The sequence below is a fragment of the Variovorax sp. OK605 genome (assembly GCF_900115445.1).
Taxonomy (GTDB): domain Bacteria; phylum Pseudomonadota; class Gammaproteobacteria; order Burkholderiales; family Burkholderiaceae_C; genus Variovorax.
The window spans coordinates 722,659-776,811 of sequence record NZ_FOWL01000002.1 but is presented as its reverse complement, the minus strand read 5'-3'; the positions used below and the strand labels follow the sequence as shown (position 1 = coordinate 776,811).

Annotated in this window: 58 protein-coding genes and 2 tRNA genes (2 of these 60 cut by a window edge); 25 read left to right on the top strand and 35 right to left on the bottom strand. The window is 66.9% G+C overall.

Annotation, left to right across the window (positions count from 1 at the left end):
- The 5 genes from BM013_RS08075 to ahpC all read right to left on the bottom strand — a co-directional run.
- On the bottom strand, nucleotides 1–402 hold the beginning of the coding sequence (locus BM013_RS08075) for a heme/hemin ABC transporter substrate-binding protein (protein ID WP_093125011.1). The gene continues 504 nt to the left of window position 1, outside the view; only the first 402 of its 906 coding nucleotides appear in the window; its start codon is at nucleotides 400–402; the stop codon falls past the left edge of the window.
- On the bottom strand, nucleotides 399–1,508 hold the full coding sequence (locus tag BM013_RS08070) for a hemin-degrading factor (RefSeq protein WP_093125008.1): 1,110 nt from the start codon (nucleotides 1,506–1,508) through the stop codon (nucleotides 399–401). Before BM013_RS08070 ends, BM013_RS08075 begins: the two co-directional genes overlap by 4 nt.
- Before the next feature lie 37 nt (nucleotides 1,509–1,545).
- Nucleotides 1,546–3,795 carry a TonB-dependent hemoglobin/transferrin/lactoferrin family receptor gene (locus BM013_RS08065; RefSeq protein ID WP_093125006.1) on the bottom strand — a complete coding sequence of 750 codons (2,250 nt, stop codon included), beginning with the start codon at nucleotides 3,793–3,795 and terminating at the stop codon, nucleotides 1,546–1,548.
- A 159-nt stretch (nucleotides 3,796–3,954) separates the two neighbouring features.
- The gene (gene ahpF / locus BM013_RS08060) at nucleotides 3,955–5,523 is read right to left on the bottom strand and encodes an alkyl hydroperoxide reductase subunit F (protein WP_093125003.1); all 1,569 of its coding nucleotides are present in this window, start codon (nucleotides 5,521–5,523) and stop codon (nucleotides 3,955–3,957) included.
- A 93-nt stretch (nucleotides 5,524–5,616) separates the two neighbouring features.
- A complete protein-coding gene (gene ahpC, locus BM013_RS08055) occupies nucleotides 5,617–6,180 on the bottom strand; it encodes an alkyl hydroperoxide reductase subunit C (RefSeq protein ID WP_056520682.1) in 564 nt (187 codons plus the stop codon).
- A gap of 262 nt (nucleotides 6,181–6,442) precedes the next feature.
- Here ahpC and bfr point away from each other — a divergent pair, with 262 nt between their 5' ends.
- The 12 genes from bfr (at nucleotide 6,443) to hemP (ending at nucleotide 15,100) form a co-directional block, all read left to right on the top strand.
- A complete protein-coding gene (gene bfr, locus BM013_RS08050) occupies nucleotides 6,443–6,919 on the top strand; it encodes a bacterioferritin (protein WP_093125000.1) in 477 nt (158 codons plus the stop codon).
- 119 nt (nucleotides 6,920–7,038) lie between these two features.
- Nucleotides 7,039–7,683 (top strand): PepSY-associated TM helix domain-containing protein, encoded by a 645-nt coding sequence (locus BM013_RS08045; RefSeq protein WP_093124998.1) that lies wholly within the window; start codon nucleotides 7,039–7,041, stop codon nucleotides 7,681–7,683.
- Between the two features lie 68 nt (nucleotides 7,684–7,751).
- Complete coding sequence (locus BM013_RS08040) at nucleotides 7,752–8,252, top strand: DUF2271 domain-containing protein (RefSeq protein ID WP_177206396.1); 501 nt, start codon at nucleotides 7,752–7,754, stop codon at nucleotides 8,250–8,252.
- Nucleotides 8,253–8,316: 64 nt separating this feature from the next.
- Nucleotides 8,317–9,123 carry a DUF4198 domain-containing protein gene (locus BM013_RS08035; protein ID WP_093124993.1) on the top strand — a complete coding sequence of 269 codons (807 nt, stop codon included), beginning with the start codon at nucleotides 8,317–8,319 and terminating at the stop codon, nucleotides 9,121–9,123.
- A 17-nt stretch (nucleotides 9,124–9,140) separates the two neighbouring features.
- Nucleotides 9,141–10,148 (top strand): FAD:protein FMN transferase, encoded by a 1,008-nt coding sequence (locus tag BM013_RS08030; protein ID WP_177225431.1) that lies wholly within the window; start codon nucleotides 9,141–9,143, stop codon nucleotides 10,146–10,148.
- Nucleotides 10,145–11,620, top strand: a complete 1,476-nt coding sequence (locus BM013_RS08025; RefSeq protein ID WP_256221422.1) for a sulfite reductase subunit alpha — start codon at nucleotides 10,145–10,147, stop codon at nucleotides 11,618–11,620. The genes BM013_RS08030 and BM013_RS08025 overlap by 4 nt, the downstream gene beginning before the upstream one ends.
- Before the next feature lie 114 nt (nucleotides 11,621–11,734).
- Entirely contained in the window at nucleotides 11,735–12,415 is a 681-nt protein-coding gene (locus BM013_RS08020) for a Fe2+-dependent dioxygenase (RefSeq protein ID WP_093124991.1), read from the top strand.
- Between the two features lie 126 nt (nucleotides 12,416–12,541).
- Nucleotides 12,542–12,814, top strand: coding sequence for a (2Fe-2S)-binding protein (locus tag BM013_RS08015; RefSeq protein ID WP_093124988.1), 273 nt, complete (start codon nucleotides 12,542–12,544; stop codon nucleotides 12,812–12,814).
- Between the two features lie 122 nt (nucleotides 12,815–12,936).
- On the top strand, nucleotides 12,937–13,629 hold the full coding sequence (locus BM013_RS08010; protein WP_371279697.1) for an energy transducer TonB: 693 nt from the start codon (nucleotides 12,937–12,939) through the stop codon (nucleotides 13,627–13,629).
- 22 nt (nucleotides 13,630–13,651) lie between these two features.
- A complete protein-coding gene (locus BM013_RS08005) occupies nucleotides 13,652–14,365 on the top strand; it encodes a MotA/TolQ/ExbB proton channel family protein (RefSeq protein ID WP_093124984.1) in 714 nt (237 codons plus the stop codon).
- A gap of 5 nt (nucleotides 14,366–14,370) precedes the next feature.
- Nucleotides 14,371–14,784, top strand: a complete 414-nt coding sequence (locus tag BM013_RS08000) for an ExbD/TolR family protein (RefSeq protein ID WP_093124982.1) — start codon at nucleotides 14,371–14,373, stop codon at nucleotides 14,782–14,784.
- Between the two features lie 103 nt (nucleotides 14,785–14,887).
- Nucleotides 14,888–15,100: a hemin uptake protein HemP gene (gene hemP / locus BM013_RS07995; protein ID WP_093124980.1), complete on the top strand. Its 213-nt coding sequence runs from the start codon at nucleotides 14,888–14,890 to the stop codon at nucleotides 15,098–15,100.
- Between the two features lie 182 nt (nucleotides 15,101–15,282).
- Here hemP and BM013_RS07990 read toward each other — a convergent pair whose 3' ends face one another.
- Complete coding sequence (locus BM013_RS07990; protein ID WP_007830736.1) at nucleotides 15,283–15,690, bottom strand: GlcG/HbpS family heme-binding protein; 408 nt, start codon at nucleotides 15,688–15,690, stop codon at nucleotides 15,283–15,285.
- A gap of 195 nt (nucleotides 15,691–15,885) precedes the next feature.
- Here BM013_RS07990 and BM013_RS07985 point away from each other — a divergent pair, with 195 nt between their 5' ends.
- Entirely contained in the window at nucleotides 15,886–16,587 is a 702-nt protein-coding gene (locus BM013_RS07985) for a Bax inhibitor-1/YccA family protein (RefSeq protein ID WP_093124977.1), read from the top strand.
- 58 nt (nucleotides 16,588–16,645) lie between these two features.
- Here BM013_RS07985 and rlmD read toward each other — a convergent pair whose 3' ends face one another.
- Genes rlmD through surE form a run of 5 tightly spaced genes read right to left on the bottom strand, consistent with a single transcriptional unit; the run spans nucleotide 16,646 to nucleotide 21,707 of the window.
- On the bottom strand, nucleotides 16,646–18,166 hold the full coding sequence (rlmD, locus tag BM013_RS07980; RefSeq protein ID WP_093124975.1) for a 23S rRNA (uracil(1939)-C(5))-methyltransferase RlmD: 1,521 nt from the start codon (nucleotides 18,164–18,166) through the stop codon (nucleotides 16,646–16,648).
- A 30-nt stretch (nucleotides 18,167–18,196) separates the two neighbouring features.
- A complete protein-coding gene (locus BM013_RS07975; RefSeq protein WP_093124972.1) occupies nucleotides 18,197–19,243 on the bottom strand; it encodes a sigma-70 family RNA polymerase sigma factor in 1,047 nt (348 codons plus the stop codon).
- Between the two features lie 4 nt (nucleotides 19,244–19,247).
- On the bottom strand, nucleotides 19,248–20,162 hold the full coding sequence (locus BM013_RS07970) for a peptidoglycan DD-metalloendopeptidase family protein (RefSeq protein WP_093124970.1): 915 nt from the start codon (nucleotides 20,160–20,162) through the stop codon (nucleotides 19,248–19,250).
- A gap of 11 nt (nucleotides 20,163–20,173) precedes the next feature.
- Nucleotides 20,174–20,947 (bottom strand): protein-L-isoaspartate(D-aspartate) O-methyltransferase, encoded by a 774-nt coding sequence (locus BM013_RS07965; RefSeq protein ID WP_093124967.1) that lies wholly within the window; start codon nucleotides 20,945–20,947, stop codon nucleotides 20,174–20,176.
- Nucleotide 20,948: 1 nt separating this feature from the next.
- Nucleotides 20,949–21,707, bottom strand: a complete 759-nt coding sequence (gene surE / locus BM013_RS07960) for a 5'/3'-nucleotidase SurE (protein WP_093124966.1) — start codon at nucleotides 21,705–21,707, stop codon at nucleotides 20,949–20,951.
- Nucleotides 21,708–21,835: 128 nt separating this feature from the next.
- On the opposite strand from surE, the gene BM013_RS07955 reads away from it, so the two are divergent.
- A complete protein-coding gene (locus BM013_RS07955) occupies nucleotides 21,836–22,822 on the top strand; it encodes an NADPH:quinone oxidoreductase family protein (RefSeq protein ID WP_093124963.1) in 987 nt (328 codons plus the stop codon).
- 85 nt (nucleotides 22,823–22,907) lie between these two features.
- On the opposite strand, the gene BM013_RS07950 is transcribed toward BM013_RS07955, so the two are convergent.
- From BM013_RS07950 to BM013_RS07940, 3 genes are all read right to left on the bottom strand, one after another.
- The gene (locus tag BM013_RS07950; RefSeq protein WP_093124961.1) at nucleotides 22,908–23,252 is read right to left on the bottom strand and encodes an H-NS histone family protein; all 345 of its coding nucleotides are present in this window, start codon (nucleotides 23,250–23,252) and stop codon (nucleotides 22,908–22,910) included.
- Between the two features lie 278 nt (nucleotides 23,253–23,530).
- Nucleotides 23,531–23,606 (bottom strand) — tRNA-His (locus BM013_RS07945).
- Between the two features lie 119 nt (nucleotides 23,607–23,725).
- Nucleotides 23,726–24,358, bottom strand: coding sequence for a YbhB/YbcL family Raf kinase inhibitor-like protein (locus BM013_RS07940; protein WP_093124959.1), 633 nt, complete (start codon nucleotides 24,356–24,358; stop codon nucleotides 23,726–23,728).
- Nucleotides 24,359–24,561: 203 nt separating this feature from the next.
- On the opposite strand from BM013_RS07940, the gene BM013_RS07935 reads away from it, so the two are divergent.
- Both BM013_RS07935 and BM013_RS07930 read left to right on the top strand, forming a co-directional pair.
- On the top strand, nucleotides 24,562–24,810 hold the full coding sequence (locus BM013_RS07935) for a GlsB/YeaQ/YmgE family stress response membrane protein (protein WP_093124956.1): 249 nt from the start codon (nucleotides 24,562–24,564) through the stop codon (nucleotides 24,808–24,810).
- A gap of 47 nt (nucleotides 24,811–24,857) precedes the next feature.
- A complete protein-coding gene (locus BM013_RS07930; RefSeq protein WP_093124955.1) occupies nucleotides 24,858–25,190 on the top strand; it encodes a hypothetical protein in 333 nt (110 codons plus the stop codon).
- Between the two features lie 39 nt (nucleotides 25,191–25,229).
- Here the strand turns inward: BM013_RS07930 and BM013_RS07925 are convergent, their stop codons facing one another.
- From BM013_RS07925 to BM013_RS07900, 6 genes are all read right to left on the bottom strand, one after another.
- Nucleotides 25,230–25,904, bottom strand: coding sequence for a histidine phosphatase family protein (locus BM013_RS07925; RefSeq protein WP_093124952.1), 675 nt, complete (start codon nucleotides 25,902–25,904; stop codon nucleotides 25,230–25,232).
- Nucleotides 25,905–26,049: 145 nt separating this feature from the next.
- A complete protein-coding gene (locus tag BM013_RS07920; protein WP_093124950.1) occupies nucleotides 26,050–27,966 on the bottom strand; it encodes a SurA N-terminal domain-containing protein in 1,917 nt (638 codons plus the stop codon).
- Between the two features lie 77 nt (nucleotides 27,967–28,043).
- A tRNA-Val gene (locus BM013_RS07915) sits at nucleotides 28,044–28,119 on the bottom strand.
- 29 nt (nucleotides 28,120–28,148) lie between these two features.
- Entirely contained in the window at nucleotides 28,149–28,421 is a 273-nt protein-coding gene (locus BM013_RS07910; protein ID WP_007830705.1) for an HU family DNA-binding protein, read from the bottom strand.
- Nucleotides 28,422–28,651: 230 nt separating this feature from the next.
- The gene (locus tag BM013_RS07905) at nucleotides 28,652–29,737 is read right to left on the bottom strand and encodes a tartrate dehydrogenase (protein WP_093124947.1); all 1,086 of its coding nucleotides are present in this window, start codon (nucleotides 29,735–29,737) and stop codon (nucleotides 28,652–28,654) included.
- A complete protein-coding gene (locus BM013_RS07900) occupies nucleotides 29,734–30,678 on the bottom strand; it encodes an alpha/beta fold hydrolase (RefSeq protein WP_371279695.1) in 945 nt (314 codons plus the stop codon). Before BM013_RS07900 ends, BM013_RS07905 begins: the two co-directional genes overlap by 4 nt.
- 38 nt (nucleotides 30,679–30,716) lie before the next feature.
- On the opposite strand from BM013_RS07900, the gene BM013_RS07895 reads away from it, so the two are divergent.
- On the top strand, nucleotides 30,717–31,676 hold the full coding sequence (locus tag BM013_RS07895) for a LysR family transcriptional regulator (protein WP_093124945.1): 960 nt from the start codon (nucleotides 30,717–30,719) through the stop codon (nucleotides 31,674–31,676).
- Nucleotides 31,677–31,711: 35 nt separating this feature from the next.
- On the opposite strand, the gene BM013_RS07890 is transcribed toward BM013_RS07895, so the two are convergent.
- The 5 genes from BM013_RS07890 to BM013_RS07870 form a co-directional block, all read right to left on the bottom strand.
- On the bottom strand, nucleotides 31,712–32,599 hold the full coding sequence (locus BM013_RS07890) for a DMT family transporter (protein WP_093124942.1): 888 nt from the start codon (nucleotides 32,597–32,599) through the stop codon (nucleotides 31,712–31,714).
- A complete protein-coding gene (pgsA, locus tag BM013_RS07885; RefSeq protein WP_093124940.1) occupies nucleotides 32,596–33,162 on the bottom strand; it encodes a CDP-diacylglycerol--glycerol-3-phosphate 3-phosphatidyltransferase in 567 nt (188 codons plus the stop codon). The genes BM013_RS07890 and pgsA overlap by 4 nt, the downstream gene beginning before the upstream one ends.
- Before the next feature lie 57 nt (nucleotides 33,163–33,219).
- Nucleotides 33,220–35,181, bottom strand: coding sequence for an excinuclease ABC subunit UvrC (gene uvrC, locus BM013_RS07880; RefSeq protein WP_093124937.1), 1,962 nt, complete (start codon nucleotides 35,179–35,181; stop codon nucleotides 33,220–33,222).
- Between the two features lie 183 nt (nucleotides 35,182–35,364).
- Nucleotides 35,365–36,303 carry an alpha/beta fold hydrolase gene (locus tag BM013_RS07875; RefSeq protein ID WP_093124935.1) on the bottom strand — a complete coding sequence of 313 codons (939 nt, stop codon included), beginning with the start codon at nucleotides 36,301–36,303 and terminating at the stop codon, nucleotides 35,365–35,367.
- Between the two features lie 13 nt (nucleotides 36,304–36,316).
- Nucleotides 36,317–37,774, bottom strand: coding sequence for a M20/M25/M40 family metallo-hydrolase (locus BM013_RS07870; protein ID WP_371279674.1), 1,458 nt, complete (start codon nucleotides 37,772–37,774; stop codon nucleotides 36,317–36,319).
- A 75-nt stretch (nucleotides 37,775–37,849) separates the two neighbouring features.
- On the opposite strand from BM013_RS07870, the gene earP reads away from it, so the two are divergent.
- From earP to BM013_RS07855, 3 genes are all read left to right on the top strand, one after another.
- Nucleotides 37,850–38,941 (top strand): elongation factor P maturation arginine rhamnosyltransferase EarP, encoded by a 1,092-nt coding sequence (earP, locus tag BM013_RS07865; protein WP_093124932.1) that lies wholly within the window; start codon nucleotides 37,850–37,852, stop codon nucleotides 38,939–38,941.
- Between the two features lie 162 nt (nucleotides 38,942–39,103).
- Complete coding sequence (efp, locus tag BM013_RS07860; RefSeq protein ID WP_093124930.1) at nucleotides 39,104–39,658, top strand: elongation factor P; 555 nt, start codon at nucleotides 39,104–39,106, stop codon at nucleotides 39,656–39,658.
- Between the two features lie 139 nt (nucleotides 39,659–39,797).
- Nucleotides 39,798–40,661 (top strand): LOG family protein, encoded by an 864-nt coding sequence (locus BM013_RS07855; protein ID WP_093124927.1) that lies wholly within the window; start codon nucleotides 39,798–39,800, stop codon nucleotides 40,659–40,661.
- Nucleotides 40,662–40,694: 33 nt separating this feature from the next.
- Here BM013_RS07855 and BM013_RS07850 read toward each other — a convergent pair whose 3' ends face one another.
- The 8 genes from BM013_RS07850 to pncB form a co-directional block, all read right to left on the bottom strand.
- On the bottom strand, nucleotides 40,695–41,426 hold the full coding sequence (locus tag BM013_RS07850; RefSeq protein WP_256221420.1) for a TetR/AcrR family transcriptional regulator: 732 nt from the start codon (nucleotides 41,424–41,426) through the stop codon (nucleotides 40,695–40,697).
- On the bottom strand, nucleotides 41,393–41,857 hold the full coding sequence (locus tag BM013_RS07845; RefSeq protein WP_093124925.1) for a hypothetical protein: 465 nt from the start codon (nucleotides 41,855–41,857) through the stop codon (nucleotides 41,393–41,395). The genes BM013_RS07850 and BM013_RS07845 overlap by 34 nt, the downstream gene beginning before the upstream one ends.
- Before the next feature lie 84 nt (nucleotides 41,858–41,941).
- The gene (locus BM013_RS07840) at nucleotides 41,942–43,495 is read right to left on the bottom strand and encodes a DHA2 family efflux MFS transporter permease subunit (protein ID WP_093124922.1); all 1,554 of its coding nucleotides are present in this window, start codon (nucleotides 43,493–43,495) and stop codon (nucleotides 41,942–41,944) included.
- Nucleotides 43,496–43,606: 111 nt separating this feature from the next.
- Nucleotides 43,607–44,770 (bottom strand): MFS transporter, encoded by a 1,164-nt coding sequence (locus BM013_RS07835; RefSeq protein ID WP_093124920.1) that lies wholly within the window; start codon nucleotides 44,768–44,770, stop codon nucleotides 43,607–43,609.
- Nucleotides 44,767–46,146, bottom strand: coding sequence for a DNA recombination protein RmuC (locus BM013_RS07830; RefSeq protein WP_093124917.1), 1,380 nt, complete (start codon nucleotides 46,144–46,146; stop codon nucleotides 44,767–44,769). Before BM013_RS07830 ends, BM013_RS07835 begins: the two co-directional genes overlap by 4 nt.
- Nucleotides 46,147–46,215: 69 nt before the next feature.
- A complete protein-coding gene (locus BM013_RS07825; protein WP_093124915.1) occupies nucleotides 46,216–47,202 on the bottom strand; it encodes a 2-hydroxyacid dehydrogenase in 987 nt (328 codons plus the stop codon).
- 50 nt (nucleotides 47,203–47,252) lie between these two features.
- Complete coding sequence (locus tag BM013_RS07820) at nucleotides 47,253–48,665, bottom strand: sodium:proton antiporter (protein WP_093124912.1); 1,413 nt, start codon at nucleotides 48,663–48,665, stop codon at nucleotides 47,253–47,255.
- A 35-nt stretch (nucleotides 48,666–48,700) separates the two neighbouring features.
- Nucleotides 48,701–49,921 carry a nicotinate phosphoribosyltransferase gene (gene pncB, locus BM013_RS07815; RefSeq protein WP_093124910.1) on the bottom strand — a complete coding sequence of 407 codons (1,221 nt, stop codon included), beginning with the start codon at nucleotides 49,919–49,921 and terminating at the stop codon, nucleotides 48,701–48,703.
- 195 nt (nucleotides 49,922–50,116) lie between these two features.
- On the opposite strand from pncB, the gene BM013_RS07810 reads away from it, so the two are divergent.
- A complete protein-coding gene (locus BM013_RS07810) occupies nucleotides 50,117–50,350 on the top strand; it encodes a CsbD family protein (RefSeq protein ID WP_093124907.1) in 234 nt (77 codons plus the stop codon).
- A gap of 71 nt (nucleotides 50,351–50,421) precedes the next feature.
- Entirely contained in the window at nucleotides 50,422–50,829 is a 408-nt protein-coding gene (locus BM013_RS07805) for a hypothetical protein (protein ID WP_093124905.1), read from the top strand.
- A gap of 98 nt (nucleotides 50,830–50,927) precedes the next feature.
- Here the strand turns inward: BM013_RS07805 and BM013_RS07800 are convergent, their stop codons facing one another.
- Nucleotides 50,928–51,380, bottom strand: a complete 453-nt coding sequence (locus BM013_RS07800; RefSeq protein ID WP_093124902.1) for an acyl-CoA thioesterase — start codon at nucleotides 51,378–51,380, stop codon at nucleotides 50,928–50,930.
- 226 nt (nucleotides 51,381–51,606) lie between these two features.
- On the opposite strand from BM013_RS07800, the gene BM013_RS07795 reads away from it, so the two are divergent.
- Nucleotides 51,607–52,158, top strand: coding sequence for a phasin family protein (locus tag BM013_RS07795; RefSeq protein ID WP_093124900.1), 552 nt, complete (start codon nucleotides 51,607–51,609; stop codon nucleotides 52,156–52,158).
- Nucleotides 52,159–52,395: 237 nt separating this feature from the next.
- Complete coding sequence (locus tag BM013_RS07790; RefSeq protein ID WP_093124897.1) at nucleotides 52,396–53,154, top strand: 3-hydroxyacyl-CoA dehydrogenase; 759 nt, start codon at nucleotides 52,396–52,398, stop codon at nucleotides 53,152–53,154.
- On the opposite strand, the gene BM013_RS07785 is transcribed toward BM013_RS07790, so the two are convergent.
- Complete coding sequence (locus tag BM013_RS07785; protein WP_093124895.1) at nucleotides 53,102–54,049, bottom strand: YihY/virulence factor BrkB family protein; 948 nt, start codon at nucleotides 54,047–54,049, stop codon at nucleotides 53,102–53,104. The genes BM013_RS07790 and BM013_RS07785 overlap by 53 nt on opposite strands.
- Nucleotides 54,050–54,131: 82 nt before the next feature.
- Between BM013_RS07785 and dnaG the strand changes: the two genes are divergently transcribed.
- A protein-coding gene (gene dnaG, locus BM013_RS07780) for a DNA primase (protein ID WP_093125235.1) crosses the window boundary here: on the top strand, nucleotides 54,132–54,153 show its start. The gene runs 2,003 nt beyond the window's last position; only the first 22 of its 2,025 coding nucleotides appear in the window; the start codon lies at nucleotides 54,132–54,134; its stop codon lies beyond the right edge, outside the window.

The window sequence follows — 54,153 nt, the reverse complement described above, 5'->3', positions numbered from 1 at the left end:
CTCGCCCCAGCTGTGGTCGGCCTCGATGATCTCGACCTTCACGCCCGCGCTGCGCACCTGGTCGAGCACCACGCTCGGGCCCGATTCATTGGTGGCGATGATCGCGTCCGGCTTGAGCGACAGCAGGCCCTCGGCCGACAGCTGGCGCATGTAGCCCACCTTGGGCGTGGCGCGCGCGGCGGCCGGGTACAGGCTGGTGGTGTCTGTGCCGACCAGTTGCCCTTCGGCGCCCAGCAGGTAGACCACCTCGGTGATCGCGCCGCTGACGGTCACGAGCTTCGGCAGCTTCGCGTCCTGCGCGAACAGCGGCAGCGCGGCGGCGCCGAGCGACGAGGCGCCGATCAGGCGCAGCACGTCGCGGCGTTGCGGCAGGCGGCGGGCGATGTGGTGAAAGGCGGTCATGGCGCGGGTGTGGTGGATTGAAGGCGCGGCAGCTCGCGCACGATGTGGCGCCACGGTTCCAGCTCCGGCGTGCCGGGCTTGCGCGCGCCGAAGAACATGGCCATCAGCTCGCCGGTATGGTCGAAGGCCTCGACCGAGGTGACGACGCCGTCGCTGGTCGGCTTCTCGACGATCCACACGCTGGCGATGCGGTCTTCGCGCAGGTGCAGGTTGAAGCCCGGGTCGAGCACGTTGAGCCAGCGGATCGGCGATGCGTTCTCGTCGGCGCCGCGCATCTCCATGGGCTCGATGCGCACCACGGGGCCGGAGTGGATCTGGATGCAGCCCGGACTGCCGACGAACACCATGATCGGCGTGCCGTCGAACGAGGCTTCCTGCAGCAGTGCGCGGATGGCGCCGGGCTCGGCGCGCTGCGTGAACTCGCCCTCGGTCAGGCGAAAGCTCTGCTGGCGCTCCACGTTGAACTTGTTGAGCAGGCCGAAGAACTCGTGCGTGTCCTTCATGCCGCGCCAGGCCTCGGCGAGACCCGCGGCATCGACGGCGCTGTCTTCGCGCGGCGCGGCCTTGTCCTGCGCTGCGACGAACGCCACGGGGCCAGCCTCTTCGCCGGTCGCGGTGTAGGTGTCGATGACCGACTGGAACGCATCGCGGTCGGTGGCGTCGCGCACGAAGATCTTGTGCACGGCCACGCCCTGCGCGTTGAAGAACTGCAGGCTCAGCGACGGCAGCACGCCCGGGTTGGCTGCCGCCTCGCTCACCGCGAAGCCCGCATGCCAGCGGCTGAAGAACAGGCGCAGGTCGATGGCCTCGCCCAGCGCGATGCCCATCGCGCCGCTGCCCGAGACCTTCTCGTAGACCCCGGTCTTCTCGTGCACCGTGGTCTCGTTGCGCGTGAGCGCGAGCACGGGGCCGCACAGCTCCAGCGCCTGCAGCAGTTCGACCCAGGGGCCGCGCAGCCGCGTGGCGCGCAAGGCCTTGTCATGCGTGCCGGTGTGCGCGGCCGCGGCCGCGCCCTCGGACAGGCCCATGGCCGCGGCGGCGTCCTTGTGGCGCATGCCCTTGGCGCGCAATGCGGCGAATCGGTCTCGGATGTCTTGGGCGTTCATCGGGTTTCCTTGGTGTGCAATCGGCGGTTCGCCGGGGTCAGAAGTCCGCCACGAGCGACACGTTGAAGCTGCGCCCCGGCTGGGTGTAGGCGTCGCGGATGGTCGAGGTCGAGGCCAGGCCGCGCACGTCGCTCCACATCCAGTAGCGCTTGTTGGTGAGGTTGGTGACCGAGGCGTTCAGGCGCAGGTCCTTGCGGATGCGCCACTGCGCGCCCAGGTCGAAAGTGGTGGCCGCGGGCGTCTGGAACTGGGTGCCGGCCGTGACTTCGGTGGCGTCGATGTCGGACCATTTCTTGCGCGCGTGGTTCACCGCGCTCAGGCTCACGTTCCACACCGGCGCCTGGTACTTGATGCCCACGCTGGCCTTGCTCGGATCGATCGAATTCAGCGGCCGGTTGTTGGTGCGGTCGCGCCCGCGCGTCTGGCCGTAGGCGAAGGGCACGGAGAAACCGTTGCCGTTGTCGGTGAAGTCGAGCTCGCCCTTGATCTCGAAGCCGCTGATGCGCGCGCGGCCGATGTTCACCGACTGGAAAGTCGCCGGATTGGTGCGCGAGCCGAACACACCGCCCACCTGGCGGTCGTTCTCGATCAGGTCCTTGTAGTCGCCGGTGAAGGCGGCCACGTCGAAGCTCAGGATGCCGGTGCGCCCGCGCAGGCCCAGCTCGATGTTCTGGCTCTTCTCGGGCTTGAGGTTCGGATTGGGAATGGTCTTGTAGCCCGAGATCACGTTCTCGAAGAAGTTGTTCACCTGGAACGCGTTGGGCGCCTTGAAGCCCGAGGCGTAGTTGCCGTACACGCTCCATTGCGGCGTGGCGCGAAACAGCACGCCCAGCTTGGGCGACACCGCGGAGCCCGACAGCGACACGGCCTGCGCGCCGAAGCCGGCCTGCTTCGCGTCGAGCGAGAAGTGGTCGAAGCGAATGCCGGGCGTGATGCTCCAGCGGTCGTGGATGAACTCGTCCTGCACGTAGAAGGCGGACGAGCTCTCGCGCGTGTCGGGGAAGCGCTTGAGCGGATAGCTCTCGCCGGCCGGCGGCACCAGGCCGGTCTGCAGGTTCTCGACGTTGGTGCGCGTGTAGTCGAAGCCGTAGGTGATCTTCTGGGCCCACCCTCCCATGTCCGGCCCCATGCGCACCATCTTGTCGGCCTGCAGGCCGAGCTGCCAGGTGCTCTCGTCGTAGGTGACGTCGCGCGTGCGGTCGGCGGCGGTGTAGCGGTCTTCGTAGATGAACTCGCGCGACTTTGCCTTCTGGTAGCTCACCACGGCCAGCAGGCTGTCGGCCATGACGGAGTTCAGGCGCAGGCGTCCGTCGTAGGTGAAGCGGTCGCGCTGCAGGTCGGTCTTCGCGTTCAGGCCGACGACCGAGGTGGAGGCGTAAGGCGGCTTGGCGACGCCCGACAGCAGGTCGTAGCGGGCCGTCTTGTCGACGTGCTCGAAGGTGAAGCCGTGGCGCTGGTCCGCGTTGGGCGTGAGGATGACCTTGGCCAGCAGCGCCTTGTTGCGGTCGCGCTGCGGGTTGGGCGTGGTGCGCTCGACGTTGGCCGCGTTGTTGCTGCCCATGTTCTCCAGCGCGCTGGAGCGGCCCATGTTGGCCGAGATGAGCCACTGCAGCGTGTCGTTGGCCTTGCCCGCGAGCGTGACGCCGCCGTGCGTGCCGTTGTCGTCGCCGCTGTAGCCGACGTTGGCGCTGCCGCCGAAGGTCTTGCCGTCGCGCAGGTACGACGACGGATCGCGCGTGATGAAGTTGACCAGGCCCGCGAGGCCGTCTGAACCGTAGAGCGCGGAGGCCGGGCCCTTGATGATCTCGATGCGCTCGACCAGGCTGAGGTCGAAGTAGTCGCGCCCGAACGCGTTGGCGCTGAACACATAGCTGCGCGGCGTGCGGATGCCATCGGTCAGCATCAGCACGCGATTGCCGTCGAGGCCGCGGATGTTGAAGCCGGCGTTGCCGTCGCGCCCGGTGTTGCCTTGCGCCAGGCCGAAGCGCGCGGGGGCGCGCTTGACCGACACGTTGGGCAGGTCGCGCACGGCGTCGCGGATGTCGGTGATCTGCCTGGACTCGATGTCGTCGCGGCCGATGACTTCGGTGCTCACCGCGAGGTCGTCCCTCGCCTGCTCGGAGCGTGAACCGCTCACCACCACTTCATTGAGCGCCGCGACGCGCTGGGCCCACGAGGGGGCCGCGAGGCCGAGCCCGGAGGCGATCAGGCACGGCAGGAGGGCAAGGCGAAAACCAGGGCGAACGGCAGCGCGAACAGCAGCACAAGGGGTGTTTTTGGTGGCCACGAAAAAGGTCCAGGAAACAGTTGAAAAACTGCTTGCTGGACCTTCGGGCGCAGGCGTCTGCGCGGGCCGACCTGGCTGGCGGTGAGGGACCGGAAACGGGTTCGGCCCAAGCCTTTTATTGTATGAGAATAATTCTCAACTGAGCAACTTTAGGCTTACTTACGCCGGGGCCGATGTGCGGATCAGGTGGTCGAACGCACCGAGCGCCGCCTTCGCGCCGTCGCCGGCCGCGATGATGATCTGCTTGAACGGCACGGTGGTGGCGTCACCCGCCGCGAACACGCCGGGCACCGAGGTCTGGCCGCGCGCGTCCACGACGATCTCGCCGTGCTTCGACAGCTCCACCGTGCCCTTGAGCCAGTCGGTGTTGGGCACCAGGCCGATCTGGATGAACACGCCCTCGAGCTCGACCTTCTTCAGCTCGCCCGTTGCGCGGTCCTTGTAGACCAGGCCGTTGACCTTCTGGTCGCCGGTGATCTCGGTGGTCTGCGCGTTGGTGAAGATGTCGACGTTCTTCAGGCTGCGCAGCTTGCGCTGCAGCACGGCGTCGGCACGCAACTGCGTGTCGAACTCGATCAGCGTGACATGGCCCACGATGCCGGCCAGGTCGATTGCCGCTTCGACGCCCGAGTTGCCGCCGCCGACCACCGCGACGCGCTTGCCCTTGAACAGCGGTCCGTCGCAGTGCGGGCAGTACGCCACGCCCTTGTTTTTGAACTCGTGCTCGCCGGGCACGTTGATGTTCCGCCAGCGCGCGCCGGTCGAGATGATGACGGTCTTGCTCTTGAGCGAGGCGCCGCTTTCGAGCTGCACTTCGATCAGGTCGCTGCCCGGCCCCGCATTCGGCACGAGGGCCTTGGCGCGCTGCAGGTTCATGATGTCGACCTCGTAGTCGCGCACGTGCTCTTCGAGCGCATGGGCGAACTTCGGTCCTTCGGTTTCCTTGATCGAAATGAAGTTCTCGATGCCCATGGTGTCCAGCACCTGGCCGCCGAAGCGCTCCGAAGCCACGCCGGTGCGGATGCCCTTGCGTGCGGCATACACGGCAGCTGCGGCGCCCGCGGGACCGCCGCCGACGATCAGCACGTCGAACGGGTCCTTGCCGGCGATCTTCTTGGCTTCACGCTCGACGCCGCTGTTGTCGAGCTTGGCGAGGATCTCTTCGAGGCTCATGCGGCCCTGGCCGAACTCCGTGCCGTTCAGGAACACGGTGGGCACGGCCATGACCTGGCGTTCCTTCACTTCGTCCTGGAAGGTGCCGCCTTCGATCATGGTGGTGCGGATGCGCGGGTTCTGCACCGCCATCAGGTTCAGCGCCTGGACCACGTCGGGGCAGTTGTGGCAGGTGAGCGACACGTAGATCTCGAACTCGAAGTCGCCGTCGAGCGCCTTGATCTGGTCGAGCACAACCTGCTCGACCTTCGGGGGATAGCCGCCGATCTGCAGCAACGCAAGGATCAGCGACGTGAATTCATGGCCCATCGGCAGGCCGGCAAAGCGCGGGCCGTGGTTTTCGCTCGGGCGGTTGACCGAGAACGAGGGCTTGCGGTGGTTGTCGTCGCGGCTTTCGGTCAGCTTGACCAGCGCAGACGATTCGGCCACGTCCTTCAGCAGCGACAGCACCTCGCCCGAGGCCTTGCTGTCGTCGAGCGAGGCGACGATCTCGATCGGCTGCGTGGCGCGGTCGAGGTAACTCTTCAATTGGGCTTTGGTGTTGGCGTCGAGCATGAGGGACTCTCTTTCGATAACTGAAAACTATCAACTGGGGACAAAAAAGCCCGGGGGCCTCGTGAGCGCCCGGGCTTTCGCGCGGGGCGCTGCTTAGATCTTGCCGACGAGGTCGAACGACGGAGCGATGGTCTTGTCGCCATCATTCCACTTGGCGGGGCAGACTTCGTTCGGGTGCGCGGCGGTGTAGACCGCTGCCTTGAGCTTGCGCAGGGTTTCCTTGACGTCGCGGGCGATTTCGTTGGAGTGCACTTCGGCGGTCTTGATGATGCCGTCGGGGTTGATCACGAAGGTGCCGCGCAGCGCCAGGCCTTCTTCAGGGATGTGCACGCCGAAAGCGTTGGTCAGCGTGTGGGTCGGGTCGCCCACCAGCGGGAACTTGGCCTTGCCGACGGCCGGCGAGGTGTCGTGCCACACCTTGTGCGAGAAGTGCGTGTCGGTGGTCACGATGTAGACCTCGGCACCCAGCTTCTGGAACTCGGGGTAGTTGTCGGCCGCGTCTTCGACTTCGGTCGGGCAGTTGAAGGTGAAGGCCGCGGGCATGAAGATCAGCACGGACCATTTGCCCTTGAGCGTCTCGTCGGACACATCGATGAACTTGCCGTTGAGGTAGGCCTGGGTCTTGAAGGGCTGGACTTGGGTGTTGATCAGGGACATGGTGATTCCTTGGATGCTGCGGGTGGACAAAAATAAGTGCGAGCCATGAGTATAGCTACCAAATAAGACATTTTGATAGCAATGAACTATCGATTGCATCGGTGCGGCCTATGAAAAACAAAGGCGCCGATGCCTTCGCGGCCCGCCCGAATACGAACGCCTATCACCCTCGTACGCATGCAGACCGGCTGCGCAGGGGAATGCTTGCGCGGGTCCTGCGAGCCCCCGGACAATCCCCTCTTTCAGAACAAGGAAAACGATCATGAAGGGCGACCCCAAGGTCATCGAACATCTGCAGGCGCAGCTCAAGAACGAGCTGACCGCAATCAACCAGTACTTCCTGCACTACCGCATGCTCAAGCACTGGGGCTTCGACAAGCTGGCGAAGAAGGAATACGAGGAATCGATCGGCGAAATGAAGCACGCCGACTGGCTCATGGACCGCATCTTCATGCTCGACGGCCTGCCGAACCTGCAGGACCTGGGCAAGCTGAACATCGGCGAAGACGTGCCCGAGTTGCTGAGCTGCGACCTCGGCGCCGAAACCGGCGCGCAAGCCACCATCAAGGCCGGCATCGCGCATTGCGAATCGGTGCGCGACTATGTCTCGCGCGACCTGCTGCAAAAGATCCTGGACGACACGGAAGAGCACATCGACTTCCTGGAAACCCAGATCGACCTGATCGGCCACGTCGGCCTGCAGAACTACCTGCAGTCGCAGATGGGCGAGATCGCGTAAGCCAAGCCCCGCGCTTGCCATCCAACGGGACTTCGGTCCCGTTTTTTATTGCTTTACGTAACTTAACCGGCCACGAATAACAGTCATTCTCATTTGACCGGATAAAATCCGCGCCTCCGATGACTGCTGCCCGCTCCGACAACCGCCGCCGCGCCTACTGGCTCAAGACCCTGCACGAATGGCATTGGGTCAGCTCGGCGATCTGCCTGATCGGCATGATCCTGTTCAGCGTGACCGGCTTCACGCTCAATCACGCGGGGCAGATCGAGGCCAAGCCGGCCATCACGAAGCTGAATGGCGCCATCGGCGAACCGCTTCGCACACAGCTCGAAAAGCAACTGCCCGCCGCCAAGGCGCTGAAGGGCAAGGCCCCCCTCCCCGCCGAACTGCAGGCCTGGGTGCACAAGCAATGGGACGTCGGCACCGCCGGGCGCGACGCCGAGTGGTCCGACGACGAAATCTATCTCTCGCTCCCCCGCCCCGGCGGCGACGCCTGGCTGCGCCTGAGCCTGGCCGACGGCGAGATCGAATACGAGCGCACCGACCGCGGCTGGCTCTCCTACTTCAACGACCTCCACAAGGGCCGCAACACCGGCGCCGCGTGGAGCTGGTTCATCGACATCTTCGCGGGCGCCGCGCTGGTCTTCTCGCTCACCGGCCTGTTCATTCTCAAGATGCACGCGGGCAACCGCCCCTTCACCTGGCCGATGGTCGGCATGGGGCTGGTGGTGCCGGTGCTGCTCGCGCTGCTGTTCATTCATTGATCCGTTGGTTTTTCGATTCAGGAAAAGAGGTTTCCGTGCACGTTCGCTATTCCCTTGCGCCGCTCGCCATGTCGGCGCTGTTCGCAGCTCCGGCCTTCGCGGCCGGCCTGGCCGTCAACGTCGAGATCCCGCGGCTGAACGTCTCGGAGTACCACCGCCCCTACGTGGCCGCCTGGATCGAACGCGCCGACAACTCGGTGGCAGGCACGCTGGCCGTCTGGTACGACGTGCGCACCAAGACCAACAACCCCGAAGGTGAAGGCACCAAGTGGCTCAAGGACCTGCGCCAGTGGTGGCGCCGCGGCGGCCGCGAGCTCGCCGTGCCGGTCGACGGCGTGACGGGCGCGACCAAACCCGCCGGCAAGCACCAGCTGAGCTTCACCGAAGGCACGGGTGCCATGCCCAAGCTCGCACCGGGCGCCTACAAGCTCGTGGTGGAAGCCGCGCGCGAAGTCGGCGGCCGCGAGGTCGTGAGCATCCCCTTCCAGTGGCCGCCCACGGCCGCGGCGCAACCGACGGCCGCGGGCAAGGAAGAGCTGGGCGAGATCAAGCTCGAACTCAAGCCCTGATGCGCATCGACCCTTCGACTGCCGCCTGACTGCCCAACCGCTCCCGTTCATTCAAGGACCTGCCATGACCCACTTTCCCCTGCGCGCCGCCGCCATCGCCATCGCCCTGTCGGCCGCTTCGCTGGCCCAGGCGCACAACGCCTGGCTGCTGCCCTCTTCCACCGTGTTCTCGAAGGCCGACACCGTGAGCGTCGACGCCGCGGTGTCGAACGACCTGTTCGTTGCGAACCACGCACCGCTGCGCCTCGACGGCCTGCAGATCACCGCGCCCGACGGCAGCAGCGTCAAGCCCGAGAGCGAGGCCAAGCTCAAGCTGCGCAACGTGTTCGACGTGAGCGTGGCGCAGCAAGGCACGTACCGCATCGCCGTGATCAACGCCGGTGCCTTCGCGAGCTGGAAGGACAAGGCCACCGGGCAGAACAAGCGCGCGCGCGGCTCGGCCGAGACCATCGGCAAGGAAATTCCGGCGGACGCGCAGGACGTGGCGATCACGCAGTCGTCCGGCCGCATCGAGACCTTCGTGACGGTCGGCAAGCCCTCGGCGCTCAAGCCGATCGGCCAGGGCCTGGAGCTCATCACCACCGGCAGCCCCACCGACCTCGCCAAGGGCGAGAAGGCCACCTTCACGCTGCACCTGGACGGCCAGCCCGCCAAGGACCTCGAAGTGACCGTGACGGCCGGTAACACGCAGTACCGCGACAAGCTCGAGGAGCTCAAGCTCAAGACCGACGACAAGGGACAGTTCAGCGTGACCTGGCCGGCCGCGGGCATGTACTGGCTCGACGCCAGCACCAAGGACGGCAAGACCACGGTGCCGCAAGCCAAGGAGCGCCGCCTGAGCTACGCGGCCACCCTTGAAGTGATGCCCTGACACGGCAGCAAGCCACCTTGGGCATTTCGTTCAGCACCTGGCGCGCGGGCGGCTACGCCAATGCGGCCGTCCCGCGCCCCGCCGATCCCGCCACGCTGCAGCAGCTTGGCGGCCAGACGATGGGCACGACATGGTCGCTGCGCTTCGACAACCCGCGCATGCGGCCGCTGGCCGAGGTGCGCGACGCGGTCGACGCGGCGCTGAGCCGCGTGATCGCGCAGATGAGCCACTGGGAGCCGGACTCGGACATCGGCCGGTTCAACCGCGCGCCTGCCGGGTCGCGCCACGCGCTGCCCGCCGAATTCGCCGAGGTGATGCGTTGCGCCTCGCGCTGGCATGCAGCCAGCGGTGGCGCGATCGACCCGACCGTCGGTGCGCTGGTCGCCTGCTGGGGCTTCGGCCCCGAAGCCCGGCAGGACGGCGTGCCCGATGGCGATGCGCTGGCCGAAGCCCGTGCGCACGTCGGCTGGCAGCGGCTGGCGTTCGACGCAGACCAAGGCAGCTTGACGCAACCCGGCGGCTTCACGCTCGACCTGTCGGGCATCGCCAAGGGCTTTGCCGTGGACCACGGCGTGGATGCGCTGCGCGCGCTGGGCCTGACTGACCTGCTGTTCGAAATCGGCGGTGAATTGCGCGGCATCGGGCGGCGGCCGGACGGCCAGCCGTGGCGGGTGCTCGTCGAAGGCGAAGCGGACGCAGCGCGCCGCATTGCGCTCGCCGACCTGGCCGTCGCCACCTCGGGCGACCGTTGGCACACGCGCACGGATGCAGGACGCAGCTGGTCGCACACCATCGATCCACGCACCGGCGAACCGGCCGCGCATGCGCTCGCCAGCGTCACCGTGCTGCATGCGGAATGCATGCAGGCCGATGCCTTGGCCACGGTGCTGACGGTGCTCGGGCCGGACGAAGGTTTCAGCTTTGCCGAACGGCACGGCATCGCGGCGCTGTTCTTGAGCCATGGCGACGCGTCGCCGCCCGTCGTGCGCACCACGCCCGCCTGGCCGCCAGCGACAGCGGCATGAGCGACATGGCATGGCGCGCGCTGGGCGCGGGCTCCACGGTGGTGGCGTACACGGCGCTGTGCGCATCGATCTACCTGCGCGAGCAGAAGCGAAAAATCGCTGCCGCGCGCGACGCCGCGGCGCTCACCGGCAGCAGCGACAACAGCGGCAACGGCAACGGCAGCGGCAGCGGCAACGGCAACGGCAACGGCAACGGCAACGGGAACGGCAGCGGCAGCGGCAACGGCAACGGGAACGGGAACGGCAGCGGCAGCAGCACCGACAAGGCGCCGGTCCTCGTGCTGTTCGCCAGCCAGACCGGGCAGGCCGAAGCCATCGCCTGGCAGACCGCGCGCCAGCTGAGCGCCGCTGGCACGCCGGCGCGCGTGATGGAACTGAACGCGCTCGACGCACCAGCATTGGCTGCCGCGAACCGGGCACTCTTCATCGCCAGCACCTATGGCGAAGGCGATGCACCCGACGGCGCAAGCGTGTTCGCCGAACGCGTGATGGCATCGCCGCCCGCATTGGCTGCCTTGCGCTACGCCGTGCTGGCGCTGGGCGACCGCCAGTACGCCAACTTCTGCGGCTTTGGCCGCGCGCTCGACGAATGGCTGCATACGGCCGGCGCCACGCGCGAATTCGAGCGCATCGATGTCGACAACAGCGACCCGGCGTCGCTGGCCGCCTGGCACGCGCAATGGGGCGGCGAGGCCGGCACCACCGCGGAGGCGACGTTCGCACCTTGGCGGCTGGTCACGCGCGAGCTGCTCAATCCGGGCAGCGCCGGCGCGCCGGTCTTCCACCTCGGCCTGGCGCCCCAGTCGGGCCCAATGCCGCCGTGGTCTTCCGGCGACCTGGTGCAGATCGGCATCGCCAGCGACCCGGCACATCCGCGCGACTATTCGATCTCATCGCTGCACCGCGATGGCGAACTGCAGTTGCTCGTGCGGCAGGAACAGCACCCGGACGGCACGCTGGGCGCGGCGTCCGGCTTGCTCACCTCCACCCTCACGCTCGGCGACAGCGTCTCGCTGCGGCTGCGCCCGCACCGCGGGTTCCGGCTCGACGGCAACGAAGCCCGCCCCTTGATCCTCGTCGGCAACGGCACCGGACTGGCCGGCTTGCGGGCGCATCTCCGTGCGCGCGCCGCCGCAGGCCGGCACGACAACTGGCTGGTGTTCGGTGAACGCCAGTCGGCGCACGACTTCCTCTACCGTGAGGAAATCGAAGCCTGGCAGGCCAACGGCGTGCTGCAGCGGCTCGACATGGTGTTCTCGCGCGACCAGGCAGAACGCCTCTACGTGCAGCACCGGCTGCTGCAGTCGGCCGACACCCTGCTTCGGTGGCTGCAAGACGGCGCGGCGGTCTACGTGTGCGGAAGCCTGCAGGGCATGGCCTCGGGCGTGGATGGCGCCTTGCGGCAAGTCGCCGGCGAGGCACTCGTGAGCGACCTGGTGGCCAGCGGGCGCTACCGGCGCGACGTCTATTGAGCCCGGTCGCCCCGCCGGGTTGCGCGGCGGCGACGGGAGCCCGAACCTTTGAATTTGCGAAACTCGAGCCGAGGCGGGTCCGCCAAGGCTTCCTATTTGTGGAGTTGCTGAAAAATGATGCTGCATGTGCCTGACGTGCTGAGTCCTGCCCAGGTGCGCGACATGCGCGCGGCGCTCGATGCGACGAACTGGACCGACGGCCGCGAGACGGTGGGCGACCAGGGCGCGCAGGTGAAGCGCAATCGCCAGTTGCCCGAGCAATCGCAGATCGGCCGCGAACTCGGCAGCGCCGTGCTGGCCGCGCTGGCCCGCCACGCCCTCTTCTTCTCCGCGGCGCTGCCGCTGCGCTTCGTGCCGCCGCTTTTCAACCGCTACGAAGGCGGCGAGCACTACGGCGTGCATGTCGACGGCGCCGTGCGCGCCTTGCCCGGCGGCGCGCAACAGCTGCGCACCGACCTGTCGTGCACGCTCTTCCTGTGCGAGCCGGAGGAATACGAAGGCGGGGAGCTCGAGGTGATCGACACCTACGGCTCGCACGAGGTCAAGCTGCCGGCTGGCGACCTCATTCTTTACCCCGCGAGCAGCCTGCATCGCGTCCACCCGGTGACCAGCGGCGCGCGGGTCTGCTCGTTTTTCTGGCTGCAGAGCATGGTGCGCAGCGACCAGCAGCGCGGCATGCTGTTCGAACTTGACCAGAACATCCAGAAATTGCGCGCCCGCCTGGGCGAATGCGAGGAAACGGTGGCACTGACCGGCCACTATCACAACCTGTTACGACTCTGGTCGGAGGTCTGAACGGGCGAAATTCCGCTCGGGTCCGATTCGTTGGGCGGTTCGTAACATCTGGTTATTGCAAATGCGATGGATTCTTATTTATAATCAATCACTTCCAACAGCCAGCTAACTGCCGCTTTCACCGCCATGATCGTTTGCGTCTGCCGCCGAGTCTCCGACCGCGAAATCGCACGCCACGTGCGCGCCGGCATGACTTTCGACGAAGTCCAGTTCGAGCTCGGCGTGGCCACCCAATGTGGCCAATGTGAAGGCTGTGCGCGCGATATCGTCGCGCAATGCAGCGCGTCTCACCCGGTCGCCGCACTGAACTGCGAAACGGGTGCGAGGGCGATCCAGCTTGCCAACTCCATCAAGGAAAGCAAGGCATGGAACTCGTCTCGGCACTCGGCGGCAGCCTGATCCTGGTCGCAGGTTCGGTCTGGTGGATTTTTCGCAAGTAACGCAAGCGACGCCCCTCGCGTCCTCGTAGCGGTTTTGCTGCAATCGGGGCACCTTTCAGGGTGCCCGCATTCGAATGGTTGATCGTGTCTGACCGCTTTGCCCCTCCCCCCTCCTTCCTCGGCCTGTCCCGCAATGCCCTCATTGCGGGCGGCGTCATCCTCTTTCACGGGGCCGCGCTCTGGGCGCTGCAAAGCGGGCTCCTGCGCCGCGCCGCGGAAGTGGTGATTCCGGTCGAGATCCTGAGCCAGTTCGTCGAGCCGCCGACGCCGAAGGTCGACCCGCCTCCACCGCCGCCGCCCCAACCCAAGGTGACGAAGGCACCGCCGCCGCCGCGGCCGCAAGCCATTCGCGAGCCGAAGCCCACGCCGGCCCCCATGGCGCCGGTCGGCACCCCGGAACCACCCCCGCCCGCCACGCCGCCGGCGCCGCCCACACCACCGGCGCCGCCGATGCCACCCGCACCGCCGCCGGCCCCGCCGGCACCGCCCGCGGTGTCGCTGCCGTCGAGCAACGCCGACTACCTGCAGAATCCGCGGCCGGTCTACCCCGCCATGAGCAAGCGCCTGGGCGAGCAGGGCAAGGTCATCGTGCGGGTGCTGGTCGGTGTCGACGGCCTGCCCAAGAGCGCGGAAGTCAAGAGATCCAGCGGCTTCGATCGCCTCGACGAGGCCGCCGTCGAATACATCATGAAATGCCGGTTCGTCCCCGGCAAGGTCAACGGCGTGGTTCAGGCCATGTCTTACGACGCCCCCGTCAACTACGTCCTGAACTAATTTTTCTCTGGAGCAACTTCGTATGGATTCCCAATTTGGCTTGATGAACGTCTGGAACCAGGGCGATTTCGTCACCAAGGCCGTGGCGGTGCTGTTGATCGGCATGTCGCTCGCGTCCTGGATCGTGATCATCGTCAAGGCCCTCGACGTCATTCGCTACAAGCGCCTCGCCAAGCGCTCTCAAGACTTCTGGCACAGCGAAGACTTCGCCACCGCGCTGAACAAGCTCGGCACCGACGACTCCAACCCCTTCCGCGCGCTGGCCCTCGAAGGCCGTGAAGCCGCCGCCCACCACCGCAACACCAAGGCCCATCTGCACGATGCGCTGGACGTGAGCGACTGGATCACGCGCGCCCTGCGCAACGGCATCGACGCGTTCACCGCGCGCCTGCAGAGCGGTCTGGCGATCCTGGCTTCGGTCGGTTCCACCGCGCCCTTCATCGGCCTGTTCGGCACGGTCTGGGGCATCTACCACGCGCTGATGAGCATCGGCTCGGCCGGCCAGGCCACCATCGACAAGGTGGCCGGCCCGATCGGTGAGGCGCTGATCATGACGGCGCTCGGCCTGGCCGTGGCCATTCCGGCGGTGCTGGGCTACAACACGCTGGTGCGCGGCAACAAGTTCGTGCTGACCAAGCTCAACGCCTTCGCGCACGACCTGCACGCCTACTTCGTGACCGGCGCCCGCGTCCAGAGCGGCAGCGAATCGATCGTGGTTCCGCTCAAGAAGGGCTGAGCATCATGGCTTTCGGAACGCAAGACGAACCCGATGAGGTGATGAACGAGATCAACATGACGCCGCTGGTCGACGTCATGCTGGTGCTCCTGATCATCTTCATCATCACCGTGCCGGTGATGAAGCACGCGGTCAACATCGACCTGCCGCGCGCCACCAGTGAGCCCGAGCAGCCCAAGCCGCAGAACATCCTGTTCAGTGTGACGGCCGACGGCGCCTACTACTGGAACGAAACGAAGATCGACGACAGCGAACTGCCCTCCCGCCTGGCCGCGGAGGCGGCCAAGGAACCGCAGCCCGAGCTGCACATCCGCGGCGACAAGGCCGTGCGCTACGAGCGCGTGGCCAAGGCCATGTCCGAAGCGCGTGAAGCCGGCGTGCGCAAGATCGGCTTCATCACGGAGCCCGACGCGAAGTGACCTGAATCGCATGCGCCGCGATCGAAAATTTTTTCGTCGCGGCGATTGACTTTTTATTGCGAATCATTATCATTCAGTCATCGCTTCGATAAGGGAACTCCAAATGCCAGCCACGCCCAACGCCTTTTCTGTTCTGAACCATCCTTCGCTCGACCAATCGGGCGGCGGCCATGCGTCCATCCAGGCATCGCGTCCGGTGGCCATGCTCGAAAGCACGGAGCTTCTGAAAGGAAGCAAGACCGTCGCGATCATGCACAACGGGTCCCTCTATCGGCTTCAAGCCACCAAACTCGGCAAGCTGATCCTGACCAAGTAGGTCGAATCAGCCCGCCCTCCGCGCAAGTTTCATCGTGGGGCGACTCGAGGAGATTCATCTCCGAAGGGTCGTTTTTTGCTAGCCAACGGTTCGCCGACTAGCCAAGCTTTTTTTCACGCTGAACCGCTCAAAAGAAAACGCCGACTCGAAGTCGGCGTTTTGCTTTGTGCGAACGAAAAGAATCAGAGGCCGAGTGCCGCGATGCCCGCCTTGGCGATCTGCGCGTCTTCGTTCGACTTCACGCCGCTCACGCCCACGGCGCCGATCACATGGCCGTCCTTCACGATCGGCACCCCGCCTTCGAGCAGGCCCTGCACTTCAGGCGCCGTCAGGAATGCGGTGCGGCCGCCGTTGATGATGTCTTCGTAGACCTTGCTCTCGCGGCGGCCCATGGCGGCGGTGTGCGCCTTGGCGGGAGCGATGTGCGAGGACAGTGCCGCGGCGCCGTCCAGGCGTTGCAGCCAGAGCAGGTTGCCGGCGTCGTCCGAGATCGCGATGGTCACGGCCCAGTTGTTCTTGAGAGCCTCGGCTTCTGCTGCGGCGGCCACGGCCTTGACGTCGGCGAGTTCGAGGAATGACTTGGTCTTCATGGTGTGCTCTGGTTGCGTAAAACCCGACAGCATAACGGCCATGCCGCCCCCAGTGTCTTCAGCCCGAAATGAAGCCGGAAAGCGGCCCCGCGGGCTTAGGAACATCCTGCATACGGTCTTTCTCTTCCCCTGCTCTTGCAGGCCCCTAGAATGCGCCCCAACTGCGTCTTCGCAGCAACCACAGGAGCTCCGGCCATGAACGACCGCGTTACCACCCTAGACACCTCCGCCGGCTACGGCCAGCCACTGGCGCAAGCCGAACGCCAACGCGTGCTGCGCAACACCTACTGGCTGCTCGCACTGAGCCTGCTGCCCACCGTGCTGGGCGCATGGGTCGGCGTGAGCACCGGCATCACCCGTTCGCTCACGGGCGGCCTCGGCCTCATCGTTTTCCTCGGCGGCGCCTTCGGCTTCATGTTCGCCATCGAGAAGACCAAGAACTCCGCCGCCGGCGTGCCGGTGCTGCTGGGCTTCACCTTCTTCATGGGCCTGATGCTGTCGCGCCTGATCGCGATGGTGCTCGGCTTCAAGAACGGCTCCGAACTCATCATGACGGCCTTCGGCGGCACCGCCGGCGTGTTCTTCGTGATGGCCTCGCTGGCCACGGTCATCAAGCGCGACCTGTCGGGCATGGGCAAGTTCCTGTTCGTTGGCGCGATGGTGCTGATGCTGGGCGCCGTCATCAACGTGTTCGTCGGCTCGAGCACCGGCATGCTGGTGATCTCGGTGGCCGCCATCGGCATCTTCTCGGCCTACATGCTCTATGACCTGAAGCAGATCATGGACGGCGGCGAAACGAACTACATCAGCGCCACGCTCGCGCTGTACCTCGACCTGTTCAACGTGTTCCAGAGCCTGCTGGCGCTGCTGGGCATCTTCGGCGGCGAACGCGACTGAACGAGCGCACCGCGCGCATCAGGCGCACCAGCAAGAAGGGCCCCGAGGGGCCCTTCTTTCATTCCAGCTCGAAGACCGCGATCGACTCGACGTGCGCCGTGTGCGGGAACATGTTGACCACCCCCGCATGCGTGCAGCGATAGCCCGCCTGGTGCACCAGCAGGCCTGCATCGCGCGCCAGCGTCGACGGGTTGCAACTCACGTAGACGATGCGCTTGGGCGGCGTCCAGCCGTCGGTGCGCAGCTCGGGCTGCTGGTGCAGGTCGGCAATGGCCTTGGCGAGCGCGAATGCGCCCTCGCGCGGCGGATCGACCAGCCACTTGTCGGCGCTGCCGTCGGCCACCAGCATGGCGGGCGTCATGTCGAACAGGTTGCGTGCTACGAAAGTTGCAGGTGACAACGCACGGCGGACGGGCGTTGCGGGCTCATTTCGCTTGAAGTTGTCGGTGGCGCGCGCGACCAGCGTGTCGCTGCCCTCGATGCCCAGCACCTCGCGCGCCCGGCTCGCCAGCGGCAAGGTGAAGTTGCCCAGGCCGCAGAACCAGTCGATCACGCGCTCGTCCGATTGCACGTCGAGCAGACGGAGCGCCTTGCCGACCAGCGCACGGTTGATGTGCGGGTTGACCTGCGTGAAGTCAGTCGGCTTGAACGGCATCGTCACGCCGAATTCGGGCAGGCGGTAGGCCAGCGGCGTGCCGCCCTCTTCCAGCAGCTTCACGGTGTCGGGCCCCTTGGCCTGCAGCCACCATTGAACGCCCTCGTTCTGCGCCGCAAAAGCCTTCAGCCGGTCGATGTCGTCGCGCGACAGCGGCTCGAGATGCCGCAGCACCAGCGCGATGGTGCCGAGCTTCGTGGACTCGGGTGCATCGCCGCACGCCAGTTCGATCTGCGGGCACGTCTCGCGCGCATCCATCGAGCCGATCAGCGCGCGCAGCGGCATCAGCATGTCGCTGACCTGTTTGGGCAGCACGGGACAGACCTGCATGTCGGCCAGGTAGCGGCTCTTGCGCTCGTGGAAGCCGATCAGCACCGTGCCCTTCTTGACCACGTGGCGCACCGACAGCCGCGCGCGGTAGCGGTAGTGCCAGGCCGGGCCTTCGAGCGGGCGCAGCAGGTTCTCGGGGCGCACCTTGCCGAGGTGCCAGAGGTTGTCTTCCAGCGCGCGCTGCTTCACGGCCACCTGGGCGGCGGCGTCGAGGTGCTGCATCTTGCAACCGCCGCAGGCGCCGGTGTGCAGGCCGAAATGCGGGCAGCCGGGGCGCACCCGCTGCGACGACTCGCGGCGAATGGCCGTGACCGTGCCCTGCTCCCAGTTGTTCTTGCGGCGGTGGACGTTGAATTGCACTTCCTCGAAGGGCAGCGCGCCCTCGATGAACACGACCATGCCGTCGGCCTTGTGGGCCACGCCCTGTGCGTCGAGGTCGAGCGACTCGACCTGCAGCCACTCGTCACCCGCGTGCGTGGCGCCTTTCGTGGCGTCTTTCGTGGCGTCTTTCGCGGAGGACTTCGCGGCAGGGGTCGCAGCGGGGTTCGCGGCGGGGTTCGTGGGGGTTTTCTTTTCTTCGATGGATTCCGTCATCCCCCGATTGTCTCAGCGCGGCGCACCCCGCTAGAACAGCGCGTCCCGCCCCACGCCCGAACGGGCCAACTGGCGGCGCATCTTGGCCAGCGCCTCGTTCTGGATCTGGCGGACACGCTCGCGCGTGAGGCCCAGGCGCACGCTCAGCACCTCGAGGGTTTCGGGCTCGCGGTCGTGCAGGCCGTAGCGGCCTTCCAGTACCTCGCGCTCGCGCGCATCGAGGGCATGCACCCACTGGTCGAGCAGGCGCTCCACCTCGTGGCTGTGTGCCACTTCGGTCGGGCTGCCCTGCTCGTCCTCGGAGGCCACGGTGTCGGCCAGCGTGAAGCCTTCGTCGCCACGCGCATCGCCCGCATCGAGCGAACGCGGTGCCTCGGACAGCGCCAGCAGGTCGGCCACGGACTGCACGTCGCGACCGAGCAGCGCCGCAATGTCTTCCACGCGCACGCCCTCGGGCCGTTGCGCCACGAATTCCGCGTCGCCCTCGAGCGTGCGGCGCGCGCGCAGCACCTGCTGCAGCTCGCGCACCACGTGCACGGGCAGGCGGATCGCTCGCGCCTGCGTCATGACGGCGCGCTCGACGGACTGGCGAATCCACCAGGTCGCGTAGGTCGAGAAGCGAAAGCCGCGCTCGGGCTCGAACTTGGTGATGGCGTGCATCAGCCCGAGGTTGCCCTCCTCGATGAGGTCCGACAGCGGCACGCCGCGGCCCAGGTAGTTCTTGGCGATGTTGACCACGAGCCGCAGGTTGTGCTCGATCATCGATTGCCGCGCCTCGAAGTCGCCGGACCGCGCGGCGCAGGCGGTCTCGTATTCCTGCGCGGGCGTGAAGAGCTCGGTGCGACGGACCTGGCGCAGGTAGATGGTCAAGGCGTCCGCGCCTTCGCCGCCCACCAGTTCGCCCACGGCCCCGTGAGGCAGCGCGGCATCGGTCGTCAGGGGTTCGGCGTCGACGGCGCCCTTGGCGTCGAAGGCATCGCGCTCGTCGTCGGGAGCAGCGGGCGCTGCCGGTGACGGGCTGCCCTTGCCCGCCGACCCGCGCACAGGCAGCGTGCGGCGGGGACGGGAGGCAGCCATGGCATCACCGGTTGGGCAGGTAGCGCGAGGGATCGACGGGCTTGCCCTGGCGGCGGATCTCGAAATGCAGCTTGACGCGGTCGGCGTCGCTGTTGCCCATCTCGGCGATCTTCTGGCCCTTCTGAACCGACTGGTCTTCCTTCACGAGCAGCGTCTGGTTGTGCGCATACGCCGTGAGGTAGGTGTTGTTGTGCTTCAGGATGATCAGGTTGCCATAGCCTCGCAGCCCGGCGCCCGCATACACCACGCGGCCGTCGGCCGCCGCCAGCACGGGGTCGCCCGCCTTGCCGCTGATGTCGTAGCCCTTGTTCTTGGCTTCGTCGAAACCTGCGATCAGCGAACCGCCCGCGGGCCAGATCCAGCCGAGGTCGTCGTCACCCGAATTGCCGCTGCCCGGTGCCGATGGCGACGCCGTGACCGGCACCGACGGCCTTGCCGCGCTGCTGGCAGTTGCCGCCGGCACCACGGCCGCGGGCGGCGTCACGGGCTTCGTCGTCGCGCCTTCCGAAGAAGGCGATGACGACATGCCCGACGGCGGTGCGACAGCAACAGCGGTTCCGCTCGGCGGAATCACGCGCAGAACCTGGCCGACTTCGATCAGGTCCGGGTTGTCGATGTTGTTCCAGCGAACCAGGTCCTGCCAGCGTTGGCCCGTGTCGGCGCCGATGCGGCGGATGGTGTCACCGGGACGCACGGCGTAGTAGCCGGGCTTGCCGTAGTTCTCGATGCCCGCGAGCGGCTTGCCGTTGGCATCGGTGGTGATGGGCGGGCCGCCGGGGACTGTGGGGCTCGGTGCGCGCGTCATCGTGCCGCGGTCTTCGACCGGCGCCGGCCCGCGCGGTGTGGAACAGCCCGCGATCACGAGCACAAAGGCCAACGTGACGCCAGCGAACCAACTCCGATTGCCTAAACCCTGCATTTGTTGTTCCTTCAAGCGATACCTGATTTTAGGGGGACAAAGTGAACCGCCTCAAGAACGAGGCGCTCCAGTCCCCGAGCGGTCTTGTCGATGACGACAAGGGCTTGTCCACCGCTGGCGGAGTGGGTCGGCGCGACGATGCGGCCGCCCACGGCGAGTTGCGCGATCCATGCTTCGGGCACGGCCTCTCCGCCTGCCGCTGCAATGATGCCGGCGTAGGGCGCGCCCTTGGCGTAGCCGATCATTCCGTCGCCCAGCATCAGGTGCACCGTGGCCAGCCGGAACGGCCGCAGATTCAGGCGCGCGCGCTCGTGCAGCCCGCGCAGGCGCTCGATGCTGTAGACCTCGGAGGCCACGTGGTTCAGCACGGCGGCCTGGTAGCCGCAGCCCGTGCCGATCTCGAGCACGCGGCCCAGCTTGTCTTGCGGCTTTCCAACCAGCGCGGGTGCGGCCAGCAGCAGCTCGATCATGCGGGCGACCACGCTCGGCTTGGAGATGGTCTGCCCGAGGCCGATCGGCAGGCTCGTGTCTTCGTACGCCTGGTTGACCAGCGCGCTGTCGACGAAGCCGTGCCGCTCCACCGCGCTCATGGCACGCAGCACGCGCGGATCGGAGATGCCCTGCGCCGCGAGCTTTTGCACCATGCGCGCGCGCACGGCGTTCGACGCCATCGAGGGCGTGGACGGCACCATCGGCTTGACCGGCACGGCGGGCATGCGCCCGCGCGTGGCGGCCGAGGCGGTGGGTGTCAGGCGGACGGGGAAACTGGGCCGTTGCGTGGCCATGTCAATTGCCGAGACGGGCCACCGTCTCGCGCCATTGGCCCAGGTTGGCGTGGTCGGTCAGATCGATCTGCAACGGCGTCAGCGCGATGTGTCCGGCCGCGGTGGCGTGGAAGTCGGTGCCCTCGCCGCTGTCCTTGGCGCTGCCTGCGCCGGCGATCCAGTACATGGTCTCGCCGCGCGGGCTGTCCTGCGTGATCACCTTCTCGGCCGAATGCCGGCGGCCGAGCCTGCAGACCTTGACGGGCTTCAGCTCGTCGAAAGGCAGGTTCGGCACGTTCACATTGAGCAGGAATGCATTGCCTTCCAGCATGCGCTCGCGCTCGATCTGCTGCACCAGCCGGCGCGCCACTTGGGCGGCCGCATCGACGTGCGCCCAGCCCTTTTCGATCTGCGAGAACGCGATGGCGGGAATGCCGAACAGGTAGGCCTCCATGGCCGCGCCCACGGTGCCCGAATAGATGGTGTCGTCGCCCATGTTGGCGCCGTTGTTGATGCCGGAGACCACCAGGTCGGGCCGGTAGCCGAGCAGGCCCTTGAGCGCGATGTGCACGCAATCGGCCGGCGTACCGGTGACATAGCGAAAGCCGTTGTGCGCCTGGTGCACGTAGAGCGGAGCCGCCAGGGTCAGTGCATTCGACTTCGCGCTGTTGTTGTGCTCGGGTGCAATCACCTCGACATCGGCGATGTCCTTGAGCGCGTCGTGCAGTGCGACGATGCCCGGCGCCTGAAAGCCATCGTCGTTGGAAATGAGTATCTTCATGGTGTCCTGAATGCCCCCGGATTGTAGGCGGCGGGTGCGTCGCAGCAGGGACAAGCCCGCCCTGCCGCGCCGCCTATCATCGCCCGCATTCATTGCCCCCACCCGACTCACACGAAGGAGACTCGAGCATGCACGCATGGCTTTGCGAAAACCCCACCGGCGTCGACGCGCTGACCTGGAAGGAACTGCCGACACCGGCGCCGGGCCCGGGCCAGGTGCTGATCGAGATCAAGGCGGCGAGCCTGAATTTCCCCGACCTGCTGATCGTGCAGAACAAGTACCAGATGAAGCCGCCCCTGCCCTTCGTGCCGGGCTCGGAATATGCGGGCGTCGTGCAGGCGGTCGGTGACGGCGTCACGCACCTCAAGGTCGGCCAGAACGTGGCCTGCCTGTCGGGCACGGGCGGCTTCGGCACCCACACGCTCGCACCCGCGGCCCTGTGCATGCCGCTGCCCGAGGGCTTCGGCCACGTGGACGCGGCGGCTTTCATCATGATCTACGCGACGTCATGGCACGCCCTGATGGACCGCGCGCAACTCAAGCCCGGCGAGACCGTGCTGGTGCTCGGCGCGGCCGGCGGCGTGGGCACGGCGGCCATCCAGATCGCCAAGGCGGCCGGCGCCAAGGTCATTGCAGCCGCCTCGACCGATGAAAAGTGCGAACTTTGCCGCTCAATTGGTGCGGACGCGACGATCAACTACACGACGCACGCACTGCCCAATGGCTTTCGCGATGCGATCAAAGCCGCCACCGACGGCAAAGGCCCGGACGTCATTTACGACCCGGTCGGCGGCGATTTTGCGGAACCGGCCTTTCGCTCGATCGGATGGCGCGGACGCTATTTGGTCGTGGGTTTTGCGTCGGGTCCCATTCCCTCGCTGCCATTGAATCTGACGCTGCTCAAAGGCGCGTCGCTGGTCGGCGTGTTCTGGGGCGATTTCGCCAAGCGCGAACCCAAGGCCAATGCGCAGATGATGGCCGAATTGGCCCAGTGGTACGGCCAGGGAAAGATCAAGCCGGTGATCGACAGCACGATGCCGATGTCCGAATTGAAGGCCGCCTACGCCCACATGGGCTCGCGCGGCGTCAAAGGCAAACTCGTGATGGTGAACTGAACGCACCGCGCTTCGTACGCCCAATAAAAAAGCCCGCGGATGCGGGCTTTTTTATTGGGCACTTGCCCAGAAAGGCGGGAGGCACTTACTTGATCTCGTAATCCGAGAGCGACTTGCCTGCGGCCAATGCCTCGGTCACCCAGCGCGGCTTGCGGCCACGGCCACCGGACCAGGTTTCGCCCGTCGGACCGCGGTATTTGGCTGCTGCCTTGGCCGGCGCAGCACCTGCGGCGCGCTTGACCGCACCCACGCGCCCCGTCAGTTTCAGATCGGAAGCCGTCAATCCGTATTCGGAAATCTTCTTGCGAACCTCTTCGATCACGCCGGAGCGTTCCTGGTTGCGCAGCTCTTCGGCCTGCCTGCGCAATTGCGCAATCTGCTCGTCGTGCTTCTTGATCTGAGAATTGATATCGGCGAGGGTCGAAGCCATTTGTTGGACTCCAGAAATTGAAAACGAGCGGATTTTAATTCAATTTTCTTTTGCCACAAGAGCCTCTTGAAGCGAAAAATCGCTTTTCCGATTGCCTTGATGCAACAACTCGCAACACAAAGCGCGTCGGCGTGGACGGCTTATATGCAGAGGGGAATCGGTAAAGAGCGCAGCGCGCAACCAGAAGAAGTTGCGGCTCGGAAATGACAACGCCGGGGCAAGCCCGGCGGTGTAATCCTTTGATTGCTATTGAGCAATAGCGCAAAGGAGATATTTTTTGGGGTGGCTGATGGGACTCGAACCCACGACGACCAGAATCACAATCTGGGACTCTACCAGCTGAGCTACAGCCACCGCAGAGCCTTCGATTCTAGCGTTAAAAATCGTGCTTTTGAAGGGTCTCGATCAAAAAGACGCGATTTGATCGCTGGCGGCCTGTCGCCGGTCCCCTCCGACCCAACCTTGGCCCGCCATCAGCCTGCGGCGAGCGGGCCGTTCGGCGTCGCGCCCTCCTCGATCCTGATCGAGCCATCGGGCCGCTCGTGCGTGCCGATGAGCAGGCCGCTGGCCATTGCATGTTCGCGCAGGGCCTCGACGACCTCGTCGCGGCCCGGCGCATCGGAGAATTCCGGCGCCTGTCTCAGCGCGAACAGCTGGAACGCATAGCGGTGCGTTCCGTGTCCTGGTGGCGGATCGGGCGGCAGCCAGGCCGACTGCAAGGCCGAGTTGCGCCCGACATGCAGGCCCGCGCCTTCGTTGTCTTCGCTCGGCATCGCAGCCTCGGCCAGCGAACCGATGTCCAGCGGCAGGCTCACCACGATGGCATGCACCAGCGGATTGGGGGTCGGCGAATCGGCATCCTCGACAATCAGCAACAGCGAGGCCGCGCCGGCCGGAACGCCTTTCCACTGCAGGGGCGGCGAAACGCCCTCGCCGTCAGCGGTGTAGCGTGGCGGCAGCGGCGCATGGTCCGTGAAGGCCAGGCTTGTGACTTCGATCGACGCCATGCCTTCGCGCAAGCCAAGGGTGTTGAAGACGATCTGGTCCAGACCAGCGCGCACGCCCTGCAGCGCGTGGCCAATGACATCGGGCAATTTTTCCAGCATGCACAGGGTGTACCGCGGCGTTTGCCGCGCACCTGTAGGACGCCGCGCAGGCCCGGCGTCACGGCACCGGGCAAAAATTCTCGCGTCTGCGTTTCATCTGCGTTGGCGACACTCGCGCGCAAATCGCTCCGCTATCATGAATGCGGCTCGCGCAGGCGGGCTCGGCATTGGCCACTCCCCTTCACCACCAAAGGAATTTCTTCATGAGCATCGTCTGGACTATTCTGATCGGGTTCGTCGTGGGTCTTGTGGCACGCGCCGTCAAGCCGGGCGACGATTCCGCGGGTTTCATCGTCACCACCATCATCGGCATCGCGGGCTCGCTGATCGTCACCTACGTGGGCCAATCGCTCGGCTGGTACACCGCCGGCCAGGGTGCAGGCTTCATCGCTTCCGTGCTGGGCGCGATCGTGCTGCTGATCCTCTACGGCCTCGTCAAGCGCAAGAGCTGATGCCTCCGCGGCCGCCCCGCGTCGCGCGGGCGGCCACCCCGAAAGCCATGCCCCGCAAGCCGCGCGCCAGGCATCACGTCTATGTGGTCGAGCTCGACGACCGCGTCTGGAACAACGGCCGCTTCAGGCGCGCCAACCCCGACTACCAACTCGGCAAGCCCTTCGTCTACGTCGGCATGACAGGGCTGGACCCCGACATCCGCTTCGACAAGCACAAGGCCGGCATCCAGGCAAACAGCTTCGTTCAGGAATTCGGCCTGCACCTGCTGCCCGCGCTCTACGAACGCTACAACCCCCTGACCTACGAAGACGCGCGGCTGATGGAAGTCGACCTCGGCATCGCGCTGCGCAAGGCCGGCTACGGCGTCTGGCAGGCCTGAAGCACAACCTGAAGCACAAGCAGGCTCGCGACGTACACCTCAGGCGTAAGTCACCCACCCCTCGTACGCCGGCCCGTCCAGGTGAGGCAGCGTGTTGTAGGTCACCAGCATGTGCCGCTTGGGCGTGAACGCGAATTCCGTCACCGAGGTATTGCGGATGCGCAGGTTCAACTCGATCGTGGTCTCCGCGCTCGTGCCCAGCACATGGCCGACCGCGGTGCTGATCGGCCCGCCGCTCGAGACCACCAGCACCTTCGCACCGTGGTGCCTGTCGCGCACATGGTCGAGCGCGGTCGTCACGCCGCCCAGGAAGTCGACATAGCTCGGCATGCCGACCGGCGCCGTCTTGGCCTGCATCCATGCGCCCAGGCCTTCACGCAGCAAGCGGAAGTGATGGCGGTACATCTCGGGCGAGTCCGGCTTCTCGAGCTTGCCGTCGTGGATGGTCGCGATGAGCGCCTCGCTGTCGTACTCGTTCAGTCCGGGCCACGGCAGCACGTCGTCGCGCGTCAGGCCCAGCCCCTTGGCAATGCCCTCCCAGGTCTGGCGATGGCGCTTCAGCGTGCCGGTGATGACCGCGTCGAACGTCATGCCGCGCTCGCGCCAGTACTCGCCGAGCCGCACCGACTGCCGATGCCCGAGCTCGCTCAGGTTGTCATAGTCGGCAGCGCCGAAGCTGGCCTGTCCGTGGCGCACGAGGTAGAGGGTTCCCATGCCGGGGATTCTGGCAAGAAGCGCAGGCGCCGCTTGTCCCTCGTGCGACGACCAGCAAATGCATCGGATCGGCGCTCGCCATGAAAAAAGCCCGAGCCATGGCTCGGGCTTGGTGGGCTTGGCGTCTCGACGCCAGCCGTGTATCTCAGCGGCCCGCGACGGGCAGCGTGTCCGCCGGCTTCGGCACGAGGATCTCGGCCTTGAAGCGTTCCTTCAGCAGGTTGTAGTAGGCGGCATCTTCGGCGGCGGCGATCGACTGGCCGACCTGCGCCTGCTCCTGCTTCGCGAGTTCGGGTGCCGGCGGCGTGCGCGGCACGACCTTGGTCACGCGCACCACGACATAGCCTTGTGCACCCAAGTCCACGCCCACGAGCGCCGGCAGCTTGGAGGCGTCGGCACGCAGCGCGGCGTCGATGACCGGCAGCGGCTGCGATTGGGCCTCGCGGCGCGACACCGTCACGGGTGCGCCGAACGTCGCGCCGTCGGCCTTCGCGGTCCATGCGGCGAGCTTGGCTTCGCCTTCGGTCTTCGCGAGCACCGCGGCACGCTCGGTGACGAGCTGGGCGCGGATCTTGTCCTTCACGTCCGCCAGCGGCACGGCATGCGCCGGCGTGTACTGCGTGACGCGGCCTGCTGCCAGCTGGCTCGAGCCGACTTCGATCGCCTCGGTGTTCTGCTTGCGCTCGAGCGAGTCGGGCGCGAACAGCGCGCTCAGGAAGTTGCGGCTGGCCAGCGCGCCGGCGGCACCCGGCGCGGCGGTGCGCGCAACGTTCTTGGCCGTCTGGATCGTGAGCTTCAGCTTCTCGGCGGCGGGCTTGAGGCTGTCGGGCGACTGGTAGACCGCATCGGTGAAGACCTCGGCCGCCTTCGCGAATTCCTGCGTGGCCTGCTGCGCGCGCGCTTCGTTCTCGATGGTGGCACGCACCTGCTCGAAGGGGGTCACCTGGGCAGGCTTGATGTCATTGAGCTGAACAATGTGAAAGCCGAATTCGGTTTCGATCAGGCTGCTGATTTCACCCTTCTTGAGCGCGAACACGGCGTCGTCCAGTGGTTTGGCAACAAGACTTCCCTTCGGCCCCATATCGAATTGACCACCGTTCTTGGCAGTCAAATCATCATCGGAATTCTTGCGGGCCACTTCGGCGAAGGTGTTGGGCGCCTTCTTCACTTCAGCCAGCAGCTGTTCGGCCTTGGCCTTCGCCTTTTCGCGGTCGGCGGCGGGCATGCTGGCCGGCGCATTGATCAGGATGTGGCTCGCACGGCGCTCTTCCTTCGTGCCGAAGCGCGCAGTGTTGTCCTTGTAGTAGGTCTGCAGGTCGGCGTCGCTCAGCACGATGTTCTTCTTGGCGGCCTCGATGTCGAGCACTAGGTAGTCGATGTCCGCGCGCTCGGGCGCCTGGAACTGCGCCATGTGGTCCTTGTAGTAGGACTCGATGTCGGCGTCGCTCACCGCGACCTTCGACGCGAAGCTGTCGGGGGCGAAGCGGGCAACCTGGATCTCGCGGCTGTCGTAGAAGGCGTTGATGGTGGTCGAGGCCAGCGCGGGCGGCGTGAAGGCCGTGCCCGACACGCCCAGCAGCACCTGCTGCGTTGTCATGTCGGAGCGCACCGAAGCCTCGTACTGCTCGGGCGTGCGGCCGGTCACGCGCATGAAGGCGTCGCGGTCGAACTTGCCGTCAGGCGTGCGGAACGCGGCCAGGCCCGGGTCCTGCGCGAACATGCGCGCCAGGCGGTCTTCCGAAACCGTCATGTTCGTCTTCGCGGCGGCGGCGGCCAGCACGCGGTCGCGCACCATGCGCTCCAGCGTGGCATAGCGCAGCGCGTCGGAGTCGAGCACCGTCGGATCGACATTGGGCGACTGCTGGCGGATGCGGTCCGTCTCCACGCGGTGCTGCTGGTCCCACTCGGGACGCGTGATGTCGTGGCCCTGGATGCGGGCGACCTTCTCGTCGCCGCCGGAGCCCTGGTAGCGCTCGACACCGAAGAGCACGAACGAGGGAATGATCAGCAAGAACAAGAAAATCATGACGATCTTGTTGTACTTGCGGAAGAAATCAAACATGCTTGAACACTCTTTTTCGACGGATGTCGGACGGCAATAAAAAAGGCGAACTTGTGGTTCGCCTTTGCATCGGGTGGTGGTGGGTGCTGAGGGGCTCGAACCCCCGACCTACGCCGTGTAAAGGCGCCGCTCTACCAACTGAGCTAAGCACCCCACCGGAAATACTCTCCGAGTCTAACGTCTTAGTTGAGCGCGTCTTTCAGCGCCTTGCCCGGACGGAACTTCGGAATCTTGGCGGCCTTGATTTTAATCGCGTCGCCGGTACGGGGATTTCGGCCGGTGCGGGCCGCGCGCTTGCCTACTGCGAAAGTGCCGAAACCGACGAGCGAAACGGAGCCGCCCTTCTTGAGCGTGGTACGAATAGCGCCAATGGTGGACTCGAGCGCACGGGTTGCTGCAGCTTTGGAAATATCGGCGTTCTTTGCGATGTGCTCAATCAGTTCGGTCTTGTTCACAAGGGCCCCTTGCAGAAAAATGTTGGTCGGCTTCCGTCAGCTGCGACCTGGCCGCGAAGTGTGCGGACTCAAGAACCTGGCAGGACTGACGCCTCGGCAGCGCACTGCCAGCGAGGATTACAACCACTGGTCTGCAGGGTGTCAATAAGACACGAGGCCTTGCAGATCAGCGGAGCGCGCGATTTTAGGGGCGTTTCGTGAAGTCTTTTTTGAAGGCGGCGCAAAGCTGTTCAAAGGGCTTCGGCGATCGCTTTTCCGAGGTCGCTGGTGCTCGCATTTCCACCGATATCGGGGGTGCGCGGCGCTCCGCTCTGGGGCGCCAGCACCTTCTCGATGGTCGAGAGGATGGCGTCGTGCGCCTGCTTGTGGCCCAGGAATTCCAGCATCATCGCGCCGCACCAGATCTGCCCGATCGGGTTGGCGATGCCCTTGCCCGCGATGTCGGGCGCCGAGCCGTGCACCGGCTCGAACAGCGACGGCGTGGTGCGCTCGGGGTTGAGGTTGGCGCTGGGCGCAATGCCGATGGTGCCGGTGCACGCCGGCCCCAGGTCGGACAGGATGTCGCCGAACAGGTTGCTCGCCACCACCACGTCGAAGAAGTCGGGCCGCTGCACGAAGTGCGCGGTGAGGATGTCGATGTGGAACTTGTCGAGCGTGACGCCCGGGTAGTTCTTGCCCATCTCGGCCACGCGCTCGTCCCAGTACGGCATGGTGATCGAGATGCCGTTCGACTTGGTGGCGCTGGTGAGGTGCTTCTTCGGGCGCGACTGCGCGAGCTCGAAGGCGAACTTCAGTACACGGTCGACGCCCACGCGCGACATCACGGTTTCCTGCAGCACGATCTCGCGCGGCGTGCCCTGGTACATGCGCCCGCCGATGCTCGAGTACTCGCCCTCGGTGTTCTCGCGCACGATGTACATGTCGATCTCGCCGGGCTCGCGCGGCGTGCCGTCGCGGCGCACCACGGGCGCGATGATGCCGGGCATCAGGCGCGCGGGACGCAGGTTGATGTACTGGTCGAACTCGCGGCGGAACATCAGCAGCGAGCCCCACAGCGACACGTGGTCGGCGATCTTCTCGGGCCAGCCGACCGCGCCGAAGAAGATGGCGTCATGGCCGCCGATCTGGTCCTTCCAGTCGTCGGGCAGCATCTTGCCGTGCTTCTCGCAGTAGTCCCAGCTCGAGAAGTCGAAGTGGTCGAACTTCAGGTCGATGCCGAACCTGGTGGCCGCGGCCTCGAGCACGCGCAGGCCCTCGGGCGTGGTTTCCTTGCCGATGCCGTCACCAGCGATGACTGCGATTCTCTGGGTGCTCATGGTTTGGCTCCTGCTTGTCGGGTAGATGAAAAGAAGCTCAACGCCTCGGCGAGCAATTCGCCGGGCGCTTCTTCGGGAACGTAGTGGCCGCACGGCAGCGCGCGGCCCGAGACATCGGCGGCGCGCTCGCGCCACAGCGCCAGCACGTCGAAGGCCTTGCCCACCGCGCCGTGCTCGCCCCACAGCACGCGCAGCGGCTGCGCCAGTTGCAGGCCGGCGGCGATGTCGGCGCGGTCGTGCGCGAGGTCGATGGTGGCGGAGGCGCGGTAGTCCTCGCAGATGGATTCGGCGGTGCCCGCGATGGCGGCACAGCGCTCGTACTCGGCCAGCACCTCGGGCGCGAACGGCGCCAGCCCCGCGTGCCGCCCGCCCATCACGCTGCGGATGTAGCGCACCGGGTCGGAGGCGATCAGCGCCTCGGGCAGCGGCGGCGGCTGGATCAGGAAGAACCAGTGCCAGTACGCCTTGGCGAAGGCCTCCGACGTGTTCTCGTACATCGCGAGCGTGGGCGCGATGTCGAGCAGCAGCATGCGCTCGACGGCCGCCGGATGGTCGGCCGCGAGCCGGTGCGCCACGCGCGCGCCGCGGTCGTGCGCCAGCACGCCGAAGCGCTCGAAGCCGTGGTGCCGCATGGCGGCGAGCGCATCGAGCGCCATCTCGCGCTTGCTGTAGACCGCGTGCTCGGCATCGGGCGCGGGCCGGCCCGAATCGCCGTAGCCGCGCAGGTCGACGGCCACCACGGTGAAGCGCTCGGCCAGCGCCGGCGCCACGCGGTGCCAGATCGCGTGCGTCTGCGGATGACCGTGCAACAGCAGCAGCGGCGCGCCGCTGCCGCCGATGCGGCCATGGATGCGCACGCCGTTGCGCTCGATGTCGAAAGTGGGAAGGGAAAGGAAGGAGGCCGTCACATCGGCAATTGTGCGTTGCGCCCCTGCGATCATCAAGCAACAATCGGCCAATTCATACTTTCCATTTCGGCATGAATCCTCCTTCGATGGACCGCGGCGACCTGGCCTTGGTGCTCGCCATCCGCGACGCGGGCAGCCTGGCCGGCGCGGCCGACACGCTCGGCGTGGTGCCTTCGGTCGTCACCAAGCGGCTGGGCGCGCTCGAGGCCCGGCTGGGCCAGCGCCTGTTCGACCGCACCACGCGGCGACTGAGCGTCACCACCGAGGGCGAGGCCATGTGCGTGCACGCGCGCAGCTTGCTCGACGGCTTCGCCGCGCTCGAGAGCGAACTGGGGGAGCGCCAGAACGAGCTGGCCGGCACCATCCGCCTGGCCGCCACCTTCGGCTTCGGCCGGCGCTGGCTCGGCCCGTCGCTGGCCAGCTTCCAGGCGCGCCACCCCGGCGTGCGGATCGAGCTGATGCTGACGGAGCAACTGCCCGATCTGGGCGCGGAAAGCTACGACGGCGCGGTGTGGCTGTGGGCGGTGCAGCAGCGCCACGCGGCCGACTGGGTCTCGCGGCGCATCGCGCGCAACCAGCGCGTGCTGGCGGCGTCACCCGCCTACCTGGAACGCCGGGGCATGCCGGCCACGGTCGAGGCGCTGGCTTCGCACGACTGCCTGGTCGCGCGCGAGAACGGCGACCCCAGCCAGCGCCAGCACGCGCTGTGGACGCTGCGCCACGCGCGCGACGGCGGCACGGCGCGTGCGCGCGTGCAGGGGCCGCTGGCCAGCAACTCGGGCGAGATGGTGCGCGACTGGTGCCTGGCCGGCCACGGCGTCATGCTGCGCAGCCTGTGGGACATCGCACCGCAACTGGCCACCGGCGAACTGGTGCGCGTGCTGCCGCAGTACGCCATGCCGGAGGCGGACATCCACTGGGTCGCGCCCTGGCGGCCGAAGACGCCGCGCCGCGTGCGGCTGCTGGTCGACCACCTGGCGGAACAGTTTCGCGGCGAACCGTGGAAGCCGGGCAAGGCCGGCGCGCGCTGAATGGGAAGCGGGGAAAAGAGAAGAACGCGCGCCGCTCAGCGCGTGCCGCGCACCACCAGGCTCACGCCGGCGGCGGTCAGCGCGATGCCCAGCACCGTCACCAGCGTGATCGGCTCCGAGAACAGCAGCCAGGCCATCACCGCCGTGCACGGCGGCACCAGGTACAGCAGGCTGGTCACCGCGGTGGCCGTGCCGCGCTGTATCAACATATAGAGCAGCGAGCTGCCGCCCAGGGACAGCGCCAGCACCGACCAGGCCATGGCACCGCCGGAGTACGCGTTCCATTCGATGCCCTGCGATTCCATGGCCGCGAACGGCAGCGTGACCAGCAGCGCCGCGGCCATCTGCACCGCACTGGCGCTGCGCACGTCGCAGGGCGCGACGAAGCGCTTCTGGTACAGCGTGCCCGCCGTGATCGACAGCAGCGCCATCACCGCCAGCCCCATCGTGAGCGCATTGACCTCGGCGCCCTGCCCCAGCTTGCGCGCCACCACGAGCACCAGCCCCGCGAAGCCCAGCACCAGCCCGGCCCACTGCCGGCCCGTGATGCGTCCGCCGTTGAACGACAGCCACACCGCCGTCAGCACCGGCTGCACGCCGACCAGCAGGGCCACCAGCCCCGCGCCCATGCCCGCATGCACCGCGGCCCAGACACCGCCCAGGTAGCCCGCCTGCATCAGCACGCCCGTGACCGCGAGGTGGCCCCATTGCGCGCGCCCCTTCGGCCACGCGACCCGCGCCAGCGCGACCCACACGCCGAAGCACGCCAGCGACAACGCGTAGCGCACGGCCAGGAACTTGAGGGGTGGCGCGTACGGCATGCCGTAGCGCGCGACGATGAAGCCCGTGCTCCAGATCAGCACGAAGACCGCCGGCATCGCCCGCAGCCAGCCCGCGTTGCGGGCCGTGGCCGCCGTGGTCATTTGGTACGGGCCCGGATTTCCGGAATGGCCTTCTGCAGGTAGTACACCATCGACCAGATGGTGAGCACGGCCGAGATCCAGATCAGCCACTGGCCCCACAGGCCGGTGTCGATCACCTTGAACAGGCGCCCGTCATAGAGCAGGAACGGAATGGCCACCATCTGCACGGTCGTCTTGACCTTGCCGATCATGTGCACCGCCACGCTCTTGCTGGCGCCGATCTGCGCCATCCATTCGCGCAGCGCCGAGATGGCGATCTCGCGGCCGATGATGATGAGCGCCACGAACACGTCGGCCCGGTTCAGGTGAACCAGCACCAGCAGCGACGCGCACACCAGGAACTTGTCGGCCACCGGATCCAGGAAGGCCCCGAAGGCCGAGGTCTGGTTGAGCTTGCGCGCCAGGTAGCCGTCGAGCCAGTCGGTGGCGGCGAAGACGATGAACATCACCGTGGCGATCAGGTTGCGCATCGGCTCGCTGATCGGCAGGTAGAACACGCCGACGATCAAAGGGATCGCGACGATGCGCGTCCAAGTCATGATGGTCGGTAGGGTCCAGAACATCGCTTGATTGTGTCATGGCGGCGTTAACCCTCCGGCGAAGGTCTTGCCTTCTTGCCGTCAGTGCAGCGCCTTGTAAATTTCTTCCGCCAGCTCGGACGCGATGCCCTCGACCGAGGCGATGTCCTCCACGCTCGCCGCCGCCACGCCGCGGATGCCGCCGAAGCGCTGGAGCAGCCGCGCCCGCCGCTTCGGGCCGATGCCCGGAATGTCCTCGAGCTGGCTGCCGCCCACGCGCACCTTGGCGCGCTTGGCCCGCATGCCGGTGATGGCGAAGCGGTGCGCCTCGTCGCGGATCTGCGCCACCAGCATCAGCGCGGCCGAGTCCTTGCCCAGGTAGACCTTCTCGCGGCCGTCGGCGAACACCAGTTCCTCGAGCCCGACCTTGCGGCCCTCGCCCTTCTCGACCCCGACGATCAGCGACAGCGGCAGGCCCAGCTCGCTGAACACCTCGCGCGCCATCGAGACCTGGCCCTTGCCGCCGTCGACCAGCACCAGGTCGGGCATGCGCGCGGTCCGGATCTTGACCGGGGCTTCGCTGTCGTCGCTCTCGGCGTCGCCCGGGGGCAGCTCCTCGGTCTCGGCGGCCATCGCCTCGGCCAGCTTGCCGTAGCGCCGGTGCAGCACCTGGCGCATGGCCGCGTAGTCGTCGCCGGGCGTGATGCCCTCGATGTTGTAGCGGCGGTATTCCTTGTTCTGCATGGTGTGGTGCTCGAACACCACGCACGAGGCCTGCGTGGCCTCGCCCGCAGTGTGCGAGATGTCGAAGCATTCCACGCGGAATGCGTCGAGGTCGTCCGAGGCCAGCTCCAGCGCGTCGGTCAGCGCGCGCGTGCGCGCCTGCTGCGAGCCTTCTTCGGCCAGCAGCCGGGCCAGTTGCAGCTTGGCGTTGGTCTCGGCCATCTCCAGCCAGTGGCGGCGCTGCTCGCGCGGCTGGAACACCGCCGTCACGCGCGCGCCCGCCTGCAGCGAGATCGCCTCGATCAGCTCGCGGCTCACCTGCTCGCTGAGCACCAGCGTGGCGGGCACTGGCACGTCGATGTAGTGCTGGGCAATGAAGGCCTCGAGCACCTGCACCTCGATAGCGTCGGCGAGCACGGGGGCCGCGCCCTCTTCCGCGTCGAGCTCGCCGTGGTGAATCTGCGCGGCGTCTTCCACGTGCACCGGAAAGTAGGGGCGATCGCCCAGGTGCCGGCCGCCGCGCACCATGGCCAGGTTCACGCAGGCCTTGCCGCCCTGCACCTTCACGGCCAGGATGTCCACGTCCTTGTCGGAGGCGATCTCGATCGACTGCTGGTGCAGCACGCGCGAGATGGCCGACATCTGGTTGCGCAGCTCGGCGGCCTGCTCGAACTCGAGCTTTTCGGCGTGCGTGGTCATGCGCTGTTCGAGCTTGGAAAGCACGAGCTGCGTGTCGCCCATGAGGAAGGCCTCGGCGCTGGCCACGTCCTGCGCGTACGCATCAGGCGCGATGTGGCCGACGCACGGCCCGCTGCAGCGCTTGATCTGGTACAGCAGGCACGGCCGCGTGCGGTTGGCGTACACGGTGTCCTCGCAGGTGCGCAGGCGGAACACCTTCTGCAGCAGCTGGATCGATTCCTTCACCGCCCAGGCGCTCGGGTACGGCCCGAAGTAGCGGTGCTTCTTGTCGGTCGCGCCGCGGTAGTAGGCCAGCCGCGGAAACGCGTGCGACGCGATCTTCAGGTAGGGGTAGCTCTTGTCGTCGCGAAACAGGATGTTGTAGCGCGGCTTGAGCGTCTTGATCAGGTTGTTCTCGAGCAGCAGCGCCTCGGCCTCGGAGCGCACCACCGTGGTCTCCATGCGCGCGATCTTCGAGATCATGTGGCCGATGCGGGTGCCGCCGTGGCTCTTCTGGAAGTAGTTGGCCACCCGCTTCTTGAGGTTGCGCGCCTTGCCCACATAGAGCACCGCGCCGGCCGCGTCGAAGTAGCGGTAGACACCCGGCAACTGCGGCAGGGCCGCGACTTCGCTGAGCAATTGATCGGAATGCACGTCTGACATGGCGGCTATTGTGGCGCGCGCCACGCAGGCCGGCCGCGGCCCTCGCGCAAACCCCGACATGGCTGGAACGAAATGTGCCGTGGACGACAAGCGCGCCCGGCCACAAGGTCAAGACCGGGGCCTAACTAACCCAACGGCACCCGCACCGTCATCCGCGCGAAGGCATCGTGCGGGGCGGCATCTTCACGCCCCGAGGGCCACGGCGGGGCGTGCGGCGGCGAGCGCGGCAGGGTCGGCAACGGCACCTGGCGCGCGCCCCATGAACGCGAGGATGCGCCGGCTCACGTCGACGCCCTCCTCGTGCAGCACCCAATGCCCGGCGCCCTCGATGCGCTGCAGCTCGCCCTGGTCGCACAGGGCGATGCTGGGCTGGGCCATATCGATGCCGAGCGCCTCGTCCTGCACGCCCCACAGCAACAGCGTGGGCATGGGGATGCGTGCATCGGCGTGAATGCGCGCACGGCTGCGCATCAGCGCGCGGTACCAGTTGAGCATGGCGGTCAGCGCACCCGGGCGACCCCATGCCTCGCGGTACAGCGCAATGTCCGCATCCGGGAAGGCACCGGGGCGGCTGCCCTGGCGCAGCACCCGCACCAGGCCGCGAAAGTCGCGCCGGCCCAGCAGTCGCTCGGGCAGGCGCGGAATGCGGAAGAAATGCATGTACCAGCTGCGCAGGCGCTGCCGCCCGCCCGACATGTGCCGCAGCATCGCCGCCAGGTGCGGTGAATTGACGATGACCAGCCGTTCCACCAGCTCGGGGTTGCGCGCCGCCACGCGCCAGCTCACCGCGCCGCCCCAGTCGTGGCCGAGCAGCGTCACTTTGTCGCGACCTGTGCTGCGGATCAGCGCGCAGATATCGTCGGCCAGTGTCTCCAGGCCGTAGGCTTCCACGCCCTGCGGCTTGTCGCTTTCACCGTAGCCGCGCTGGTCGGGCACCCAGACGCGGTAGCCGGCCTTGGCCAGGGCATCGATCTGGCCGGCCCAACCGCGCCAGAACTCCGGAAAGCCGTGCAGCAGCATGGCCACCGGCCCGTCGGCCGGGCCGGCCTGCACCACGTGCAAGCGAATGCCGTTGACATGAACAAAGCCGTGTTCGAGCGCGTGTTCGCGGGTGCCGCTCATTGCGCAACCCCGCTCACTTCGCCAGTTCCGACACCAGCCGGTACAGGAACTCGCGGCCGTCGTACAGGCGCTGGATCTCGATGCGCTCATCCAGCCCGTGCGCGCGCGCGTCCGACGGCTCGAGGAACATGCCGGTCACGCCGTACATCGGAATGCCCGCATTGCGCATGAACCGGCTGTCGGTGGCGCCGGTGCTCATGGCCGGCACCACGGGCACGCCGGGCCACATCTGCTGCGTGAGCGATTCCACCGTCTTCACCAGGTCGCCATTGAGCGGCGACGCCGGGCTGCGCAGCGGCTTGCCCATGTTGCGCACCACGATCTTCTCGTTGCCGAGGGCCTGGGTCAGCAGGCGCTCCACCTCGTCGGGGTCGTCGTGCGGCAGGATGCGGCAGTTGACCGTGGCCTTGGCCGACTGCGGCAGCGCGTTCTCGGCGTGGCCGGCCTGCACCATCGTTGCTACGCAGGTGGTGCGGAACTGGGCGCTGTAGGCCGGGTTGGCCGACATGCGCTCGATCACCGACGGGTCGGGGTTGCCGGCGCCCACCGCGCGCATGTCGTCGGCCAGTTGGCCGGTGGCGAACGGCGCGCTGCGCGCGAAGTAGGTCTTCGTCACGTCCGCCAGCTTGACAGGAAAGGCGAAGTTGCCCAGCCGCTCGAGCCCCGCCGACAGCGCATAGATCGGGTTGCTCCTGGTCGGCACCGAGCTGTGCCCGCCCACGTCACGCACCTCGAGCATGTAGGTGGTGTACATCTTCTCGGCCACCTGCATGCGGTGCAGGTTCGGCTTGCCGCCGCGCAGTTCACCGCCGCCGCCCTCGTTGATGCCGAACTCGGCCTGCATCAGCTCCGGCTTGTTGTTGATGAGCCAGAAGGCGCCGTTGCTGAGCGCGTCGCCGCGTTCCTCGTCGGCGGTCAGCGCCAGGATGATGTCGCGCCGCGGCTTGAAGCCTTCCTGCTTCAGCTGGCCCAGGACCGAGACCAGCGCCGAGGCCATCGCCTTGTCGTCGATGGAACCGCGCGCGGTGAAGTAGCCGCCGGTTTCCTGCAGCTTGAACGGGTCGGTCTTCCAGTCTTCGCGGCGGGCCTCGACCACGTCGATGTGGGCCAGCAGGAGCAGCGGCTTCTTGCTGCCGTCGCCCTTGAAGCGCAGCACCAGGTTGCCCTTCTTGGGGAAGGGTTCGAAGATCTGGATGTCGCCGGGCGCGAAGCCCGATTCGACCAGGCGCTTTTCCATGGCGCGCGCCGCCACCGTGTTGTCGCCCACCGAATGGGTGGTGTTGATCTCCACCAGTTCCTTGTAGATGTCGTGGAAGCGTTGCTGCTGCGGCGTGAGCGCGGGCGGGGTCTGCGTCTGCGTCGGCGTCTGCGTCGGTGTCCGGGCGATCGCGGCGGTCATGCCGCCCAGCGCCATCGACACGGCCAGCACGGCTTTCGCTGCTTTCGCTGCACGGAAGGTCTGCATCCTCATGGTCGTCTCTCTCCGGTGGTTGTTGTGCGGCCAGCATAGCAAGCGGTGCCCGCGAACACGGGCACACTCCCGGCCATGCAATCCATGCGCTGGGACATCTTCTGCAAGGTCATCGACAACCACGGCGACCTCGGCGTCTGCTGGCGGCTGGCCTGCCAGCTGGCCTTGCGCGGCGAACGCGTGCGGCTGTGGATCGACGACGCGGCGGCGTTGCGCTGGATGGCACCTTCGGGCCACCACGGCGTGGAAGTGATCGACTGGCTCGACCCCGTTGCGCTGCGGGCGGCCGTGGCTGCGCCGGCGCCCGACGTGCTCGTCGAAGGCTTCGGCTGCGAGCCGGCGCCGGAACTGATCGCGCGCTTTGCCCAAGCGCCGGGCCGGGCCTGGATCAACCTCGAATACCTGTCGGCCGAACCGTACGTCGAGCGGCTGCACGGGCTGCCCTCGCCGGTGTTCAAGGGGCCGGGCGCCGGGCTGACCAAGCGCTTCTTCTACCCGGGCTTCACACCGGCCACCGGCGGCCTGCTGCGCGAACCCGACCTGACGGCGCGGCGCGAGGCCTTCGACCGCGCGGCGTGGCTGGCCGCGCAGCAGATCGAATGGCAAGGCGGCGAGCGCCTGGTCTCGCTCTTCTGCTACGAGCCGCCGGCGCTGGCCGCGCTGCTCGCGCGCCTGGAACAAGGCCCCGGGCCCACGCGGCTGCTGGTGACCGCGGGCCGTGCCACGCAGGCCGTTCGCGCCGCTCTTTCGGATGAAAAGGAGCCCTCACGCACGTCCGTCGTGCGTGGTGCGCTATCAATTTCATACCTGCCGCACTTGACGCAACCCGACTTCGACCACCTTCTGTGGTCGTGCGACCTGAACTTCGTGCGTGGCGAAGATTCGTGGGTGCGCGCCCTGTGGGCCGGCGCCCCGTTCGTCTGGCAGATCTACCCGCAGGACGACGACGCGCACCACGAGAAGCTCGGCGCCTGGCTCGACTGGCTGGGCGCCCCGCCCTCGCTGCGGCTTTTTCACCACGCGTGGAACGGCTTCGGAGAGGGGGCGCTGCCCGCGCTGGAAACACAGGGCCCCTGGCTCGAAACAGCCCGCGACGCCCGGGCGCGACTGCTGGCGCAAGACGACCTGGTCACCCAATTGCAGAAAATGATCGGCCAAAAAAGCTAAAATAGCGGGCTTTGCGGATTTCAAGCCCGGATCTCGACGATCCGAGATGCTGTCCGCTAAACCTGCCGCGGGACATGTACCGCGGGGCCAGACACACCGGCAAACGTCAAAAAGTCGCCGATGGCCCCGTGCACCGAGCGGCCAACATCCAGAGACCCTGTTATGAAAATCGCTCAAGAAATCCGCGCCGGCAACGTCATCATGCACGGCAAGGACCCGATGGTCGTGCTGAAGACCGAATACAGCCGCGGCGGCCGCAATTCCGCCACCGTGCGCATGAAGATGAAGAGCCTGATCGCCAACTTCAACACCGAAGTGGTCTTCAAGGCCGACGACAAGATCGACCAGATCGTGCTCGACAAGAAGGAGTGCACCTACTCCTACTTCGCCGACCCGATGTACGTCTGCATGGACGCCGAGTTCAACCAGTACGAAGTCGAAGCCGAAAACATGGGCGACGCCCTGAACTACCTCGAAGACGGCATGGCTGTCGAAGTGGTGTTCTACGACGGCAAGGCCATCTCGGTCGAACTGCCGACCAGCGTCGAGCGCGAAATCACCTGGACCGAGCCGGCCGTCAAGGGCGACACCTCGGGCAAGGTCATGAAGCCCGCCAAGATCGCCACCGGCTTCGAAGTGCCCGTGCCCCTGTTCGTCGCGCAAGGCGACAAGATCGAAATCGACACGCGCACCGGCGAATACCGCAAGCGCGTCTGAGCCCCTTCCCGGGCTCTGGCCGGGAACACCCGGCTGACCAGCACTCTCGAAAAAGGCTCCGCAAGGAGCCTTTTTCGTTGGCTGGGCACGCCAGTTGCAACGCTGCACAATCACTCGGGTCTATCTGTCTGGTTTTCTCATGAACAACACGCACAACCTTCACGACAAACGCCTGGCCGATGCCTGGGCCACGCTGCACTCCCATGCGGACAAGGGCCTGCCGCTCGACCCCGATCCCTCGCGCATCGCCTTCGCCGACCCCGAGTTCCTGCTGCGCCGCGAGACCCGCGGCATCCGCATGCAGCTCGAACTGATGAAGCCCGACCTCGAGCAGCGCGCCCACGGCATCGAGAACACCGTGGTGGTGTTCGGCAGCGCGCGCTTTCGCAGCGAGGAAGACTCCGCCGCCATGATCGCGCAGGCCGACGCCGCCGGCGACACGGCGGCATCGGAGCGCTGGCGCCGGCTGGCGCGCAACTCGCACTACTACGAGAAGGCGCGCGCCTTCGGCAAGCTGGTCGCGCAGTACAGCAACGACAAGGAGCCGCAGGACAAGCTCTTCGTGTGCACCGGCGGCGGCCCCGGCATCATGCAGGCGGCCAACCGCGGCGCGCACGAAGGCGGCGGCCTCTCGGTCGGCCTGGCCATCGCGCTGCCGATGGAAGAAGAAGCCAACCCCTACGTCACGCCGGCGCTGAGCTTCAAGTTCCACTACTTCGCCATCCGCAAGATGCATTTCATGATGCGTGCGAAGGCGCTGGTGGCATTCCCGGGCGGCTTCGGCACGCTCGACGAGCTGTTCGAAGTGATCACGCTGGTGCAGACCAAGAAGTCGAAGCCGGTGCCGATCGTGCTGTTCGGCTCGGACTACTGGAAGCGGATGATCGACTTCGACTTCCTGGTCGACGAAGGCGTGATCTCGCCCGGCGACCTGAAGCTCTTCGAATACGTCGACGCGCCCGACGATGCCTGGAGCGCGATCAAGCGCTTCTACAAGCTCTGAGCTGAGCCCCCGCCCCCCCCGGGGCGGATCGGGTCAGCCGGCGCTGTCGTCCCCGGCCCGATCGGCAGGGCGCAGCGCCTGCGCGAAGAAGTTCGCGAGCGAACGCGCGCGGCGCTTGCGTTCCGCGTCGCTGGTCTGCCCCATGGCCACCGCGTCGTCGGCCACGCCGTGCAGCGCATTGAAGAGGATCACAGCGGTCATGGTGCTGTCGTCCACCGACCACGTGCCGGCGGCGGCGCCCTGCTCCAGCAGCGCGGCGAGCTGCGTGATCACCGCGTTGTCGTTGCGCATGCGGCGGTCTTCGGGCCGGTACTCGTGGAAGACCACGTCGTGCAAGGCGACGTTGTCCAGGTAGATCTGCAGCCCCGTCTCGACCCAGGCCTTGAGCCGGGCCCGATGGTTGTCGGTGCGGTGACGGTCCATTCCCTCCTGCAGGCGCCCGCAGAAGTTGTCGACGAAGCGCTGCTGCAGCGCGCCGAGCAGCGCCTCCTTCGACGGAAAGTAGAGATAGAAGGTGCCCTTGGCCACCTGCGCACCGGCCGCGATGTCGTCGATGCTGGTGGTGGCGATGCCCTTGGAGATGAAGAGCCGCTCGGCGGCGTCCATCAGCGCGGGCGCGCGTGTCTCGGGGGCCTTGGTGCGGCGGCGCGGGACGACCTCGCCATCGACCATCGTGAGAACCGTGGGGGTCGTGGGGATCGTGACCGCGCCGCTCTTCGCCATCGACAGCCTCAGGAAGCGGCCGCGGCCGCGCAGGTGGCGCATGCCGAACGGATCGCCGCGCGCACGGCCGCCAGGTCGAACGGCAGGCCGCGCGGCGCCATCACGCGCTCGCCGAGCCACACCAGCGCATCGTCGGCGTCGGCAAAGGTGCTGGCGGGCACGCCGAAGAGTTTCTCGACATTCATCTTGCGAATTTTCTCGTACTGCTCGGCGGGCACCACGCTCGCCATGCCCATCATATGGCGGCGAATATCGGCGCCGCGCGCCTGCAGCCACTGCTTGGCGCCCTGCGCGCCGCCCTCGGGATGGACCAGCGCATCGGCGTCGGCGAACACGCGCAGCGAGGCGAAGGGCTCGCCGCGGTCGAGCCAGCGGTTCCAGTCCTCGGTGAAGGCCTGCATCGCCTCGAGGGTCTGAAGCCCCGACGAGACGCTGATGACGAGCGGCCACTGCCCGAGTTCGTGATGGATCATGGAAAGCTCCTTGAAAAAAACCGATGAAGGGCGCGCACGAAAGCGCACCGGCACATGTGCGGCGGGCATGGAAAGAACGAAGCCTCAGGCGCGGGCGGGCACGGCAGCGGTACGGGGCCGCACGCTCACGAGCAGGCCCGCGGCAAGCAGGCCGGCAATGCCGGCGCAGGCCATGGCGGCGTGGAAGCCACCCGCGAGCGCGGTGGCCAGCAGTTGCTGCGCCGTGGCCGCATCGAGCGAGGCCAACGCCCCCAGGTCGTGCCGGCCGACGGCGGCGACAGCGGCCTGCTGTGCGTCGCCCAGGCCGGCCAGGGCAAGCGCATCGGCCAGCAGCGACGTGGCGCGCGTGCTCATCAACGTGCCCAACAACGCAATGCCGATCAGCATGCCGGCCTGGCGCAGCGCGTTCATCGTGGCCGAGGCCATGCCCGAGCGCTGCGCAGGCACCGACCCCATCACGGCCGTGCTGGTGGCCGGCACGGCAAGGCCGGTGCCCGCACCCAGGAACACGAACAGCAACGCCAGCCACGCATAGGGCGTGTCGGCCGAGAACAGCGTCAGCAGCAGCATCGACCCGCCGATGAGCGCGTAGCCCGCCACCATCAGCGTGTGCACGTCGCAGCGCCGGGCCAGGCGGCCGAACTGCGAGGCCACGATGCCGGTGGCGACGAACTGCGGCGCCAGCCGCCAGCCGGTGTCGCTGGGCAACCAGCCCTGCACCTGCTGCAGGAACAGCGAGAAGAAGAACAGGCTCGCGTAGGCCGAGAAGCCGAGCACGAACGACGCGAAGTTGGTCACCGAAAAGCGCGCGTCGCGGAACAAGCCGAGCGGCAGCAGCGGCCGCGCCACGCGCGCCTCCACCGCCAGGAAGAGCGCCAGGCCGACAGCGCCCGCAATCAACGCGCTCGCAGCCTGCACGGAGCCCCAGCCGTGCTCGCCCGCCGCGATCAGCCCGTAGGTCAGCGCGCCCAGCCACAGCACGCTGAGCACCTGCCCGGCCGGGTCGAGCGCCGCATGCTCGGGGTGCGCGCTTTCCCGGATGCCCCAGAGCCCGAGCCCCACGGTCAGCAGCCCGATCGGAATGTTGATGAGGAAGATGCTCTGCCACCCGGCGTGGTCCACCAGCAGCCCGCCCAGCATCGGCCCGAGCACCAGCGACAGCGCCGTGAACGACGACCATCCGCCGATCACCCGCGCCCGGCTCGCGGGCTCGGGGAACGCATGCGCCAGCAGCGACAGCGCACCCGGAATCAGCAGCGCCCCCGCCACGCCCTGCACCGCCCGGCCCGCCAGCAAGGTCGGCAGGCTACCGGCCATCGCGCACAGCGCGGAGCCGACGGTGAACACGGCGACGCCCGCCAGCCAGGCGCGCTTGCGGCCGTAGCGGTCGCCCAGCGGGCCGGCCGACAGCATGAAGGCCGAAAGGCACAGCGCGTAGATGTCGATCACCCACTGCAGGCCGGCGAGGTCGGTGGCGAGGGCGCGCTGCAGCGTGGGCAGCGCGACGTTGACGATGCTCACGTCGAGCGTGGCGATGAAGCTGCCGAGGTAGACCGCGGCAACGAGCGCGAGGCGGCGGCGCGGATCGGCCGCGGCCGCGACCGCGGCTGGAATTGCGATGGGGATGGGGGAACGCATGAACGCCTTCAAGGTCGGTTGAAGAAGGCGTCGATACTGACTTCGGGTCAGTTAAATGTCAATCAAATGAGAATTGCTCTTATCTGAAAACAGGTTTCGCACCCTGCCCCGTCAGGCCTTCAACCCCCAGGTCGCGCGCGCGCCGAGCGCCACCACGCCGCCGACCACCCAGAACACGCCGCCGATGCCGATCACCGCGCCAAGCGAACCGAACAGCATCGGCATGGCCACGCTCGACGCGTTGATGGTCATGAGCCGCAGGCCCAGCGCCTCGCCATGGCGCGTGTGCGGCGTGATCTGGTGCAGCATGCTCATCACCATCGGCTGCACCGCGCCCAGCGCGAAGCCCAGCACCACGGAGCACAGGCCCATGGTCCAGGCCGAGTCGAGCAGCGGGTAGACCGAGAACACCATCGCCGTGACCAGCGTGGAGATCAGGATCACGCTGCGCTCCGAAGCGCGCGAGGCCAGCACCGGCAACACCACGCGAATGACGGCCGCCGCAATGGCGAAGGCGCCGAGGATGGAGCCGATCACCGAGGCGCTGATGCCGCGGTCGTGCCCCAGCACCGGCAGCACGAAGGCGTGCACGTCCCAGCTCGACGACTGCAGCCAGTTCACGAAGAGCAGACGCCGGAACATCGGCTCGCGCAGCAGGTCCCAGGCGCGCGTGGGCACGGCGCCCGCCACGGGCGCCGTGGGCGCCGGCTCGTGCGCGCCGCGCGTCAGCAGCCAGCAGATGAGGGGCAACGCCGCCATGGCCACGAAGCAGATGCGAAACGCGAGCATGTCCGCGGGCGAACGACCGGCATGGTCGATCAGCATGCCGGCCAGGAACGGGCCGACGAAGTTGGACAGCGCCGGCGCAATGGCGAGCCAGCTGAACACGCGCTTGAGCTGCGTCGGGTTCGTGGCCGAGCGGCCCACGTGCCGCTGGAACGCGATGACCGTGACCCCCGTCGCGCCGCCGGTCAGCAGCGCGGCAAGGCACATCACGGGAAAGACCGGAAAGACCGCCACGAGCCCCGCGCCCGTCACCGCCGCGATCACGGACAGCCACAGCGGCCGCTTGAACCCGTGCCGGTCGGTGAAGCGCCCCGCGGGCAGGGCCAGGAACACCTGGGTCAGCGCGTACAGCGAGATCAGCACGCCCACCGCCGCCGCGCTGTAGCCCTGCTGCAATGCCAGCAGCGGCGTCGCGAGGCGCATGCCGGCCATGGTCGCGTGCAGGCACACCTGGGCCCCGATGACACGCAGCAGTTCGGAGCCTTTCACGGGGTTTCTTCGTCCTCTGTATCGGTGCCGGCCGTGGGTGGCAGCAGTGCCTGCGATTGCGCCTCGGGCAGCGCCTCGACCTTGCGCAGCGCCAGGCGCATCTGGCGGGCGCGCGTGTCGGCCTTGTCGAGCGTGTCGGAGGCCTTGGCCACCTGCTCCTTGATGCGCGACACCCATTCGCCGTAGCGCTCGAACTCGGTCTTGACCGCGCCCAGCACCTTCCACACCTCGGAGGCCTGGCGCTCCAGCGCGAGCGTCCGAAAGCCCATGTGCAGGCTGTTGAGCATGGCCAGCAAGGTGGTCGGGCCGGCCAGCGTCACGCGGTGCTGGCGCTGGATGGCGTCCATCAGGCCGGGGCGGCGCAGCACCTCGGCATAGAGGCTTTCGACCGGCAGGAACAAGATGGCGAAGTCGGTGGTGTGCGGTGCGGCCAGGTAGCTCTCGGCAATCGACTTGGCCTCGGTACGGATGCGCGCCTCGAGCGCCTTGGCCGCCAACTCGGCACCGGCGGCGTCGGCGCGCTCATGCGCATCGATGAGCCGCTCGTAGTCGTCGCGCGGAAACTTGGCGTCGATGGGCAGCCACACGGGCGCGCCGTCGTCGCCGCGGCCCGGAAAGCGGATGGCGAAATCCACGCGCTGTCCGCTGCGCGGCTTGGTCTCTACCTGCTTTGCATACTGGTCGGGCGTGAGCACCTGTTCGAGCAGCGCCTCGAGTTGCACCTCGCCGAACACGCCGCGCGTCTTCACGTTGGTCAGCACGCGCTGCAGGCTGCCGACGCCGACGGCCAGCGTCTGCATTTCGCCAAGGCCCTTGTGCACCTGCTCGAGCCGGTCGGCCACCTGCTTGAAGCTCTCGCCAAGGCGCGCTTCGAGCGTGCTCTGCAGCTTCTCGTCGACCGTCTTGCGCATCTCGTCGAGCTTGGCCGCGTTGGTCTGCTGCAGTTGCGCGAGCTGCGTTTCCATGGTCGCGCGCACTTCCGACAGGCGCCGCGCATTCGCATCGCTCAGGCCCTGCAGCTGCGTGTTGAGCGTGTCGGCCAGCGTCTTCTGCAGCGACGCGAGCTGCAGCGAGAACGCGTCGAGCTGCGCGTTCTGCGTGCGCGTGGCCTCGGCGCCCTGCTGCACCAGCGCGCGCTGGAAGGTGGCGAAGGCCTGCGCGGTTTCCTGCCGCGCGCCGCGCGAACTCTCGGCGATCTCGTGGCGCAGCTCGCGCTCGGTGCGCTCGCTGGCGGCACCCATCGTGGCCAGCACCCGCAGCAGGTCGCCGTGATCGGCGGGAGGCTGCCGGCGTGCCAGCAGCCAGATCACCAGCACGAGCTGGATGACCGCGAGCACGGCCAGTCCGACAAGAATCAGGTCTGAATAGGAATCCAAGGTCGTGGGGCGGTGCCGCTGCTCGCTTTGTTTTTCTATGCGCTCTTCTCGTGCGCTTTTTTTCAGCTTCTACTTGCTGGCCGGCGGAACAGGCGTGACGGGCGTCAAGGGCCCCTTGCCGCCGAAGTACGCAATCAGGTTGTCGGCCGCCAGGTCGGCCATGGCGCGGCGCGTGGGCACGGTGGCGCTTGCGATGTGCGGCGTGAGAACCACGTTGGGCACGGTCAGCAGGTCGGGGTGCACCTTCGGTTCGCCCTCGAACACGTCCAGGCCGGCGGCGGCAATGCGCTTCTCGCGCAGGGCCACGGCCAGCGCCGCGTCGTCGACGATGCCGCCGCGCGCGATGTTGACCAGCGTGGCGGTCGGCTTCATCAGCGCGATCTCGGCCGCGCCGATGGTGTGGTGCGAAGCCGCCGAGTACGGCACCACCAGCACCACGTGGTCGGCCGTCTGGAGCAGCTCTTCCTTGCTCACGTAGCTGGCCTTGCATTCGGCCTCGAGCGCGGCGTCGAGCCGCGAGCGGTTGTGATAGACCACCTTCATGCCGAAGCCGTGCGCACCGCGCCTGGCAATGCCCTGCCCGATGCGGCCCATGCCGATGATGCCGAGCGTGGAACCGTGGATGTCGGAGCCGGCGAACATGTCGTAGCTCCACTTCTGCCACTTGCCCGCGCGCAGGAAGTGTTCGCTCTCGGTGATGCGGCGCGCCGTGGCCATCAGCAGCGCGAAGCCGAAGTCGGCAGTGGTCTCGGTCAGCACGTCGGGTGCGTTGGTGCCGAGCACGCCGTGCGCGGCCATCGCGTCGACGTCGAAGTTGTTGTAGCCCACGGCCATGTTGGCGCACATCTTCAGATCGGGGCAGGCGTCGAGCACCGCGGCGTCGATGCGCTCGCTGCCGGTGGTGAAGGCGCCCTGCTTGCCCTGCAGCTTCGCGATCAGCTGTTCCTTGCTCCAGCCTTCGTCGGACTGGTTCGACTCGACCTCGAAATGCTGCGACAGGCGCTCGATGGTCTCGGGAAAGATCGCGCGCGCGATCAGGATCTTGGGCTTGCTCATGGTGTTGTCTCTTGTCTCTTGTCGAAAAGGTCGCAAAGGTCGAAAGGAGGTCAGCGGAAGAAGATGAACGTGGAAATGATGAACAGCGGCACCAGGATGGACACCGACCACGCCATGTAGCCGAAGAAGCTCGGCATGCGCACGCCGCGGCTCTCGGCAATGGCCTTGACCATCAGGTTGGGCGCGTTGCCGATGTAGGTGTTGGCGCCCATGAACACCGCGCCCGCCGAGATGGCGGCCAGCGTGGAGGCATAGGTGGTCATCAGCGCCGCCGGGTCGCCGCCCGCGGTGTTGAAGAACACCAGGTAGGTCGGCGCGTTGTCCAGGAACGAGCTCAGCACGCCGGTCGCCCAGAAGTACATGGCCGGGTCGGGCTGGCCGTCGGCGCGCGTCACGGCCGAGACGATGGCGCCGAACGGGCCCTGCGCACCCGCCTTGAGCATCGCGATCACCGGGATGATCGTCAGGAAGATGCCCGCGAACAGCTTGGCCACCTCGGCCATCGGGCCCCATTCGAACTGGTTGTCGGCATGCACCTTGGCCGGCGTGATCTTCAGCGAGAGCAGCGTGATGGCGATCAGGCCCACGTCGCGCACCAGGCCGGGCAGGCCCACCTGCGTGCCGAAGACATCGAAGCTGACCGGCGACTTCCAGAACCCGCTGAGCAGCACGAAGAAGATCACCCCGCCCAGCAGCCAGAAGTTGACGCCACCGTCGAAACCGACGCGCTTGGTGTCGGGCGTCGGATCGACGGGCAAGACGCCCTCTTTGCGGTAGTAGTGGCGGTCGATGGCGTAGAACAGCGCGAGCAGCACGGCCAGGATGAAGAGCGTGTCGGGCAGGATGTTCTTGGCGGTCCAGAAGAAGTCGACGCCCTTCAGGAAGCCGAGGAACAGCGGCGGATCGCCCAGCGGCGTGAGCGAGCCGCCCGCGTTCGAGACGATGAAGATGAAGAACACGACCACGTGGACCCGGTGCACACGGTTGTCGTTGGCGCGAATGAGCGGCCGGATCAGCAGCATCGAGGCGCCCGTGGTCCCCATGAAGCTCGCCAGCACCGCGCCGATGGCGAGCAGGCCGGTGTTGAGCCCCGGCGCCCCGTGCAGGTTGCCGCGGATGTGAATGCCGCCCGCCACGGTGAACAGCGCCGTCAGCAGGATGATGAAGGGGATGTATTCCTCCACCAGCGCATGCACGAGTTGCGCGCCGGCCAGCGGTGCGCCGTAGGTCGCGGCAAAGGGCAGCAGGAACGCGAGCGCCCAGGCCGCCGCGATCTTGCCGTAGTGGTGATGCCAGAACCCCGGCGCCAGCAGCGGAAACAGCGCGATCGACAGCAGGATGCCGGCGAACGGCACACCCCACAAGGGCGACAGGGCGGCACCGTCGAACTCGGCGGCCATGGCCAAGGCAGGGAACATCAGCGGGAGCAGCGCGGCAACCGCGAAACGCAGGGGCTTTTTCATGGGGCCGTACCGTACCAGACGGGTCAGTACAGCCTTCAGGCCGCGGGTTGTTCGATCTCGAAGACCTGGCGCAGGTAGGCCAGGTACTTCTCGTCCTCGCACATGTTCTTGGAGGGCGTGTCCGACAGCTTGGCCACCGGCTGGTCGTTGCAGTGGATCATCTTGATGACGATCTGCAGCGGCTCGTACCCGAGGTCGTTGGTGAGGTTGGTGCCGATGCCGAAGGCCAGCTGGCAGCGCCCGCGGAACTGCTGGTAGAGCTCGATGGTGCGCGGCACCGTGAGGCCGTCGCTGAAGATCAGCGTCTTGGTCAGCGGGTCGACGCGGTTGGCGAGGTAGTGCGCCAGCATGCGCTCGCCCCACTGGAACGGGTCGCCGCTGTCGTGGCGCGCGCCGTCGAAGAGCTTGCAGAAGTACAGGTCGAAGTCGCGCAGGAAGGCGCTCATGCCGTACACGTCGGACAGCGCGATGCCCAGGTCGCCGCGGTACTCGCGCGCCCAGCTCTCGAAGCCGAAGATCTGGCTGTCGCGCAGCCGCGGGCCGAGCGCCTGGCAGGCCTGCAGGTATTCGTGGGCCATGGTGCCCAGCGGGATCAGGCCCAGCTTCATGGCGTACAGCACGTTGCTGGTGCCCGCCAGCTGGGGCAGCCGCGTGCCGGGCGGTGCCTGCACCGGCGGCGAGGTGACGGCGCCGAGGCGCGCCGTGAGGGTGCGCAGCACCTCTTCGTGCCAGTCCTTGGAGAAGCGCCGGCGCGTGCCGTAGTCGGCGATCTTCAGGTCGGCCAGGCCCTGGTCCTGCAGCTGCGAGATCTTGGTCTCGAGGCGGCGGCGGCCCTCTTCGAAGTCGGGGCGCTTCTGCGTGTTGCGGAAGTAGACCTCGTTGACGATGGCCAGCACCGGGATCTCGAACAGGATGGTGTGCAGCCACGGCCCCTTGATGCGGATCTCGAGTTCGCCCGAGGGCTGGGGAATGATGTTGATGTACTTCTCGTTGAGCCGGAACAGCCCGAGGAAGTCGACGAAGTCGCTCTTGATGAAGCGCATCGAGCGCAGGTAGGCGAGCTCGGCGTCGCGGAACTGCAGCGAACACAGGCTGCGCACCTCGTCGCGGATCTGGCCCGCGAACTGCGCGAGGTTCACGCCCGGGTTGCGGCACTTGAAGCGGTACTCCACGCGCGCCCCCGGAAAGTGGTGCAGGACCACCTGCATCATCGTGAACTTGTAGAGGTCGGTGTCGAGCAGGCTGTGAATGATCATGGTGCTGTAAGCGATTCGATGCAGTGCGATGCGGTCTCAAACTTTTGGCGTCCGTTCGATTATCACGGGGTGCGTCGGCCTCTGCCTACGGGGCCTGAACAGCACGTCCTACCGAGGGGGCGAATCGGTCCGGTGACATTGATTTCACGGCGGCGAAACAAGGCCCGCCGAATCAACTTCTCAAAGGAGATTCGCATGAACAAGGACACCATCGAAGGCAACTGGAAGCAGCTCAAGGGCAAGGTCAAGGAGCAATGGGGGAAGCTGACCGACGACGACTTCGATGTCATCGCCGGCAAGCGCGACCAGTTGCTCGGCCGCATCCAGGAACGCCACGGCATCAGCCGCGACGACGCCGAGAAGCAGGTCAAGGACTGGGAAAGCCGCGACGGCCGCACGCCGGACGCGCTGTGGTTCGAACGGTACTGACCGGTTCGCCAGCCACCCGGCCCTCATTCGCTCTCCACTGAATTCCGTCAACTCCTCGAAGGAAAAATCCCATGAAAAAACATCTCCTCATGCTGGCTCTCGCCTCCACCTGCTTCATGGCCACGCAAGCCAGCGCCATGACCAAGGACGAATACAAGGTCGCCAAGGAAAAGGTCGAGGCCGACTACAAGGTCGCCAAGGCGCAGTGCGACACCATGAAGGACAACGCCAAGGATGTCTGCATGAAGGAAGCCAAGGGCAAGGAAGACGTTGCCAAGGCAGAGCTCGAGCAGCAGTACCAGCCGAGCGACAGCCACGCCCGCAAGGTGGCTGAAGAAAAGGTGAAGGCCACCTACGAAGTCGCGAAGGAAAAGTGCGACGACCAGAAGGGCGACGCCAAGTCCGCCTGCCAGAAGCAGGCCAAGGCCGACGAAGCTCAGGGCAAGGCCGACATCAAGGCCATGAAGAAGGCGATGTAAGTCTTTAGGCCTCGACAAGAAAAGATCAACGGCGCCCTCGGGCGCCGTTTGTCATGGGAGCTGCTGCGATGCGATGCGGCCCGGGCCTCCCGGGTCTGTCAGGCCTTCAGCGAATCCACCACCTGCTGCAGTGCGTCGGGCAGCGGCACCGGGCGCTGGGTGGCACGGTCCACATACACATGAACGAAGTGCCCCTGCGCCGCGGCGCTGTCCGAGCCCTCGGCGAACAGCGCGATCTCGTAGCGCACGCTCGAGCGGCCGGCCTGCGCAACGCGGATGCCCGCCTCCACCGTCTGCGGGAAGGCGATCGGCGCGAAGTAGTTGCACTGGGTCTCCACCACAAAGCCGATGGCCTGGCCCTGGTGGATGTCGAGCGCCCCGCGCTCGATGAGCAGCGCGTTCACGGCGGTGTCGAACCAGCTGTAGTAGACGACGTTGTTCACGTGGCCGTACATGTCGTTGTCGGCCCAGCGGGTCGGGATGCTGCGGAACGCGCGGTAGCCGCTGCGGGCGTGCGGGGTGGGTTTTGCGGGGTTGGTGGGGGCGCTCATCGCGCGGCATTTTGCCAGCGGCACCCGGGCTGCCAACCCCGGGGGATCGCCCTTGCGACAGCCGGATTTCGAAATTTAGAAGACGGGTTCTAAATTGCTGCAGGGCAGCAAAAACCCCTTGATCGCAAAACTCAGCTGCCTATACTTGAGGCCATGCTGCACCGCAACATAGACGGCGAGACAGCGCAACGTGACCCGACCACTCAATCCCTTCTGGAGATCTCAAATGGCCCTGACCGCTGACCAAATCCTCGCCGCCCAAAAAGCCAACCTCGAAACCCTGTTCGGCCTGACCACCAAGGCTTTCGAAGGCGTCGAGAAGCTCGTCGAACTGAACGTGACCGCTTCGAAGGCAGCCCTGGTCGAAGCCCAGAGCACCGCCCAAGCCGCCCTGAGCGTCAAGGACGCCCAAGAGCTGCTGACGCTGCAAGCCAGCCTGTTCCAGCCCCTGGCCGAAAAGACCGCGGCCTACAGCCGTCACCTGTACGACATCGCCCAAGGCACCAGCGCCGAATTCAGCAAGGCTTTCGAAGCCAAGGCCTCTGAAGCCCAGCAAGCCTTCGTCGGCCTGGTCGACAGCGCTTCCAAGAACGCCCCGGCCGGTTCGGAAACCGCCGTTGCCGTCATGAAGAGCGCCGTGGCCGCCGCCAACAACGCTTTCGAATCGGTCCAGAAGGCCGTCAAGCAAGCGTCCGACGTTGCCGAAGCCAACTTCAACGCCGTGTCGTCGCAAGCCGTTGCCGCTGCGAAGACCGCGACCGCTTCGCGCAAGCGCTAAGCCGTCGACCACCACCAGTTGTCTCCTTGGGTCCTCACGGATCCAATTCAGGGCCTCATCTTCGGATGAGGCCTTTTTTTTGCTCCTGTTGCTCGCCCCCCCAGGCTGCGCGCACTTCGTGTCGCTTCTCCTTCCCCCTACCGGGGGCAACACCTGCGGCCTGGCAAAGCCAGTTCCGCGGTGTTCCTGGCCTCAGCCGCCTCTTCGATAATGAAGGTCTTATCCAGGAGACTTTCAATGCAGATCGACGGCAAGGTTTTTATCGTGACCGGTGGCGCTTCGGGCCTCGGCGAAGGCACGGCACGCATGCTGGCGGCCAACGGCGCCAAGGTGGTGGTCGCCGACATGCAGGCTGACAAGGGCGAAGCCGTGGCCAAGGACATCGGCGGCGTGTTCGTCAAGTGCGATGTGAGCCAGGAAGCCGACGGCCAGGCCGTGGTGGCCGCGGCGGTCAAGCTCGGCAAGCTGGTCGGCCTGGTCAACTGCGCCGGCATCGCGCCGGCCGAGAAGACCGTGGGCAAGAACGGCCCGCACGCGCTGGCGGTGTTCAGCAAGACCGTCACGGTCAATCTGATCGGCAGCTTCAACATGATCCGCCTGGCGGCCGACGCCATGGGCAAGAACGAGCCCGAAGCCACCGGCGAGCGTGGCGTGCTGATTTCCACCGCCTCGGTCGCGGCCTACGACGGCCAGATCGGCCAGGCCGCCTACGCCGCTTCCAAGGGCGGCGTGGTCGGCATGACGCTGCCGATCGCGCGCGACCTGGCGCGCAGCGGCATCCGCAACATGACCATCGCCCCCGGCATCTTCGGCACGCCCATGCTGTTCGGCATGCCGCAGGAAGTGCAGGACGCGCTGGCCGCCAGCGTGCCCTTCCCGTCGCGCCTGGGCACGCCCGAGGACTACGCCAAGCTGGCCAAGCACATCATCGAGAACGACATGCTCAACGGCGAGGTGATTCGTCTGGACGGAGCGATTCGATTGGCTCCCCGCTGACCGCCGGCTTCGGCGGCTTCGTGCTGCCGGTGCGGTCCAGGCGCTCGTAGTTCGCGATCACCTGAGCCCCCAGCAGCACCAGCGTGGCGGCGATTTCCAGGCTCAGCAGCACCACGATCGCCGTGGTGAGCGAGCCGTAGACCACGTTCACCTGCGACAGCGTCGAGAAGTACCAGATCAGCACGCGCCGCGTGGCCTCCCACAGCAGCGCGGCCGTGACCCCGCCCAGCAGCGCATGCCGCAGCGACATGCGCCCGGCGGGCATCACCAGGTAGAGCGAGGTCAGCATGAAGATCTCGCCGCCCAGCCCCAGCAGGTACAGCAACAGGCCCGAAATGCCCGACAGCGACCAGCTGCGGCCCAGCAGGTCGACGCTCTCCTGCCCCACCAGCTGCAACGCGCCCGACACCAGCGTGACCAGCAGCAGCCCCACGCACAGGCACAGGATGTAGATGTACGGCATGGCCACCGACACCAGGAAATGCCGTTTGTGGTCGGCCTTGCGGTGGTGAAAGATCACCGCCATGGCGCTTTCGAGCACGCTGAAGGCCAGCGAACTGAAGAAGATCATCGTCACCAGCAGCACCGGACCCAGCACGTCGCGATGGTCCAGGAAGCTCGAAAGCTCGCTCACGATGGCCTTCGATTGCCCCGGCAGCAGCCATTCGAGGTAGCGCCCGATGGTGCGCAGCAGCTCCGACTGCTCGATGAGGTGCGACAGCACGATCACGCTCACGATCAGCAGCGGCACGATGGACAGCAGCGCGTAGTACGCCACCGCGCCGGCCAGCAGAAGCCCCTGGTTGGCGCGGAATTCCTTGAGTGCTTCCCAGGCGAATCGCAGGGGGTGGCGCAGCAGCGGCGCGGCGTGTTGCAGGGGGTTGGGGGTCTTCATGCGTGGATTTCGGTCGCTTTCAGTATGCCGTCGGCCCGCAGGGCTCCCTGCGCTTGCGTATGATTTGCCGCTCTTCGCCTACATGACCATCCCCGCTTCATTCA

Excerpts from the sequence above, each read along its gene's own strand:
- BM013_RS07785 (WP_093124895.1), bottom strand. The coding sequence starts at position 54,049 with ATGAAGACCCCCAACCCCCTGCAACACGCCGCGCCGCTGCTGCGCCAC.
- BM013_RS07870 (WP_371279674.1), bottom strand. The coding sequence starts at position 37,774 with ATGAGGATGCAGACCTTCCGTGCAGCGAAAGCAGCGAAAGCCGTGCTG.
- BM013_RS08020 (WP_093124991.1), top strand. The coding sequence starts at position 11,735 with ATGATGCTGCATGTGCCTGACGTGCTGAGTCCTGCCCAGGTGCGCGAC.
- rlmD (WP_093124975.1), bottom strand. The coding sequence starts at position 18,166 with ATGACGGAATCCATCGAAGAAAAGAAAACCCCCACGAACCCCGCCGCG.
- BM013_RS07900 (WP_371279695.1), bottom strand. The coding sequence starts at position 30,678 with ATGATCGCAGGGGCGCAACGCACAATTGCCGATGTGACGGCCTCCTTC.
- BM013_RS07845 (WP_093124925.1), bottom strand. The coding sequence starts at position 41,857 with ATGATCCATCACGAACTCGGGCAGTGGCCGCTCGTCATCAGCGTCTCG.
- BM013_RS07810 (WP_093124907.1), top strand. The coding sequence starts at position 50,117 with ATGAACAAGGACACCATCGAAGGCAACTGGAAGCAGCTCAAGGGCAAG.
- BM013_RS07890 (WP_093124942.1), bottom strand. The coding sequence starts at position 32,599 with ATGACCACGGCGGCCACGGCCCGCAACGCGGGCTGGCTGCGGGCGATG.
- pgsA (WP_093124940.1), bottom strand. The coding sequence starts at position 33,162 with ATGTTCTGGACCCTACCGACCATCATGACTTGGACGCGCATCGTCGCG.
- BM013_RS08015 (WP_093124988.1), top strand. The coding sequence starts at position 12,542 with ATGATCGTTTGCGTCTGCCGCCGAGTCTCCGACCGCGAAATCGCACGC.
- BM013_RS07790 (WP_093124897.1), top strand. The coding sequence starts at position 52,396 with ATGCAGATCGACGGCAAGGTTTTTATCGTGACCGGTGGCGCTTCGGGC.
- BM013_RS08025 (WP_256221422.1), top strand. The coding sequence starts at position 10,145 with ATGAGCGACATGGCATGGCGCGCGCTGGGCGCGGGCTCCACGGTGGTG.
- BM013_RS07805 (WP_093124905.1), top strand. The coding sequence starts at position 50,422 with ATGAAAAAACATCTCCTCATGCTGGCTCTCGCCTCCACCTGCTTCATG.
- BM013_RS08070 (WP_093125008.1), bottom strand. The coding sequence starts at position 1,508 with ATGAACGCCCAAGACATCCGAGACCGATTCGCCGCATTGCGCGCCAAG.
- surE (WP_093124966.1), bottom strand. The coding sequence starts at position 21,707 with ATGAAGATACTCATTTCCAACGACGATGGCTTTCAGGCGCCGGGCATC.
- BM013_RS07820 (WP_093124912.1), bottom strand. The coding sequence starts at position 48,665 with ATGAAAAAGCCCCTGCGTTTCGCGGTTGCCGCGCTGCTCCCGCTGATG.
- BM013_RS07825 (WP_093124915.1), bottom strand. The coding sequence starts at position 47,202 with ATGAGCAAGCCCAAGATCCTGATCGCGCGCGCGATCTTTCCCGAGACC.
- ahpF (WP_093125003.1), bottom strand. The coding sequence starts at position 5,523 with ATGCTCGACGCCAACACCAAAGCCCAATTGAAGAGTTACCTCGACCGC.
- earP (WP_093124932.1), top strand. The coding sequence starts at position 37,850 with ATGCAATCCATGCGCTGGGACATCTTCTGCAAGGTCATCGACAACCAC.
- BM013_RS08045 (WP_093124998.1), top strand. The coding sequence starts at position 7,039 with ATGACTGCTGCCCGCTCCGACAACCGCCGCCGCGCCTACTGGCTCAAG.
- BM013_RS07985 (WP_093124977.1), top strand. The coding sequence starts at position 15,886 with ATGAACGACCGCGTTACCACCCTAGACACCTCCGCCGGCTACGGCCAG.
- BM013_RS08040 (WP_177206396.1), top strand. The coding sequence starts at position 7,752 with ATGTCGGCGCTGTTCGCAGCTCCGGCCTTCGCGGCCGGCCTGGCCGTC.
- BM013_RS07990 (WP_007830736.1), bottom strand. The coding sequence starts at position 15,690 with ATGAAGACCAAGTCATTCCTCGAACTCGCCGACGTCAAGGCCGTGGCC.
- BM013_RS08005 (WP_093124984.1), top strand. The coding sequence starts at position 13,652 with ATGGATTCCCAATTTGGCTTGATGAACGTCTGGAACCAGGGCGATTTC.
- efp (WP_093124930.1), top strand. The coding sequence starts at position 39,104 with ATGAAAATCGCTCAAGAAATCCGCGCCGGCAACGTCATCATGCACGGC.
- BM013_RS07895 (WP_093124945.1), top strand. The coding sequence starts at position 30,717 with ATGAATCCTCCTTCGATGGACCGCGGCGACCTGGCCTTGGTGCTCGCC.
- BM013_RS07950 (WP_093124961.1), bottom strand. The coding sequence starts at position 23,252 with ATGGCTTCGACCCTCGCCGATATCAATTCTCAGATCAAGAAGCACGAC.
- uvrC (WP_093124937.1), bottom strand. The coding sequence starts at position 35,181 with ATGTCAGACGTGCATTCCGATCAATTGCTCAGCGAAGTCGCGGCCCTG.
- BM013_RS07855 (WP_093124927.1), top strand. The coding sequence starts at position 39,798 with ATGAACAACACGCACAACCTTCACGACAAACGCCTGGCCGATGCCTGG.
- BM013_RS07925 (WP_093124952.1), bottom strand. The coding sequence starts at position 25,904 with ATGGGAACCCTCTACCTCGTGCGCCACGGACAGGCCAGCTTCGGCGCT.
- bfr (WP_093125000.1), top strand. The coding sequence starts at position 6,443 with ATGAAGGGCGACCCCAAGGTCATCGAACATCTGCAGGCGCAGCTCAAG.
- BM013_RS07975 (WP_093124972.1), bottom strand. The coding sequence starts at position 19,243 with ATGGCTGCCTCCCGTCCCCGCCGCACGCTGCCTGTGCGCGGGTCGGCG.
- BM013_RS07965 (WP_093124967.1), bottom strand. The coding sequence starts at position 20,947 with ATGGCCACGCAACGGCCCAGTTTCCCCGTCCGCCTGACACCCACCGCC.
- hemP (WP_093124980.1), top strand. The coding sequence starts at position 14,888 with ATGCCAGCCACGCCCAACGCCTTTTCTGTTCTGAACCATCCTTCGCTC.
- BM013_RS07955 (WP_093124963.1), top strand. The coding sequence starts at position 21,836 with ATGCACGCATGGCTTTGCGAAAACCCCACCGGCGTCGACGCGCTGACC.
- BM013_RS07935 (WP_093124956.1), top strand. The coding sequence starts at position 24,562 with ATGAGCATCGTCTGGACTATTCTGATCGGGTTCGTCGTGGGTCTTGTG.
- BM013_RS07875 (WP_093124935.1), bottom strand. The coding sequence starts at position 36,303 with ATGAGCGGCACCCGCGAACACGCGCTCGAACACGGCTTTGTTCATGTC.
- BM013_RS07920 (WP_093124950.1), bottom strand. The coding sequence starts at position 27,966 with ATGTTTGATTTCTTCCGCAAGTACAACAAGATCGTCATGATTTTCTTG.
- BM013_RS08035 (WP_093124993.1), top strand. The coding sequence starts at position 8,317 with ATGACCCACTTTCCCCTGCGCGCCGCCGCCATCGCCATCGCCCTGTCG.
- BM013_RS07850 (WP_256221420.1), bottom strand. The coding sequence starts at position 41,426 with ATGCGCCACCTGCGCGGCCGCGGCCGCTTCCTGAGGCTGTCGATGGCG.
- BM013_RS07905 (WP_093124947.1), bottom strand. The coding sequence starts at position 29,737 with ATGAGCACCCAGAGAATCGCAGTCATCGCTGGTGACGGCATCGGCAAG.
- BM013_RS07800 (WP_093124902.1), bottom strand. The coding sequence starts at position 51,380 with ATGAGCGCCCCCACCAACCCCGCAAAACCCACCCCGCACGCCCGCAGC.
- BM013_RS07930 (WP_093124955.1), top strand. The coding sequence starts at position 24,858 with ATGCCCCGCAAGCCGCGCGCCAGGCATCACGTCTATGTGGTCGAGCTC.
- BM013_RS07970 (WP_093124970.1), bottom strand. The coding sequence starts at position 20,162 with ATGCAGGGTTTAGGCAATCGGAGTTGGTTCGCTGGCGTCACGTTGGCC.
- BM013_RS07795 (WP_093124900.1), top strand. The coding sequence starts at position 51,607 with ATGGCCCTGACCGCTGACCAAATCCTCGCCGCCCAAAAAGCCAACCTC.
- BM013_RS07840 (WP_093124922.1), bottom strand. The coding sequence starts at position 43,495 with ATGCGTTCCCCCATCCCCATCGCAATTCCAGCCGCGGTCGCGGCCGCG.
- pncB (WP_093124910.1), bottom strand. The coding sequence starts at position 49,921 with ATGATCATTCACAGCCTGCTCGACACCGACCTCTACAAGTTCACGATG.
- BM013_RS07940 (WP_093124959.1), bottom strand. The coding sequence starts at position 24,358 with ATGCTGGAAAAATTGCCCGATGTCATTGGCCACGCGCTGCAGGGCGTG.
- BM013_RS08000 (WP_093124982.1), top strand. The coding sequence starts at position 14,371 with ATGGCTTTCGGAACGCAAGACGAACCCGATGAGGTGATGAACGAGATC.
- ahpC (WP_056520682.1), bottom strand. The coding sequence starts at position 6,180 with ATGTCCCTGATCAACACCCAAGTCCAGCCCTTCAAGACCCAGGCCTAC.